The organism is Butyrivibrio sp. Su6 (assembly GCF_900108105.1).
Classification (GTDB): Bacteria; Bacillota; Clostridia; order Lachnospirales; family Lachnospiraceae; genus Butyrivibrio.
Window position 1 is genome coordinate 57,672 of sequence record NZ_FNUR01000012.1, and the last position, 57,671, is coordinate 115,342.

The 57,671-nt window shown below is 41.2% G+C and carries 49 protein-coding genes, 3 tRNA genes and 2 other annotated features (2 of these 54 cut by a window edge); of the genes, 13 read left to right on the plus strand and 39 right to left on the minus strand.

What is annotated here, in order from left to right:
• Both ileS and C4S54_RS12595 read right to left on the minus strand, forming a co-directional pair.
• Nucleotides 1-1,414 carry the 5' portion of an isoleucine--tRNA ligase gene (ileS, locus tag C4S54_RS12590; protein WP_103869845.1) on the minus strand. 1,778 nt of this gene lie to the left of the window's left edge, so only the first 1,414 of its 3,192 coding nucleotides appear in the window; its start codon is at nucleotides 1,412-1,414; the stop codon falls past the left edge of the window.
• A 40-nt stretch (nucleotides 1,415-1,454) separates the two neighbouring features.
• Nucleotides 1,455-1,691 (minus strand) — a binding site (T-box leader).
• Nucleotides 1,692-1,746: 55 nt separating this feature from the next.
• Nucleotides 1,747-2,433 (minus strand): MIP/aquaporin family protein, encoded by a 687-nt coding sequence (locus tag C4S54_RS12595; protein WP_103869846.1) that lies wholly within the window; start codon nucleotides 2,431-2,433, stop codon nucleotides 1,747-1,749.
• A gap of 207 nt (nucleotides 2,434-2,640) precedes the next feature.
• Here C4S54_RS12595 and C4S54_RS12600 point away from each other — a divergent pair, with 207 nt between their 5' ends.
• Nucleotides 2,641-4,206: a glycoside hydrolase family 28 protein gene (locus tag C4S54_RS12600; RefSeq protein ID WP_103869847.1), complete on the plus strand. Its 1,566-nt coding sequence runs from the start codon at nucleotides 2,641-2,643 to the stop codon at nucleotides 4,204-4,206.
• A gap of 56 nt (nucleotides 4,207-4,262) precedes the next feature.
• On the opposite strand, the gene C4S54_RS12605 is transcribed toward C4S54_RS12600, so the two are convergent.
• The gene (locus C4S54_RS12605) at nucleotides 4,263-5,348 is read right to left on the minus strand and encodes a threonine aldolase family protein (protein WP_103869848.1); all 1,086 of its coding nucleotides are present in this window, start codon (nucleotides 5,346-5,348) and stop codon (nucleotides 4,263-4,265) included.
• 70 nt (nucleotides 5,349-5,418) lie between these two features.
• Nucleotides 5,419-5,889 carry a GAF domain-containing protein gene (locus tag C4S54_RS12610; RefSeq protein ID WP_103869849.1) on the minus strand — a complete coding sequence of 157 codons (471 nt, stop codon included), beginning with the start codon at nucleotides 5,887-5,889 and terminating at the stop codon, nucleotides 5,419-5,421.
• A gap of 227 nt (nucleotides 5,890-6,116) precedes the next feature.
• Between C4S54_RS12610 and C4S54_RS12615 the strand changes: the two genes are divergently transcribed.
• Nucleotides 6,117-7,373 carry a dicarboxylate/amino acid:cation symporter gene (locus C4S54_RS12615; RefSeq protein ID WP_103869850.1) on the plus strand — a complete coding sequence of 419 codons (1,257 nt, stop codon included), beginning with the start codon at nucleotides 6,117-6,119 and terminating at the stop codon, nucleotides 7,371-7,373.
• A 59-nt stretch (nucleotides 7,374-7,432) separates the two neighbouring features.
• Here C4S54_RS12615 and C4S54_RS12620 read toward each other — a convergent pair whose 3' ends face one another.
• Nucleotides 7,433-8,839 (minus strand): aspartate ammonia-lyase, encoded by a 1,407-nt coding sequence (locus C4S54_RS12620; RefSeq protein ID WP_103869885.1) that lies wholly within the window; start codon nucleotides 8,837-8,839, stop codon nucleotides 7,433-7,435.
• A gap of 325 nt (nucleotides 8,840-9,164) precedes the next feature.
• Here C4S54_RS12620 and C4S54_RS12625 point away from each other — a divergent pair, with 325 nt between their 5' ends.
• Complete coding sequence (locus C4S54_RS12625) at nucleotides 9,165-9,857, plus strand: YoaK family protein (protein ID WP_200821073.1); 693 nt, start codon at nucleotides 9,165-9,167, stop codon at nucleotides 9,855-9,857.
• Nucleotides 9,858-9,888: 31 nt separating this feature from the next.
• Nucleotides 9,889-10,350 carry an RpiB/LacA/LacB family sugar-phosphate isomerase gene (locus C4S54_RS12630; protein WP_103869851.1) on the plus strand — a complete coding sequence of 154 codons (462 nt, stop codon included), beginning with the start codon at nucleotides 9,889-9,891 and terminating at the stop codon, nucleotides 10,348-10,350.
• A 47-nt stretch (nucleotides 10,351-10,397) separates the two neighbouring features.
• Here C4S54_RS12630 and C4S54_RS12635 read toward each other — a convergent pair.
• From C4S54_RS12635 to C4S54_RS12645, 3 genes are all read right to left on the minus strand, one after another.
• Nucleotides 10,398-10,470 (minus strand) — tRNA-Gly (locus C4S54_RS12635).
• 101 nt (nucleotides 10,471-10,571) lie between these two features.
• Entirely contained in the window at nucleotides 10,572-12,842 is a 2,271-nt protein-coding gene (locus C4S54_RS12640) for a glycoside hydrolase family 3 C-terminal domain-containing protein (RefSeq protein ID WP_103869852.1), read from the minus strand.
• Between the two features lie 61 nt (nucleotides 12,843-12,903).
• Nucleotides 12,904-14,139, minus strand: a complete 1,236-nt coding sequence (locus tag C4S54_RS12645) for a class I SAM-dependent rRNA methyltransferase (RefSeq protein ID WP_103869853.1) — start codon at nucleotides 14,137-14,139, stop codon at nucleotides 12,904-12,906.
• 101 nt (nucleotides 14,140-14,240) lie between these two features.
• Between C4S54_RS12645 and C4S54_RS12650 the strand changes: the two genes are divergently transcribed.
• From C4S54_RS12650 to C4S54_RS12665, 4 genes are all read left to right on the plus strand, one after another.
• Nucleotides 14,241-14,313, plus strand: a tRNA-Gly gene (locus C4S54_RS12650).
• 36 nt (nucleotides 14,314-14,349) lie between these two features.
• Nucleotides 14,350-14,423 (plus strand) — tRNA-Pro (locus C4S54_RS12655).
• 301 nt (nucleotides 14,424-14,724) lie between these two features.
• On the plus strand, nucleotides 14,725-15,798 hold the full coding sequence (locus C4S54_RS12660) for a helix-turn-helix domain-containing protein (RefSeq protein ID WP_103869854.1): 1,074 nt from the start codon (nucleotides 14,725-14,727) through the stop codon (nucleotides 15,796-15,798).
• Between the two features lie 95 nt (nucleotides 15,799-15,893).
• Nucleotides 15,894-16,751 (plus strand): CPBP family intramembrane glutamic endopeptidase, encoded by an 858-nt coding sequence (locus C4S54_RS12665; protein ID WP_160110764.1) that lies wholly within the window; start codon nucleotides 15,894-15,896, stop codon nucleotides 16,749-16,751.
• A 68-nt stretch (nucleotides 16,752-16,819) separates the two neighbouring features.
• On the opposite strand, the gene C4S54_RS12670 is transcribed toward C4S54_RS12665, so the two are convergent.
• From C4S54_RS12670 to pdxR, 3 genes are all read right to left on the minus strand, one after another.
• Nucleotides 16,820-17,011 (minus strand): helix-turn-helix transcriptional regulator, encoded by a 192-nt coding sequence (locus C4S54_RS12670; protein ID WP_022772280.1) that lies wholly within the window; start codon nucleotides 17,009-17,011, stop codon nucleotides 16,820-16,822.
• The gene (locus C4S54_RS12675) at nucleotides 16,998-17,528 is read right to left on the minus strand and encodes a hypothetical protein (protein WP_103869856.1); all 531 of its coding nucleotides are present in this window, start codon (nucleotides 17,526-17,528) and stop codon (nucleotides 16,998-17,000) included. Before C4S54_RS12675 ends, C4S54_RS12670 begins: the two co-directional genes overlap by 14 nt.
• A 92-nt stretch (nucleotides 17,529-17,620) precedes the next feature.
• A complete protein-coding gene (gene pdxR, locus C4S54_RS12680) occupies nucleotides 17,621-18,688 on the minus strand; it encodes a MocR-like pyridoxine biosynthesis transcription factor PdxR (RefSeq protein WP_103869857.1) in 1,068 nt (355 codons plus the stop codon).
• An 88-nt stretch (nucleotides 18,689-18,776) separates the two neighbouring features.
• Between pdxR and C4S54_RS12685 the strand changes: the two genes are divergently transcribed.
• Nucleotides 18,777-19,397 carry an ECF transporter S component gene (locus C4S54_RS12685; protein ID WP_074886841.1) on the plus strand — a complete coding sequence of 207 codons (621 nt, stop codon included), beginning with the start codon at nucleotides 18,777-18,779 and terminating at the stop codon, nucleotides 19,395-19,397.
• Between the two features lie 60 nt (nucleotides 19,398-19,457).
• Here the strand turns inward: C4S54_RS12685 and C4S54_RS12690 are convergent, their stop codons facing one another.
• The 16 genes from C4S54_RS12690 to C4S54_RS12765 form a co-directional block, all read right to left on the minus strand.
• Nucleotides 19,458-20,477 carry an AAA family ATPase gene (locus C4S54_RS12690; RefSeq protein WP_103869858.1) on the minus strand — a complete coding sequence of 340 codons (1,020 nt, stop codon included), beginning with the start codon at nucleotides 20,475-20,477 and terminating at the stop codon, nucleotides 19,458-19,460.
• Between the two features lie 72 nt (nucleotides 20,478-20,549).
• Nucleotides 20,550-22,202 carry a DUF5722 domain-containing protein gene (locus tag C4S54_RS12695; RefSeq protein ID WP_103869859.1) on the minus strand — a complete coding sequence of 551 codons (1,653 nt, stop codon included), beginning with the start codon at nucleotides 22,200-22,202 and terminating at the stop codon, nucleotides 20,550-20,552.
• A 78-nt stretch (nucleotides 22,203-22,280) separates the two neighbouring features.
• On the minus strand, nucleotides 22,281-23,474 hold the full coding sequence (locus tag C4S54_RS12700) for an FprA family A-type flavoprotein (RefSeq protein WP_103869887.1): 1,194 nt from the start codon (nucleotides 23,472-23,474) through the stop codon (nucleotides 22,281-22,283).
• A gap of 66 nt (nucleotides 23,475-23,540) precedes the next feature.
• Entirely contained in the window at nucleotides 23,541-26,633 is a 3,093-nt protein-coding gene (locus C4S54_RS12705; protein WP_103869860.1) for a response regulator, read from the minus strand.
• A 24-nt stretch (nucleotides 26,634-26,657) separates the two neighbouring features.
• Complete coding sequence (locus C4S54_RS12710; RefSeq protein WP_103869861.1) at nucleotides 26,658-27,995, minus strand: ABC transporter substrate-binding protein; 1,338 nt, start codon at nucleotides 27,993-27,995, stop codon at nucleotides 26,658-26,660.
• 40 nt (nucleotides 27,996-28,035) lie between these two features.
• Nucleotides 28,036-28,551 carry a flavin reductase family protein gene (locus tag C4S54_RS12715; protein ID WP_103869862.1) on the minus strand — a complete coding sequence of 172 codons (516 nt, stop codon included), beginning with the start codon at nucleotides 28,549-28,551 and terminating at the stop codon, nucleotides 28,036-28,038.
• Nucleotides 28,552-28,562: 11 nt separating this feature from the next.
• Nucleotides 28,563-29,066 (minus strand): transcription elongation factor GreA, encoded by a 504-nt coding sequence (gene greA / locus C4S54_RS12720; RefSeq protein WP_022772267.1) that lies wholly within the window; start codon nucleotides 29,064-29,066, stop codon nucleotides 28,563-28,565.
• Between the two features lie 81 nt (nucleotides 29,067-29,147).
• Nucleotides 29,148-30,011 (minus strand): class II fructose-1,6-bisphosphate aldolase, encoded by an 864-nt coding sequence (gene fba, locus C4S54_RS12725; RefSeq protein WP_022772265.1) that lies wholly within the window; start codon nucleotides 30,009-30,011, stop codon nucleotides 29,148-29,150.
• Between the two features lie 90 nt (nucleotides 30,012-30,101).
• Nucleotides 30,102-32,195, minus strand: coding sequence for an alpha-glycosidase (locus C4S54_RS12730; protein ID WP_103869863.1), 2,094 nt, complete (start codon nucleotides 32,193-32,195; stop codon nucleotides 30,102-30,104).
• A 213-nt stretch (nucleotides 32,196-32,408) separates the two neighbouring features.
• Nucleotides 32,409-34,268 (minus strand): ATP-dependent zinc metalloprotease FtsH, encoded by a 1,860-nt coding sequence (gene ftsH / locus C4S54_RS12735; RefSeq protein ID WP_146059995.1) that lies wholly within the window; start codon nucleotides 34,266-34,268, stop codon nucleotides 32,409-32,411.
• 26 nt (nucleotides 34,269-34,294) lie between these two features.
• On the minus strand, nucleotides 34,295-34,819 hold the full coding sequence (hpt, locus tag C4S54_RS12740) for a hypoxanthine phosphoribosyltransferase (RefSeq protein WP_022772261.1): 525 nt from the start codon (nucleotides 34,817-34,819) through the stop codon (nucleotides 34,295-34,297).
• Nucleotide 34,820: 1 nt separating this feature from the next.
• On the minus strand, nucleotides 34,821-36,239 hold the full coding sequence (gene tilS / locus C4S54_RS12745) for a tRNA lysidine(34) synthetase TilS (protein ID WP_103869864.1): 1,419 nt from the start codon (nucleotides 36,237-36,239) through the stop codon (nucleotides 34,821-34,823).
• Nucleotides 36,240-36,312: 73 nt separating this feature from the next.
• Complete coding sequence (locus C4S54_RS12750) at nucleotides 36,313-36,624, minus strand: FtsB family cell division protein (RefSeq protein ID WP_103869865.1); 312 nt, start codon at nucleotides 36,622-36,624, stop codon at nucleotides 36,313-36,315.
• A gap of 71 nt (nucleotides 36,625-36,695) precedes the next feature.
• The gene (locus C4S54_RS12755) at nucleotides 36,696-36,935 is read right to left on the minus strand and encodes an RNA-binding S4 domain-containing protein (protein WP_022772257.1); all 240 of its coding nucleotides are present in this window, start codon (nucleotides 36,933-36,935) and stop codon (nucleotides 36,696-36,698) included.
• The gene (locus C4S54_RS12760) at nucleotides 36,936-38,732 is read right to left on the minus strand and encodes a PEGA domain-containing protein (protein ID WP_103869866.1); all 1,797 of its coding nucleotides are present in this window, start codon (nucleotides 38,730-38,732) and stop codon (nucleotides 36,936-36,938) included.
• A gap of 14 nt (nucleotides 38,733-38,746) precedes the next feature.
• A complete protein-coding gene (locus tag C4S54_RS12765) occupies nucleotides 38,747-40,090 on the minus strand; it encodes a CCA tRNA nucleotidyltransferase (protein ID WP_103869867.1) in 1,344 nt (447 codons plus the stop codon).
• 97 nt (nucleotides 40,091-40,187) lie between these two features.
• Here C4S54_RS12765 and C4S54_RS12770 point away from each other — a divergent pair, with 97 nt between their 5' ends.
• Together C4S54_RS12770 and C4S54_RS12775 are read left to right on the plus strand one after the other, a co-directional pair.
• Nucleotides 40,188-41,909: a GGDEF domain-containing protein gene (locus C4S54_RS12770; protein ID WP_103869868.1), complete on the plus strand. Its 1,722-nt coding sequence runs from the start codon at nucleotides 40,188-40,190 to the stop codon at nucleotides 41,907-41,909.
• Nucleotides 41,902-43,584 (plus strand): GGDEF domain-containing protein, encoded by a 1,683-nt coding sequence (locus C4S54_RS12775; RefSeq protein WP_103869869.1) that lies wholly within the window; start codon nucleotides 41,902-41,904, stop codon nucleotides 43,582-43,584. The genes C4S54_RS12770 and C4S54_RS12775 overlap by 8 nt, the downstream gene beginning before the upstream one ends.
• Before the next feature lie 66 nt (nucleotides 43,585-43,650).
• On the opposite strand, the gene C4S54_RS12780 is transcribed toward C4S54_RS12775, so the two are convergent.
• The 3 genes from C4S54_RS12780 to C4S54_RS12790 all read right to left on the minus strand — a co-directional run bounded on the left by C4S54_RS12780 (nucleotide 43,651) and on the right by C4S54_RS12790 (nucleotide 47,472).
• Nucleotides 43,651-44,655 (minus strand): pectinesterase family protein, encoded by a 1,005-nt coding sequence (locus C4S54_RS12780; protein WP_103869870.1) that lies wholly within the window; start codon nucleotides 44,653-44,655, stop codon nucleotides 43,651-43,653.
• 14 nt (nucleotides 44,656-44,669) lie between these two features.
• Nucleotides 44,670-46,103 carry a proline--tRNA ligase gene (proS, locus tag C4S54_RS12785; RefSeq protein WP_103869871.1) on the minus strand — a complete coding sequence of 478 codons (1,434 nt, stop codon included), beginning with the start codon at nucleotides 46,101-46,103 and terminating at the stop codon, nucleotides 44,670-44,672.
• Nucleotides 46,104-46,171: 68 nt separating this feature from the next.
• Nucleotides 46,172-46,404, minus strand: a binding site (T-box leader).
• Between the two features lie 45 nt (nucleotides 46,405-46,449).
• On the minus strand, nucleotides 46,450-47,472 hold the full coding sequence (locus C4S54_RS12790; RefSeq protein WP_022772248.1) for a sugar kinase: 1,023 nt from the start codon (nucleotides 47,470-47,472) through the stop codon (nucleotides 46,450-46,452).
• A 446-nt stretch (nucleotides 47,473-47,918) separates the two neighbouring features.
• Between C4S54_RS12790 and C4S54_RS12795 the strand changes: the two genes are divergently transcribed.
• Nucleotides 47,919-48,875 carry a succinylglutamate desuccinylase/aspartoacylase family protein gene (locus C4S54_RS12795; protein ID WP_103869872.1) on the plus strand — a complete coding sequence of 319 codons (957 nt, stop codon included), beginning with the start codon at nucleotides 47,919-47,921 and terminating at the stop codon, nucleotides 48,873-48,875.
• Between the two features lie 18 nt (nucleotides 48,876-48,893).
• Here the strand turns inward: C4S54_RS12795 and C4S54_RS12800 are convergent, their stop codons facing one another.
• Genes C4S54_RS12800 through C4S54_RS12830 form a run of 7 tightly spaced genes read right to left on the minus strand, consistent with a single transcriptional unit; the run spans nucleotide 48,894 to nucleotide 55,251 of the window.
• Nucleotides 48,894-49,634, minus strand: a complete 741-nt coding sequence (locus C4S54_RS12800; RefSeq protein ID WP_160110765.1) for a DUF4198 domain-containing protein — start codon at nucleotides 49,632-49,634, stop codon at nucleotides 48,894-48,896.
• 20 nt (nucleotides 49,635-49,654) lie between these two features.
• Nucleotides 49,655-50,416 (minus strand): class I SAM-dependent methyltransferase, encoded by a 762-nt coding sequence (locus C4S54_RS12805; protein ID WP_103869874.1) that lies wholly within the window; start codon nucleotides 50,414-50,416, stop codon nucleotides 49,655-49,657.
• 38 nt (nucleotides 50,417-50,454) lie between these two features.
• Nucleotides 50,455-51,195: an ABC transporter ATP-binding protein gene (locus tag C4S54_RS12810; RefSeq protein WP_013282131.1), complete on the minus strand. Its 741-nt coding sequence runs from the start codon at nucleotides 51,193-51,195 to the stop codon at nucleotides 50,455-50,457.
• A 1-nt stretch (nucleotide 51,196) separates the two neighbouring features.
• Nucleotides 51,197-51,919: an ATP-binding cassette domain-containing protein gene (locus C4S54_RS12815; RefSeq protein ID WP_103869875.1), complete on the minus strand. Its 723-nt coding sequence runs from the start codon at nucleotides 51,917-51,919 to the stop codon at nucleotides 51,197-51,199.
• 2 nt (nucleotides 51,920-51,921) lie between these two features.
• Nucleotides 51,922-52,740, minus strand: coding sequence for an ABC transporter permease (locus C4S54_RS12820; protein ID WP_103869876.1), 819 nt, complete (start codon nucleotides 52,738-52,740; stop codon nucleotides 51,922-51,924).
• Entirely contained in the window at nucleotides 52,740-53,663 is a 924-nt protein-coding gene (locus C4S54_RS12825; RefSeq protein WP_022772240.1) for an ABC transporter permease, read from the minus strand. The genes C4S54_RS12820 and C4S54_RS12825 overlap by 1 nt, the downstream gene beginning before the upstream one ends.
• Complete coding sequence (locus tag C4S54_RS12830) at nucleotides 53,656-55,251, minus strand: ABC transporter substrate-binding protein (protein ID WP_103869877.1); 1,596 nt, start codon at nucleotides 55,249-55,251, stop codon at nucleotides 53,656-53,658. Before C4S54_RS12830 ends, C4S54_RS12825 begins: the two co-directional genes overlap by 8 nt.
• A gap of 266 nt (nucleotides 55,252-55,517) precedes the next feature.
• Between C4S54_RS12830 and C4S54_RS12835 the strand changes: the two genes are divergently transcribed.
• On the plus strand, nucleotides 55,518-55,865 hold the full coding sequence (locus tag C4S54_RS12835) for a hypothetical protein (protein WP_022772237.1): 348 nt from the start codon (nucleotides 55,518-55,520) through the stop codon (nucleotides 55,863-55,865).
• A gap of 27 nt (nucleotides 55,866-55,892) precedes the next feature.
• On the opposite strand, the gene nrdG is transcribed toward C4S54_RS12835, so the two are convergent.
• Both nrdG and nrdD read right to left on the minus strand, forming a co-directional pair.
• Complete coding sequence (gene nrdG / locus C4S54_RS12840; RefSeq protein WP_103869878.1) at nucleotides 55,893-56,444, minus strand: anaerobic ribonucleoside-triphosphate reductase activating protein; 552 nt, start codon at nucleotides 56,442-56,444, stop codon at nucleotides 55,893-55,895.
• Between the two features lie 81 nt (nucleotides 56,445-56,525).
• On the minus strand, nucleotides 56,526-57,671 hold the 3' portion of the coding sequence (gene nrdD, locus C4S54_RS12845) for an anaerobic ribonucleoside-triphosphate reductase (protein ID WP_022772235.1). It continues 1,089 nt past the right edge of the window; 1,146 of the gene's 2,235 nt are visible here — the last part of the coding sequence; the start codon falls outside the window, past its right edge — the gene reads right to left on this strand; the stop codon is at nucleotides 56,526-56,528.

The window sequence follows — 57,671 nt, forward strand, 5'->3', positions numbered from 1 at the left end:
CACGTGAGATACCCCAATCCTGGATATTCTCAAGCCAGTCACCAAAACGTCCCTTACCGATTGACTCAGGAACCCAGTTGATCTCTTTATTGTTGCGGATAAGGTCATCCTTAACTTCTGTAACTTTAATGAACCATGATGAACGAGCGTAGTAAAGAAGTGGTGTTCCACATCTCCAGCAATGAGGATAATCATGCTCCATCTTTGGTGCACCAAAGAGAAGTCCTCTCTTATCAAGGTCTTTTAATACCTCTGGATCTGCACTGATAGCACCCTCATCCATTTCCTTCTGTGTAGGCTTACATCTCATGCCTGCAAAAGGAGTTTCAGGTTTAAGACGTCCCTCTGAATCAACCATCTGAACAAGAGGAGCATCATACTTACGACCAACTCTTGCGTCGTCTTCACCGAATGCAGGAGCGATATGTACGATACCTGTACCATCTGTCATAGTTACATATGTATCGCAGTAGATAAAGAAGGCCTTCTTGTGCTGTTTCTCTGTCTCATCAGCTGCGCACTGATAAAGTGGCTCGTACTCTTTGTACTCAAGATCTGTACCAACGTATGTCTCAAGAACTTCATAGGCCTTTTCGCCTTCTTCTTTTGCAAGGCTTCCAAGTACGTTATCTGCAAGTGCCTGAGCAAGATAGTATACGTTGCCATCTGCTGCCTTAACCTTGATGTATTTCTCATCAGGGTTTACGCAAAGTCCGATGTTTGAAGGAAGTGTCCAAGGTGTTGTTGTCCATGCAAGGAAGTAAGCATCCTCACCCTTAACCTTGAAACGAACGATAGCTGAACGCTCTTTTAATGTCTTGTAACCCTGTGCAACCTCGTGTGATGAAAGAGGTGTGCCACAACGAGGACAGTAAGGAACTACCTTAAAGCCCTTGTACAAAAGACCTTTCTTCCAGATCTCATTAAGAGCCCACCATTCAGACTCAATGAAATTGTCATCATATGTGATATATGGGTGTTCCATATCAGCCCAGAATCCAACTGTGCCTGAGAAATCTTCCCACATTCCTTTGTATTTCCAAACAGATTCCTTACATTTTTTGATGAAAGGCTCCATTCCGTACTCTTCGATCTGCTCTTTGCCATCAAGGCCAAGCATCTTCTCAACTTCGAGCTCAACAGGAAGACCGTGTGTATCCCAACCAGCCTTACGTGGAACTGTATATCCCTTCATTGTGCGGTATCTTGGGATCATATCCTTGATAGCACGGGTAAGAACGTGTCCGATATGTGGCTTACCATTGGCTGTTGGCGGGCCATCATAGAACATATACATTTCACCCTTACTTCTGGTGTCAACACTCTTCTGGAAGATGTTTTCTTTTTTCCAGAATTCTTCAATCTTTTTCTCTCTGCCGACGAAATTCATGTCAGTTTCGACTTTTGAATACATTTTTGAGCTCCTTTCTTAAAAGCAAAAGCCCCGTCCTTGTAAAAAGGACGAGGCTGTAATTACACTCTCGTTATACCACCTGTTTACACATACGCGCCATTTAAAATGGTTGAATACGCTTCCCGTTAACGAAGGGATACTCGTCAGGATCTACTATAGGTTCAATCCTGCAGCTCAGAAGTGATTTTCGATAGCGTCTACTCGCACCGGCTCACACCAACCGCCGGCTCTCTGAAAGCTTTCATACACTGCCTACTGTCTTCGTCACAGCTTTTTTATTCTTAATAACGTTCATATAATACTACTAATTTTTTTACCATGCAAGATAAAAATTACTCTTCAAGATAATTATACAAAAGAGCTGCAATTGCTGCCCCTGCAAGTGGTCCAACAATGAAAACCCAAAGGCTTGCAAGAGGTGCTGAATTTCCTGTGAATGCTGCAAATAATGCAGGGCCGAAACTTCTTGCCGGATTTACAGATGTTCCGGTAAGTCCGATTCCAAGAATATGAACAAGAACAAGAGTAAAGCCTATGATAAGTCCGCCAAAAGAGCCGTGACCTGCTTTATCTGATGTGACACCGAGAATAGTAAATACAAATACAAATGTAAGAACTATCTCAACGCAAAGACCTGCCAAAGGATTGCCATTTACACCGGCCAGTCCGTTTGCACCAAAGCCTCCTGTCTTATCAGTCACGCCGCCAACTCCAAAGATAATTGCCAGGATCCCTGAACCGATTATTGATCCCAAAACCTGAGAGATCACATAACCGATGAAATCATTAAGCGATAACCCGCCTCTCATGAATACACCAAGTGAAACCGCCGGATTGATATGGCATCCCGATATATTGCCAACACAATAAGCCATGCCAACGATAGTCAGACCAAAAGCAAGCGCTGTCAAAAGATATCCACTGCCATTTGCTGCATCACACCCAACAAGCATCGCTGTTCCACAGCCCAATACTACTAATACCGCTGTCCCAATACACTCTGCTACATATTTCTTCATACCTTTTCCCTCCTGATGTAAAAAAATGCCGCCCCATCGGCAAATTTCAAGCTACAACTGTATTATAATCCTTTTGTTTAGGATTTTGCATATTATTTTAATGTTTTTTCGTATGGTTGAAACTGCGTGATTTAAGGTCATTTTCAGATAGATTCATTTTTTCTCTGCACTTATGATGGATTTATACATTAGAAAAGAGGATTTCCTATGAGTATTTGTTTTGATTTTCTTTTAGATTACAGAGTTGCCGATACCTTCGCAGAAATTTTTTGGGATCTTCCGCTTGATGCAGATCCTGACTGTGAATACCTCGTTGTTAATGCCGATACCCTCGACACCATAAAGACTAAAAAGACCCACGCTTCTCTCACAGATCTTACTCCTGATACTTCCTATGGAATATCGGTTTATATCGTTTATTCTCCTGAAAAGGATGGATCAGGCAAAAAAGATCCGGTTCTTCTGGGGGATCTTAAGATCCACACAAAAAAAACACGTGAGAGGATCGACATCACAAAAGCTCCGTACTATGCGGTAGGCGACGGAAAAACATTAAACACCGATGCTATCCAGGCCGCTCTCGATGCCTGTGATGAAAAGACATCTCTCTATATTCCCGCCGGAACATTTTTGACCGGAGCTCTAAACGTTCATTCAAACACAGAAATTTACCTTGATGAGGGAGCTCTTTTGCAGGGCTCTGAAGAGCCTTTCGACTATCTTCCCAAGATAAAGAGCCGCTTCGAAGGCTATGAAATGGAGTGCTACAGGAGCCTTCTGAATATGGGTGAGCTTGACCATGACGCCGGATACAATTGCGAGAATGTACTGATCCACGGAAAAGGAAGCATCATGGGCGGCGGGGCTACTCTTGCGAAAGCCATCGCCAGAATTGAAGGTGAGCGTCTTAAAGACTACATCGCCTCTCTCGGAGATAAGATAAAAGAATATGAAAAGCCTGAAACCATTGCCAGCAGATTTCGCGGAAGGCTCATCAACATGAGCAACTGTCAGAACATTTGGATCCATGGTCTCACCCTTGGATACGGCCCTTCCTGGAATCTCCACTTCATCTATTCCGACAGAGTCGTAACTGACCACTGCATTTTGAAATCTGAAGGCGTCTGGAACGGAGATGGCTGGGATCCTGATTCATCAACTAACTCCACGCTCTATGCCTGCGAGTTCTACACAGAAGATGATTCAGTAGCTATCAAATCAGGAAAAAACCCTGAAGGAAACGTTATAAACAGGCCTACCAAGCACATTCGAGTTTTTGACAGTATCTGTCACTTTGGCCACGGACTTTGCATAGGAAGTGAAATGTCGGGCGGCGTTGAAGATGTAAGGCTTTGGGACTGCGATATGGGACCCACCTGGTCTGGAATTGAAATCAAAGCCACCAAAAAGCGAGGCGGGTATGTTAAAAATGTCATTGTAAGAGATATAACTGCTTCCCACATCCAAATGCATTCTGTTGGCTACAACGATGACGGTGAAGGCTCAAAAGTGCCCCCGGTACTGGGCTTCTGTCACTTTGAAAGACTCCATATCCTAGGGCGCTACCTCGACAACAATGCCGGCAAAAATGAGTGGCACGACTGCCCTTCAATTCTCCTGTGCGGATTTGATGAGCCCGGTTACGAGATAAAAAATATTTCTTTCAAAAATATAACCATGGAAAATCCTGCAGCCGAAGCAGATAGTATTCATATGGAATACTGTGAGAACGTCTCTTTCGAAAATATAAAAAGCGTTCCACGAATTAACTAATAATAAGAAAAAGCTTACCCTCTAAAACAAGGTAAGCTTTTTGTTTTTGTTGAGTATTATAAATATTTAAAAAGCGTATCAATATCTTCTACTGTTGTTGCCCAGTCTGTGGCAAATCTCACAACAGTATGGGTATCATCAAGTTTCTCCCAAAATCCGTAGCTTACATGCTCTGAAAGCTCTTTTAATTTATTATCTTCCATAACAACAAACTGCTGGTTTGTTGGGGAGTCGATATATATCTGATAACCTCTCTCAACGAGCTTATTTCTGAGGATCTCAGCCATTTCTATTGCATTCTTGCTGATCTTCATGTAGAGATCATCCGTAAAAAGAGTGTCGAACTGAAGGCCAAGAAGCCATCCCTTTGCAAGAAGCGCGCCGTGCTGCTTTATCACAGGGACAGGATGCTTAACAGGAACACCCTTTGTAAATACAACCGCTTCTCCAAACAATGCTCCAACCTTGGTTCCGCCCACATAGAAAACATCTACAAGTCTGGCTATGTCCTCTATTGTGACGTCAGTTCTTTTGCTCATAAGACCATAACCAAGTCTTGCCCCGTCGAGGAATAGCGGGATACCGTACTCTCTGCAGATTCCTGATATCTCCTCAAGCTCTGCTTTGGAGTATAATGTGCCATATTCTGTGGGGTGGGAAATGTAAACAGCTCCCGGGAAAACCATGTGCTCATGATTGTCGTCGGCGTAGAAGTCATCAATGAGCTTCTTTAGATCTGCGCCTTTTATCTTTCCGACCTGGTCTGAATAACAGGGCTTTTCTTTGTCTGTAAACTGCGGTTCTTCATTAAAACTTGGAAGCGTCAGGACTTTATGGCCTGAGAATTCGATGGCACCAGCTTCATGGGCGGCAACATGGCCTGTCTGCGCCGCAACAACGCCTTCGTATGGCTCAAGAAGCATATCGATGACCGTTTGGTTTGTCTGAGTACCTCCGACCAAAAAGAATACATCTGCATCTTTTGCATTGCAGCTCTTCTTGATTTTATCCGCTGCCTGCTTGCAATAATCATCTGTTCCATACCCAACGATCTGTTCAAAATTCGTCTCCTGCAAACGCTGCAAGATCATTGGGTGAGCGCCTTTTGTGTAATCACTGGAAAAAGAAATCCTATCCTTCATATCGTTATTTTACCCCTTATTGTTCCTGCATTTTATGATTATAAACAAACGATTAAGCGTTTATAAACTGTTATTCAAAGGATACTCCACTAAAATCCACTACTTCTTCGAGCACCTTTACAAAGTCCTCAAGACCAGTTTTGTCTTCCTCTGTAAATCTGCCAAGGTTGGGGCTGTCGATATCAAGTACAGCTACTACCTTTCCATCTTTGTGAATCGGTACGACGATTTCAGAATTGGACGCGCTGTCACAGGCAATATGTCCAGCAAACTCATGAACATTTTTTACAAGCTGTGTCTCATCATTTCCTGCTGCTGTTCCGCAAACGCCTTTTCCAAGCTCGATTCTGATGCAGGCTACCTTTCCCTGGAATGGTCCCAGCAAAAGAGATCCTTTATCCATAAGGTAAAATCCCGCCCAGTTGAGGTCCTCCATGTTTTCATATAATAATGCTGATGCATTGGAAAAAACAGGTAAAAAATTGGGTTCATCCTCTGCCAGCACTTTGATCTGCTGCGCTAATAACTTATAATCTGTCATAACTGTGCTCCTTAATGTTATTATCAAAATCTTAATGGGAAAGACTCCCACTGCTCATTAGCACGATTCTATCATCATTTTGTCTTGTGTACAATCTATTGTTTTCCTCTAATTGTTCGATTTATTTTATATTTCTTTTATAGTGCTTTTCTTGATGATGAAAAGTAAATATAGCATAATATAAATGTGCGTATTTGCGGTAACATTTTTACGAAAGGTGGTTTTGTATGGATAACAATAGCAAACAAAATATTGTTGAAACAGAAAAAAAAGGCTTATCCCTTGCAACTCAAATCTTTATTGCTCTTGCTCTTGCAATAGTTGCCGGACTTCTTTTGCAAAATGCAGTCTGGTTCGCAGAGGAGTATATTAAACCCTTTGGTACAATTTTTCTTAACCTCGTTAAATTCATTATTTGCCCTATAGTTCTTTTTTCTATTATGTCTGGTGTTGTATCTATGAAAGACATAAGGAAAGTGGGAGTTATCGGTGGCATTACTCTTATATACTATTTCTTTACCACAGCTATTGCTATTTCATTAGGTCTTTTTATTGCCAACTTTTTCAAAGGAAGTTTCCCTGTGCTGACTACTTCAAGCCTGTCCTATGAAGCTAGTCAGGCGCCTGCACCAATGGAGGTTTTAGTAGATCTGTTCCCTTCCAATTTTCTGGTGCCAGTATCTGAGGAAAACATGCTTCAGGTAATCATTATGGCCATACTTATTGGTTTTTCTGTTATCTTACTTGGCCCCAAAGGTGAAAAGGCCATTGATGGTATCAATGTTTTAAATGATGTTTTCATGAAGTGTATGGAGCTTATCCTCAAGCTCTCACCTATCGGAGTATTTTGTCTTTTAACCCCTGTTGTCGCTGCAAATGGCGCTGTAGTAATTGGTTCTTTGGCAAAGGTTCTTTTGGCAGCTTATATTTGTTATGTTTTGCACGCAGTTATCGTCTACTCATTGACAGTTTCAACGCTTGCGAAAATAAGTCCAATTAAGTTCTTTAAAGGTATGATGCCTGCTATCCTATTTGCATTTTCCAGCGCTTCTTCAGTTGGAACCCTTCCTATCAATATGGAATGTACAGAGAAGCTTGGAGCATCAAGAGAAGTATCCAGCTTTGTTCTTCCCCTTGGCGCAACCATAAACATGGACGGGACGGCCATTTATCAGGGCGTTTGCGCGATATTCATTGCATCCTGCTATGGAATTAACCTCACATTTTCACAGATGCTTACTATCGTAGTTACAGCCACTCTTGCTTCTGTAGGTACAGCCGGTGTTCCAGGTGCAGGCATGGTCATGCTGGCAATGGTTCTCACTTCCGTTGGTCTTCCTGTAGATGGTATCGCACTTGTTGCAGGTGTCGACAGAATCTTTGATATGGGCAGAACAACCCTCAATATCACAGGTGATGCTTCTTGTACTATTATTGTTTCTCACTTGGTTAGTAACTGGAAACCAAAAAAGAAGAGCGCATAATAAAAAATATAAAAAAAAATAAGTGGGACGGTTCTTGGCGAACCGTTCCACTTTCTTTTTTAAAGCATCTTTTTGGGATTTAATATTTCTTTTGCCTTATCCGGATCAAGTAGTTTGTCTTCAATGACAACATCCAGTACGGATTTTCTTTCACGTAACGCCTTCTTGGCAGCATCCGCAGCCTTCTGATAACCGATGATAGGAACAAGAACAGTTATGATTCCGATACTGTTACTTACAAGTTCATTACATCTTTCTTCGTTAGCAATAACTCCATCTACGCAGTTATCAACGAATGTCTCTACGGCAAAACCAAGTGTATCGATAGATTGGAACAGATTATAGAAGATAATTGGCTCGAAAGCATTAAGTTCGAGCTGTCCTGCTTCTGCAGCCATAGTGATAGTAACATCATTTCCGATAACATTAAATGCAACCTGATTCAAAACTTCAGGAATAACCGGGTTAACCTTACCCGGCATGATTGAAGAGCCATTCTGCTTAGCCGGAAGTGTGATCTCTCCAAAACCTGCTCTTGGACCTGATGACATCAATCTGAAGTCATTGGCGATTTTTGAAAGTGTAACAGCACAAGCTTTAACAATTCCGGATACTGTAACGAAGGGATCAAGGTTCTGAGTGGCATCGATAAGATCCGGTGCCTGCACTAAATCCATGTTTGCTACTTCATTAAGCTTTGGAACAATGTTCTTAATATAGTCCTTATCCGCATTTATTCCGGTACCAATTGCAGTTCCGCCCATATTAACGCTTCGCATTTCATTAAGGGCCACATCAAGTCGTTCTATATTCCTTGATACAGCATCTGCGTAGGCTTTAAATTCCTGTCCAAGAGTAACAGGAACCGCATCCTGCATCTGGGTACGTCCCATTTTGACAACGCTCTCGAATGCTGTAGCCTTTTTAGACAAAGCCAGCTGAAGACACTGCATTTGCATTTTCAGATACTTCAAAAGAGTTATAGCAGTCATTTTTCCTGCGGTAGGAATAACATCATTGGTAGACTGCCCTTTATTTACATCATCGTTTGGATGGATGATCGAGTAGTCGCCTTTTTTACCTCCAAGTATCTCTATTGCTCTGTTAGCAATAACCTCATTGGCATTCATATTTAAAGACGTACCTGCTCCACCCTGAATAGGATCGACAATAAAATTCTCAAGGTATTTTCCATCTATTAATTCATCACATGCAGCTACGATAGCATCTGCTTTTTTCTTATCGAGATTACCGACTTCACAGTTAGTAAGAGCTGTTGCCTTCTTGATATAAATCAGGCTTGTTATAAGCTCAGGATGTATGCTAAGTCCTGTAATCTTGAAATTTTCTGCAGCTCTTAATGATTGAACTCCATAGTATGCTGATACAGGAACCTGCTTATCGCCTACAGAATCGTGTTCTAAACGATATTCTTCTTTTTCCTGACTCTCATAATGAAATTCCATTCCGCTTCGAATACCAATAGGACTTCCTAGGATACCTTTAAACATACTTTGATGTCTCCTTTCTGTTCGTCTATGAACTATGAATCTCTGAATCGGTTACGATAAAAACAATAAGATGAAAATGCATCTTGTGCCATTATGATTAATCATCCTCTATAATCTTAAACTTTCACCTTTTACTTTGTCAGTAGTGTTTCGCATCTTTTAATTATTGTTAATAAAAACTTTATATTGCGAATATTTTTGACCCACAGTTTATTTATTCTTCTATGGTATAGTCTAATCATACCTGAGTGTTATAATAGTGGATTGTAAAAGGAGCACTATGATTAACAGAGAAATAATTAAGAACAAAATTACCACCCAAAAACAAATCTCAGATTCTTTATTTCTAAATCTTTTACTGGCTTTCAGCGGAGGTTTTCAAGACGCCTATACATATATTGTCCGCGATAAAGTTTTCGCCAACGCCCAGACCGGAAATATAGTACTTATGAGCACTCATCTCATGGCAGGACACTGGATGAGAGGCTTCAAATATCTTTTCCCGCTTCTCTCATTTGTAATCGGAGTATTTATTGCCGATGTTGTACAGCACAAATTTAAAAATGCTAAAACTCTTCACTGGAGGCAGGGAATTGTTCTTGTAGAAATAGCAATAATGATCCTGGTAGGTTTCCTTCCACAAGGTTTTAACACGCTGGCATGCTGCTTGATCTCTTTCGCATGCGCAATGCAATTATCTTCCTTCAAAAAGGTTCATCAAAACCCCTACGCCAGCACCATGTGTATCGGTAATATGAGAAGTGGTACTGCAGCATTTTCGGCCTATTTAAGAAGCAAAGATAGAAAAGACCTAAACAAAACCCTTGATTATGTTGTCGTAATTTTTGTATTTGCTTGTGGCGCAGGCATCGGCGGCAATTTATCAAAACTATTTGGTGAAATGACTATATTGACATCAGCGGTACTGCTGTTTATCGGTTTCCTTATGATGGATCTGGACAGAAAGTCCTAATGATAATTCAATATTTTATGAGGTAATTACTATGAAAATTGCAATGGCTAATGATCATGCCGGAACACAAATGAAAGAAGAGATAAAGGCATACCTTATCTCACAGGGATATGAAGTAAAAGATTTTGGCACTTACGATGACAAATCCTGTGATTTGTCTGACTTTGTATATCCTGCTGCCCTGGCAGTTGCCAAAGGCGAATGTGACCGAGGTATTTTTTGCGACGGAGTAGGCTACGGTAGCGCTCTTATCGCCAATAAAATAAGCGGATGCTACGCAGCAGTTTGTCAGGACCCTCTTTGCGCCAAGCTCGCAAGAGAGCACACAGATTCTAACATCCTGTGCCTCGGAGCTAAGATCATCGGCGGCCTTATGTCCATGGAAATCGTTAAGACATGGCTATCAACTGATCCCCTCATGGAGGAAAAATACAGAAGAAGAGTTCAGAAGGTCTGCGACATAAACGACAAGCACTGCGTCCCTGTAAAATAAAGAGCATAAAAAAACCTCAGACATTGTCTGAGGTTTTTTCTTACAAGAGCGATAGACGGGGCTCGAACCCGCGGTCTCGACCTTGGCAAGGTCGCGCGTTACCAACTACGCCACTATCGCATATATGTAAAGTCGCTTTCGCGACAGCAAAAATAATATTAAAGCATTATGCGATAGATGTCAATATTTTTTTAACAAATTATATGAAAATTATTTTCTTCTTATTGATCTGCAGCCCTTTGTAATGTCGCCACTAATGTCTCCAGATCTATGTCAACGCCAAAGCTCGCAAGACTCTTAAGCGGCATTCCTTTTATCATTTCAACAAGCATCATATCAGGATTTTCTTTGTCTGTAGCTGCAGCGAACATTCCGGACTTTTGGGCAAGTTCGTTCATCATCTTTTCATAGGCCTTTGCAGTTCTTGGATCAGTAGCCAGTTCCTCAATAGTAGTTGCTCCATCAATCTTAAATGGTGGCAGTACTTTTGTTTCATTATGCACAGAAGCGCTGCACAAAATATGGTCGCTGGAATCTCCAACCAGGATTTCATAATCTCCTGAAGGAGCATACCATCCCTTCATATCACTGTTCCAGTAAGCCAGGCTGCGACTATCGATTGTTATACTGACCGTCTTTGTTTCTCCCGGATTTAAAGAAACTTTCTTAAAGCCCTTTAGCTCTTTTACCGGTCTACCGGAAGTGCCTGTGTGGTCGCTTATATACAGCTGAACAACTTCTTTTCCTGCCATGTTTCCTGTATTTGTTACATCTACAGAAACTTCTATTTCAGAATTGTCAGTCATTGTGCTGCTGGAAAGCTTCAGATTATCAATCTTAAATGTTGTATAGGACAGACCATGCCCAAATGCCCATCTGACAGGCATTTTCTTGGTGTCATAATATCTGTATCCGACGTACACACCCTCGGCGTAATCAATTGTTCTTCCATCTCCCGGGAAATTCAGATAACTTGGGTTATCCTCAAGATGGTAAGGAAAGCTCTCTGCAAGATGTCCACTTGGATTGAGTTCGCCAAACAGAAGCTTATCCGTTGCCTCACCAACACCCTGTCCACCAAGGTACATTTCAAGGATTGCTCCCACATTATCTGCCCAATCTGCTTCGATAGGACTTCCGTTATGAAGTACTACCACTGTATTTTTCTGAACTTTTGCTATCTCTTCAATAAGCTTTATCTGGGCAGAAGGAAGCTTCATATCTGCTCTGTCATACCCTTCAGACTCTATATAGTCAGGCAGACCTGCAAATATAACTGCAACATCTACAGATTTTGCCAGTTCAATTGCATCTGTCAGATCTTTTTCGGTTATGCTGTCTGCATCGATTGGAAATGCCAGAGCAAATTCAACGTTTCTATTTCTTTTAATTGCTTCATCAAGAGCACTTACTACTTTTGAAGAATTTATATGACTGGAACCGCCGCCCTGGTATCTTGGTGTTTTGGCAAATCCGCCGATGTAGGCAACCTTTTTGTCTGCAGCAATAGGAAGTACTCCGTTATTCTGTAAAAGAACTGCACATTCACCTGCAATCCTGACAGCCTTGTCATGGTCTTTATCTCTGTCAAATACTGCGTCAGCGTGTTTGCCATGGTTATCCACAAATCTGTAGACTATCTCCAATATCTTTTCCACAGTTGCATCAAGCTTGTCCTCTTCGAGAGCACCGCTCTTTACCGCTTCTACGATTTTTTTATCGTTGAGCGTTCCGGGGCCCGGCATCTCAAGCTCAAGACCTGCCTTTATTCCCTGCACTCTGTCATCTACAGCTCCCCAGTCAGTCATGACAAAGCCTTCAAAGCCCCACATATCTCTGAGGACGTCTGTCAAAAGATATTTATTATCCGAAGCATATGTGCCATTTATCTTGTTATAACTGCACATAACCGTCCAGGGCTGAGACTTTTTTACTGCTATTTCAAAGGCAGGAAAATAAATCTCATGAAGTGCCCTTTCGGAAACCTCAGCTGAGGTGCTCATTCTACGATATTCCTGATTGTTTACTGCGAAATGTTTGATACTGGTTCCCACATCCTGTGACTGTACGCCATTTATATATGACGCAGCCATCTCACCAGCTAAAAATGGATCTTCAGAAAAATATTCAAAATTACGTCCGCACAGTGGACTTCTTTTGATATTAACAGCAGGACCAAGGACGACACCTACATTTTCAGCCTGGCACTCATTGCCGATTGTTTCTCCCATCTCTCTGATAAGATCCACGTCGAAGCTTGCAGCGGTTGCACAAGCAGCAGGAAAACAAACAGCTGAGATACTGTCATTGATTCCAAGATGATCAGCTTCTTCTGCCTGTTTGCGAAGACCGTGAGGTCCATCGGATACCATGATTGCAGGAACTCCTAAACGTTCCACTGCCTTAGTATGCCAAAAATCGGCTCCTGAACACAGACTTGCCTTTTCCTCAAGTGTCATGTCCTTGATTATATTTTTTATTGAATTAGGCATTTTATTACCCTCCTAAATGTAGGAACTACACTTTATCAACAGTCAAGTATAAAAGACGCTGTTACATCTCATCACAGACCTGATATATCACGAATTTTAAATAATAAGATGAAGTTCCGCCAACCAAAATCGGGTGGTCAGCTGCCTGCTGCCTGAACTCAACCTGCTTTATTCTCTTATGAGCATCGTGGGCTGCATCAGCAATTGTCTTAAGGAACAACTCCTCATCCATGAAATGTGAGCATGAACATGTGGCCAAAAATCCGCCGTTTTTAACGAGCTTCATGCCACGCATATTTATCTCTTTATATCCTGTTACTGCTTTTTTAATTGATGCTCTTGACTTTGTAAACGCCGGAGGATCAAGAATCACAACATCAAAGAGCTCTCCCTTTTTCTCGAGATCCGGCAAAAGTTCAAACACGTCTGCGCACTGGAATTTTGCGATGTTTTCAAGGCCATTAAGAGCTGCATTTTCTTCAGCCTGCTTGCAGCCAAGGTCGGAAGCGTCTACACCAAGCACAGATTCAGCGCCTGCTGCCGCACAGTTAAGCGCAAAAGAACCAGTGTGTGTAAAGCAGTCCAAAACTTTTTTACCCTTACAAAAAGATGCAATAGCTTTTCTGTTGTTCTTCTGATCAAGGAAAAATCCGGTCTTCTGACCATTTTCCACATCTACGTAGTACTTAACACCATTCTCTGTAATGATGACCTTTGTATCGAACTCTTTTCCGATAAAGCCTTTAGTTCTCTCAAGTCCCTCAAGTTCTCTTACCTTGGCATCACTTCTCTCATAGACGCCCTTTATCTCAATGCCATCTTCTTTCAAAACTTTCTTACAAAGATCGATTATGAGCTCTTTCATCCTGTCTGTTCCAAGAGCAAGTGACTCTATTACAAGAACATCTGAGAATTTATCAATTGTTATTCCGGGCAAAAAATCTGCCTCACCAAAAATAAGTCTGCATGAAAGCTCATTTATCGGCTCGTTGGTCGCAAGTACAGCTTTTCTGTACTCCCAGGCATCACGGATTCTCTTTTCAATGAGCTCCTTTGTAACAGGATTCTCTTTTCTGCGGGACATCATTCTGATCCTGATCTTGGACTTAACATTGATGAACCCATATCCCATGAAATAACCGTCGAAATCATGAAGCTCTATAATATCTCCGTTTTCAAAAGAACCTTCAACTTTATCTATTTCGTTGTCATAAACCCAAAGGCCGCCCTTTTTTAGTTCACGGCCCTGACCCTTCTTTAATATTGCTACAGCACTTGAATTACTTATTTCTGACATTTTAATTCCTCTTTAAAATAAAAATTTGAATTATATGTTGACAATACACTAAATTTATTCTAAAATCAATTCGTTGTCACAGATGTGACACTCATATGAATGCGATAGTGGCGTAGTTGGTAACGCGCGACCTTGCCAAGGTCGAGACCGCGGGTTCGAGCCCCGTCTATCGCTCTACTACCCAGATTTATTATCTGGGTTTTTTATTATCGAGGCGTGGCTCAGTTTGGTAGAGCGCTGCGTTCGGGACGCAGAGGCCGCAAGTTCGAATCTTGTCGCCTCGACTCAGAATTTAAGCGGGTTTGAGAAATTCTCATACCCGCTTTTTCTATCTCAGTTCTACCATTTTTCTACCTTATCGAGATTACTTTCCACAAACATACATGAGAATCAGACCTTATCGTATTCCAATTATTTTATTATGCATTTTCCGATTGGATTTGGAAAAATCTTACCTCCAACCTCCGGTTGTATATACTTGAAAACTGCGTCATTGTGCGTAACAGTACAATACTTTACAATTGTTCATGTAAGAACTGAAATGAAGCTTCGTTTCTTCAAAAATCACACAAGGAGAACGCGAAAATGAATATTGGAAACAAGATTAAGGCGCTTCGCCTGAAATCCAGCACAACACAGGAGGCGCTTGCAGATGCACTCGGAGTGAGCAGTCAATCTATATCTAAATGGGAGAACAATGTGTGTGCTCCGGACATATCACTGCTCCCATCAATATCCGAATTCTTTGGTGTTACAATTGATGAACTTTTTGATCTGTCTGTAGAACAGAAGTTGCACCGCATTGAAAACATGCTTGATTATGAAAGTGAACTGACAGACGAAGTGTTTAACAATACAAAGGAGTTTCTGCTTGATATAAAAGATGATTATGATGAGAGTCATCCGAGCAGGATGGATGGAAGGATTTACACATTCCTTGCGCATCTTTATCATCACAGAATGTTAAGTGATAGCAGATATGTCAGTCAGTATGCAAGAAAAGCTATGAATTTACATCCTAACGCCAAAGAGGACCAATGGCTCCTGCAAAAGAGTGAAGGCGCTGTAGTCTGGGATTGGAACGCAAGGCAGCATAACAGCACTATAGAATTTTTCAAGGAATTAGTCGAAAAGTATCCTGAAATCGGTAGAAATTACTTGTTTCTTATGGACAACCTGATTGTGGATCATCGTACCAAGGAGGCTGCAAATTATCTTGCTTCCTATTCAAAACTGCCTGATCATAATGCTGTTCTTGTTCCAATATATGAAGCATATATTGCTTTTGCCGAGTATCGTGTTGAGGATGCATGGAAAATAGTATCCCATATTGAGGAGAAGTTTCATGACAGCTACGATGCGATGTTTGAAGTAGCCGGCATTTACGCATCCAATGCAAAATACGATGAGGCTTTGGAAAAATATCACAAGGCTGAGGAAATATATGTAACTAACCACAAGGAACATATATGTATGGATCATCTTCAGGCACAGGCAAGGATTTATGAAATACTTGGAAAATTTGAGGATGCCATTAAGTATGTCGAACTACAGATTAAATATCTGGAAGAAGAATGGAATATCACTGAAGGTGCTGATGTTGACGCTCTTTTTGAGGAAAAGAGAAGACTTCTAGATAAGATAAAGACAGACTTTTGATTTAATCTTTCTTTTTACCATGCTACATCTTCATTTACCATTCTATTTTATGATAACATTTATATAGAATAGCAATTATGGAGGTAAGAGCGATCATGAAAACAAGAGAAAAGAAAATCATAAATCATAAAATCCTCGATAAGCATTGGCTTATTGGCACAATAGGGCTTATGCTTTGGGGCGCGATCATAAGTAATGTTGTTGCATCGATAGCTTTTATCGTACTAAAAAGAATCATTCCATTACTAACAGAAGATATTAATTATATTGGTTTAATAGTTGGTGCTTTCATTACACTATGTATTTATAAAAGATGGTTCTATCCCGAGTATGAGGGCACTCTTAAAACAGTTAATCTTGGCAGATGGATCATTATTGGTTTTATCATAGTTATAATATGGCTTTTGCCGGATGTTATAACTTCCCTCATTCTAAAAACAAACTTTGCACCTCCCACATTGCACTCTGTCCTTATGGCCTGTGTCGCAGGATCTGTTGAAGAAACTATATTCAGAGGTCTTCCGGCTTCATACCTGATGAGACAGATAAAAAAGAAATCTCTAATACCATGGGTAGTCATAGCAACCGGATTAGTATTCGGCCTGGTACATGCTACAAACATATTCGCAGGAGCAAGAATAGATTCTTCAATTTTACAAGTATTTACCGCAACCTGTTCAGGCATCATGTTCGCGGCACTTTTCCTTCGAAGTGGAAGTCTTTTTCCATCAATTATCGCTCATACAATTAACGATATATATGCTTTCATGAATGTTGATCTGGTATCAGAAGGAATACTGGATGGCGCTCTAAAAACTTCAGATATAGTTCTAAATCTTGTTCTTTCTGTAATTGAACTTGTAATTGCCTATTTTATTTTGCGACCATCTGTATGGGACGAAGTTATGGAAACCTGGGATAGAAAATGGAACCGCCCCAATGAGTCAACTTAAAGAAAAAGCGGATTTGAGAAATTTTCAAATCCGCTTTTTTGGTAAGCAAATGTATCCACCTTCTTTTGTTACTCCCAGAACAATTCATCAAGTGTTTTATCCAAAGCCTTGCATATAGCAATACAAAGGCTGATTGTAGGATTGTAGTCCCCTTTTTCTATGGCATTGATCGTCTGCCTTGATACCCCGCACAGGTCGGCAAGTTGCTGCTGGGACAGATCCTTGCCGGCGCGGGCAGCTTTCATCTTAAGATTCTTCATCCGCAGCACCTCTCTTATCCAGGAAATACTTGATTGCTATACCAACAAGAACTATCGCAAAAGAAACCGCAAACAAAGTATTAAATGAAAAACTTGTTGCAAAACCTGCATCATTAAAGCCGCGATCAAGACTCACTATTGCACAGTATGCATTGCTTATAGTAACTATAAGCAGAACTATTATCCATGTTTTTGCCTTCTGGCCAACCTGCAGATATGCATCGTTAAATATGCAGTACAATGTGTAAACAACTATACCGATATATGCTGATGCAAGTACCACAAACTGCGGAGAAACAAACTCTTTTGTTATCCCATAGAAGAAAAGAGAATAAAATACATTTATACAGACAACTGTCATGAAGCTTATCTTATAGCCCTTGCCTCTTATAAGTATCTGCCTTTCGTCGTAGTGCTCCTCTCCTGCATGATACTTTTTCCTAAGAAAAAATGATATCATTAAAATCGCAAATGTAACTGCAAGTCCAACTATTACTCCCAATGAATAACTACTCATAACTAACCTCCAAAAAAGAATCATATTTATAAACTACTTTCTCAGCTGATAGTTACATAATACATTTGCGATAGCATAATGTCAACTATATTTTACATTTTGTCGCTATGATTTTCTCTTCTTTTTCTTCTGACTCTGTTGATATGCCTCACAAAGTCCCCATTTTCAATAAGTTCAGCCAAAATATACTGCTCAAGAGCAGGAACTGTACAGGAATAAAAACCAATCCTATCCCTAAACTGCTCTTCAAGCCTCTCAGGAATTACCATATAGGCAGTTCTCATAAAAGAGCCGATGGTTCTACTAAAAGTATTAACATAGATAACTCTTCCGCTGTCATCCCGTGAATACAGAGTCTCTTCAGGCTTTCTGCTCTCTGAGAATTCGGACTCAAAATCGTCCTCTATAATAATTCCATTCCGCTTCCGGCTCCATTTGATATACTCAGATTTCTTTGCAGCAGAGGCTGTAACTCCTGTTGGAAAGCTTCGATATGGGGTAACATGAAGGACTTCTGCGCTGCTTTCCCACAAGGATTCGCTGTTTATTCCATCAGCTACCAGCGGCAGTTTATCGGTAGTTACTCCCTCTGCTTCATACACATTTAAAATTTTGTGATAAGAGGGATCCTCGATAGCAAAAATCTTTTCTCTCCCCAAAGCTCTTACTATAAGGCCATACAAGTACTCTGCTCCGGAGCCTATGACAATTCTTCTATAATCCGCCTCTATCCCCCTGTTTTTGGCAAGATAATCCGATATGGCCATTCTTAAGTTTTCGCAGCCATAAGCGTCAGGCCTTACCTTGATCTCTTCCCCGTATTCTGACAGCACTCTTCGGGCGGTCTTGGCATATATGTTAAAAGAAATCTCTTCTGCCTTCTCGGCCACTTTAAAACTGCTTACTTTTCTAATTGGCTGCTCTGATTTATTACCATAAAAATACTCATTTTCCCTATAGCTTACAAAATACCCGCTTTTTTCCCTGGTATAAACATACCCCTCTTCCACAAGCAGCTCATAAGCATGCTCAACTGTAATCACACTAACCCCATAGTTTTCCGCAGTTACACGTTTTGACGGAAGTTTTGTATTATAAGCATAAACACCTGATACTATCTTTTTCCTGACATCTTCATATATTTCTATATATCTGGTCATATAATTTTCTCCATTTTTGGTAATTTTAATAGTACCACCTTAATGTTATATTACACAGTATGAAAAAACAACACGGAGGAGCAATATTATGAACAATCGTGAAAAGAATCAGACTTTACTCAAGATAACCTATTCAGGCCTCATGGCAGCTCTTTGCTACGTCGGATACGCAATCTTCCCTGCTATCAACGCTGCCGGAACCAAGATCCATGTAGGAAATGCATTTGTAGTCCTCGGGGCACTTTTACTTGGTGGCCCTTATGGCGGAATCGCCGGTGCAATCGGACTTTCACTTGCTGATATACTCGGCGGATATGCCCAGTCAGCTCCCAGAACATTTATCTGCAAGCTTGTTATTGGTCTTATAGCAGGTCTCGTTGCTCATAAGATTGCTAACATTTCACATAATCATCCAAAGACATACATTGTAAAATGGTCAATTATTTCAGCTGTTGCTGCTCTTGGATTCAACTGCATTTTCGAGCCATCACTTAAATATGTATGGTACACACTTTTAACTCCTGATGCAGAAAAAGCTGCTTCTGCCATCAAGGCCCTTGTAGCAATAACAACTTACACAACTATAATAAATGCCGTAATAAACTCAGCAATCGCAGTAGTTGCCTACATTGCACTTCGCCCGGCACTCTACAAGCTTGGCCTCTTTGGAGATATTGATTCCACTTCACTTCACGAGAGCAATGCTTGATAAAAGCTCTAATAAAAACTCTTCGGTTCTATATTAAATAATGCAAGAAGGCTCAGGGTGTCACTCCCCTGAGCCTTCTTCAACCTTATCACTGAGATCTTCAAGCACAATCTTCATCATATCTTCACTTGAAGGATTCTCCAGTGTTGCAACTCTTCTGGCCTGATTGGTTATTATCTCTTCGAAAAGATTTCTGACCTCTCTAGCATTGGCAAAATTGTCGATATTCTCGATCTTCTTGGCAGTAATAAGCGCCCTTATCTGATGCTTTGCATCCTCTTCCACAGTGTAATCGTATTTTTCACAATTCATGTAGAAGATTTTCTCCAGCTCATCTATGTTATAATCCGGGAATTCAATGTATTTATTGAATCTGGACTTAAGTCCAGGATTGCTGTCGATGAACTTCTTCATAGGCCCTGTATATCCGGCAACAATGACAACAAAATCATCTCTGTTATCTTCCATTGCCTTAAGTATAGTATCTATTGCCTCCTGGCCAAATGCATCATCTTTCTGAGCAAGGGAATACGCTTCATCAATAAAAAGAACTCCTCCCATTGCCTTTTTTATCTGCTCCTGAGTCTTTATGGCAGTCTGTCCAACATACCCGGCAACAAGACCTGATCTGTCAACCTCAACAAGCTGCCCCTTTGAAAGAACTCCTATCTGTTTATAAATCCTTGCTATAATTCTTGCTACAGTAGTTTTACCTGTTCCAGGATTTCCGGTAAAAACAAGGTGAAGTGAAACCGGAACAGATTTAAGTCCCTGTTCCTTTCTGGCCTTTTGAACCTTAACGAAAGAAGTCAGCTCTTTTACATCGTCCTTTATTGTATCAAGCCCGATAAGCTTGTCTAAATCCTCCATTGGATCTGTCTCAGGCTCTGCTGGCTTTTCTTCCTCAGTTTTCTCAACTGTAGGCCCGGACTTTACCAGCTCTTTTGCCTCATCTATGGCATCTCTTGCCTGTTTTACAGCATCTGCCTCGCTCTTAACCTCAGGCTTTTTTACGTCAGTAGTTTTCGGAATACTGGTAAAAAAGTCGTTATACATACTCCCTAACAAATCTCTATCCATTATTTCACCCCTAACACGTTTTTTACAAAAAGAAAAGCGGCAGCCCGTCTGGACTGCCGCAAAAATCTGCTATTAGTCGTTTAAGAACCATCCATTTCTTGAAAGGAATGTTCTGTTAGTTACAAGTGCATCAACGTCCTGTCCAATGATCTGAGAAGCCTGAGCCTTGTATGTAGCAGCCTGTGCAGTACCAAGGTACTTGTAAAAATCATAAGACATTTTCTTGCTGCCATCAAGATTTTTTAATCCCTGAGCGATATGACTCTCGATCTCATGAGCGTTATCCGTCTCTCTGAAGAGGATAAAGCTTGAAATATAAGGATTATTCTCAGCCATTGTATATGCATAAGTAAGTGAAGCTGCCTGAGCATCCTCGCCAAAGCTTGATGTGAATCCGATCTCTGAAAGTGAGATGTTACGGACATTTCCGCTTGGTGCAAGGAATGAAGCCTGGCACATATAATCTGTAAGTATGTAAATATTCTCCATTGTTATATAAGGAGTATTAAGAGAAGCACTTACATACTGTGACTGCTGTTTCCACGCATATGGGTCAAACAGTGGTGCATTGTAAGGGTGAACTGAAAGTGACCAGTCAACGTTACCCTCACGGTTCATGTAATAGTTAAATCTATCAAGATACTCTTTTGACATGAAGCATCCGGGATTAGATTTTCTGCACCATTCCTGGTCAAAAGAAGTATACACTCTTGCGTTGGCATTAACTGCCTTGATCTCATTGTAGAAAATACGGAAAGCCTTAACGTACTCACTTACATTGAGCTCAAGGTTTGTTGAGTTCATGTAATACCATTCTGTTCTGGCATTAACTTCATTGCCAATAACCCAGTTATCAACAGTTCCATAAGCTCCACCAGAATATCTCTGGGCAAGGAAAGCTGCAATAGCCTTAATATGCTGAGTTCCTGCGTCTTCCTTGGTATTCATGGCATAGCCGGGACAAACATGCTCATCTCTTGAAAGCGGATGGATAAGATCTGCTCCTGCTTCTGTCTTGTTGTTAAGGATTGTCATTGTAAGCTGGAAGTTATTGATTGAACACCAGCGAACAAATCCATCATACTGAGCAAGTGCAGCACCATTAAACTGATAATCAGCACCATTGTAGCTAAAGTGAACAACGTTTGAGCCATCACCAGGTCCTACAATATCGCCCATGTAAAGGTTGTAGACCATCTGTGCGATTCCGAGATCCTTGAAAGTGGCCTCGTCGGCGCTGTTAGGAAGGATACCCTTCATACCGTGGTCATTACGTGCAACTGTCTTTGTTGCAATTGCTTCAGGGTTTGTGATGTAATGTTCGTCACTTACCTGAACCATTGAACCGCCGCTCTTTACGGCAACCAAAAACTTTTTACTTAAATTTGACTCTGCTGAATAGAAATTAAGTGGGAATGTAAAAGTAGCATTTCCTGCTCTCTCAGTTGTGGCAACTACAGTTCCTACTGTGCCATCCTGATATACCTCATCAGCATAAAGATAATACCTTCCATCATCTGAAGAAGGGAGAGTACCAGCTGAAACATTTACTACTACCTGATCACCGGCAATAGTACATGAATTAATACTAACTACTCGTCCTGCAGCCTGAGCTACAGCTCCCTCATTATTTGTAACAAGGCTATGGCTTGAAACAGCTGCAAAAACAGTAGCCGCTGTGAGCACTGCGCCCATTACCTTCTTAAAAAAAGATCCTTTTCTCACAACATTCCTCCAAAGTAATTCTTAATTTTGTTAGACCATTAATAATATAATTACTATCTGTACTTATGTCAAAAAAATTTACGCTTTTGCAATACTATCAACGAAAGCATCTACCTGTCCCTGATCTGCACTATGAAGCGCGCTCTTTATTGTCAGTGTGTTTTCCAGAATAGTAACATTCTTAAGCGCGGAAAGCTTGTCTGTCATGAGCTTAACAGTCATCGGCGCCCAGGTTCCGTTCTGTCCAAGGGCAAAAGTGCGGTTCTGAACTCCAAGGGCGATCATATCATTAAGAAATGCCTCCATTGGCGGATAAACGCCTCCATTGTAGGTTGGGCAGATAAGTACTATCGTCTTGCATCTCCAGACTTCACCGATCAGATAGGAGACATCAGTGCCTGATACATCGTGCACTTTAACAGCTTTTCCTTTTTCTCTGAGTCCTGAAGCAACTGCCTCTGCTGCACTCTTTGTATGGCCATAAAGGCTTCCGTAAACAAGTGCGATTTCCTCTGTCTCAGGAGTATAAGTGCTCCACTTTTCATATTTTTCAAGCAGCCATCCTATATTCTTTCTCCAAACAGGGCCATGAAGAGAAAGGATCATCTGAATATCAAGTCCTGCTGCCTTTTTCAGAGCAGCCTGCACCTGCATTCCGTATTTACCAACTATATTTGCATAATATCTTCTTGAGGAATCCAAAAAATCTTTTTCATAGTCATACTCATCGGCAAATATTCCTCCATCAAGCGCCCCAAAGGTGCCAAAAGCATCTGCAGAGAAAAGAGCTTTTGAAGCATCGTCATAGGCAAGCAGAACTTCAGGCCAGTGAACCATTGGCGCTGCAACAAAATGGAAAGTATGCTTACCTGTGGAAAGGGTGTCTCCCTCTTTTACTTCCAGCTTCTTAAATCCTGCTGCCGAAGGGAAAAACTGCTCCATAAATGTAAATGTCTTTGAATTACCTACGACAGTAACATCCGGATAATAAGCTGTAACTGTATCAATAAGTGAGCAGTGATCAGGCTCCATATGAAGAACAACGAGATAGTCAAGCTTCTTATCACCCAAAACTTCTTTCAGATTTTCTATATACTGATCAGATACAGAAATATCTGCTGTATCAAATACTACCGTTTTCTCATCATCAACAAAATAGCTGTTGTATGATACTCCCTCAGGAATTGGAAAAATATTCTCAAATCTCGACAGTCTCCTGTCACTTGCTCCAATCCAAAAAATATCTTCAGTAATCTTTTTTGTCCCTCTCACTGTCATTTCCTCCATTACGTAAGTTTATATATATTGTCTCACACTTATGTGTCAAAAGACATTTAATTATTTCTTAAATTCTAAGATAGTTCTCTCCACAACCTTAATATCGATTGGCTTTGAAACATGTGCATTCATGCCGGCATCAAAGGCCTGCTGTACATCATCTGCATAGGCGTTGGCTGTCATGGCTATGATAGGTATCCTCTGCGCCCAGTCAGTTGGAATTGCCCTTATGGCTGCAGCTGCCTCATAACCATTCATAACAGGCATCTGAATATCCATAAGTATCATGTCATAGTCGCCCTCTTTTGCCTCCTTAAACATTTCCACAACTTCCTGACCGTTGACGCCCCTTGTTACAGTTGCGCCTTCCATGCTCATGAGTTCAGTAAGGATATCAGCGTTAATATCATTGTCCTCTGCTGCCAGGAACTTCATGCCCTCAAGAGGATTCTTTTCCTCCTTGGTCTCTTTTGCCGAAGCTCTGGATGTCATATCCTCAACAATCTGCTTGAGAGTTGAGATAAAGACAGGCTTAGGAAGGATATCGTTGGCTCCTGCTTTCTTGAGCTCATCTTCTACATCCTCGTAGGAATCAGCCATAACAAGCACAAGGCTGTTATTTCTTCTGTCCTTTGACCTTACCATTTTCACGATTTCTGCGGCAGACATGGCTTCTACTTCGTTGTCGATGAGGATCAGATCTATCAGCTTCTCTGCGCTGTTACAGTTTTCAATAACGTGTATCGCCTCAAAGCCGGTCTTGGACTCAAGCATTTCTACCTTATCAGCCTCAAGGGCTGTTCTGATCTGCTCATAGCTTTCAGGTTTTTCCGCAACAAGCATTACACAGCTGATTCCATGGGCTTTCCAGAAACCAACATCCTTTTCATCAACTGCTTTAAGCCTTAAGTTGACTATAAATGTACTTCCCTTACCTTCTTCGCTTTCAACACGGATCGTGCCACCCATAAGTTCAACAAGACTCTTGGTAATGGCCATACCAAGGCCGGTTCCCTGGATTCCCTTGGTTGCTCCCTTGTCTTCTCTTGTGAAAGCGTCAAATATCTTGTCTTTATACTCAGGCTTCATACCTATACCATTATCTCTTATGGTGAATCTGACATTTTGGAAGCCTTCGGATGATGATGGTGACTCATTTATAAGGAACTCGATCTTTCCGCCCTCAGGCGTGTATTTTATAGCATTTCCCAAAATATTCATGAGGATTTCATTTATTCTCTGTTTATCACCCATGAATGTGTCATGTTCCATCTCCTCGATTCTTACTATGTACTCCTGATTCTTGGCCTTGGCCTGGAAGCTTATAACAGAATTGATTTCTTCCAAAAGAAGGCCTATAGCTACTTCCTTTATATCAAGAGTGGTCTTTCCGCTCTCGATCTTACTCATATCAAGAACGTCATTAAGAAGAGAAAGAAGATTCTGAGATGCCAGACTTATCTTATGCGTATATTCTTTTACCTTATCAGGTTCTTCTGCGTGTTTATCAATAAGCAGGTTAAAACCGGTGATGGCATTCATAGGTGTTCTGAAATCATGTGACATATTGGCCAAAAAGCTTGTCTTTGCCTTATTGGCTGTTTCAGCAGCATTAAGAGCTTCCTGAAGCTGATGATTTCTTCTTATTTCCTGTGTTATATCATACAGGGCAATGGCCATTCTTTTTCCGCCGTCATCAATAGTACAGATAACAGCACCACGGTAGTATAGATGCTCCCCTGTCTTAACATTCTCAAATCTGATTTCATCAATGATCCTTGCAGCGCCTTTTTTATTGCAATCCTCGATAATGTCTTTTAATCTTTCCTCTTTGCCCTCTCTCTGCGCCTTTGTAAGGACTCTGATATCTTCCTGCATATCTTCCATGGATAATCCAAGAATTGATTCTGCATTGGACGTAAGGAAATTACATGAGAAATCATCCTCATTTACAACCGCAAGAATGTCATTATTCTTTTCAACTACGAAATCAAAGAGCCATTCTCTGTAATGAATGTCGCTTTCTTTTACCAGAAGATCTTCCTGATTTCTCTGATTGATCTCATCAACCATATACTTCAGCTTTGATGCCATGTCCTCCATGGAACTTGACAGCTCAGCTATTTCGTCCTTACCACTGTCTTTTATCTCAATATCGAAATTTCCGTTTCGGATCAGGTTTGCCGCATCATTGAGTTTACTTATTCTATTGCTCATCCTGTTAGAGATTAGTGTCGCAATAAGCAAGCCAACAACAAAAATAACTCCTGCAATCAGCATGACTGACGATAATATTGACAAAACCTCTACGCCAATCTCGCTTCTATCAACATAGTAAAAGAGACGCCATCCATTAGCCATCTTCCCTTCAGCCATAAGGAAAAACTCATCTGTGGTGATAAATGATTCTTTTTCACCTTCGATACTGCCACTGAATATTGTTTCCTTTATCCGCTCATTTAAATTCTTATCAGCTATTTCTTTTTCCGTTATTATGTTGCCATTCTCATCGCTTATGATAATTCCGTTGTTTAGATAGCTCGATTGATTAGTAATGGAAAAGAAAAATTCATTATTTACCTTAAGGACTACAATACCTATGACCTTAGAAGACGTGCTGACATCCAAAAGAGATTTTATGATATAGATTCCTCCTGTATCATCAGCAACCCACTGAGCCCCATTATCATTTTTACAGAGCTCGTACCACTTCTCTTCCATCTCACTCTTAGGCTGGCTCAAAAACTCTCCGATATGATCCTGCCCCAGGAGGTCAGAGTAGAAATGTATGGACTCAATACTCATGTCGCTCCCGATGTAATACCAGATAAGAGGCTCGATATTCTCTGTGAGCTCCTCTGTCAATGAGAACGGATCTTCCTTAACATATTCAAGTCTGCTTCTGAAATTCTCTTCATATGAAAAGAACTTGATAACATCATTTTCTCTTTTGGCATTATTCTCAATACCATAGGCTATAACATTGGCACTTCCACGCATTGCCACCTTTGTCTGCTCTATGAGGTTCTTTTTGGCAATAAAGTAGGAATATACTCCCAGAAAAATAACCGGTATTACAATAAGCACTATAAATGTCAGTCGCAGTTGTAATTTAAAACTATGGAAATTCAGTTTTCTCTTGTTCTCAACCATATCTCGCCCTCAGATTAAACGTGGTTACTTATCATACATATTGTTGACTTTAATATCCACTTGCATCAGTGCCATATTGATTGGCTCTTTTCCCAGCAGAACCTGTTGCAGCTCTTTTCCAAAGATCATATTGATGTCAGGTCCTGAATCCCCCCATCCAAGTACCGGCATGTATAATTGATTCTTTTCAAAAACTTCTTCTATTCCCTCAAAGGCTACAGGATTATCAAAAGTTGTCTTTCTCAAATAACTCCTGCTGCCAACTCTGTCTTTCCATATTGCAAACTGCCCTTCATGATTTGAAAGAGAAGCCACTATTTCTTTTGCTGCATCTATATTTATGCTGCTTGCGTTAACAGCAAATCCGCAGTTACAGCCACCTATCATAATAGGGCCATTTCTTCCCCATCCGGTAGGAAGCGTCCCAAGCTCCATTTCAGGATTTGCTACTCGTATTCTGTTATAATCCTCTGGCCCACCTATGAGCATAAAGCTTTCTTCCGCTACAAATTCAGCAATTGCCGCCTGTTTGTCCATGGTGTACATATCCGCTGTAAATATCTGGTGCTTTAATAGTCTTTCCCATTCCACAAGATATTCATTGAGATCATTATAAAAAATAGATCTGCCATCCTTTATCCTTGCACCGAATCCACTTCCATACTCCGTTCCAAAGAAATTCATCTGCAAAATAGACTGGGCACTACTGGATACTGCCTCATAATCTATCATTCCTGCGGAAAGTGGCTTCATCTTCTTACCCAACCGGATAAAGTCGCACATTTCAATAAATTCATCAATGTTATGAGGCTCTTTTATCCCGTATTTATCAAACAGGCCTTTATTCAGATATATACACTCAAAACAGCTTGTGCTGGGCACTGCATAAGTATCCTTGTCATACCAAAAGGCTTCTAGGCTTTCTGTCTCAAAATTACTGCAATAAGCCGTCAAGGGTGTGATATTCCCGTTCCTGGCATTCTTTCTTGCCATTACCTGATCCACATAAATAATGTCAGGTGCACCCTTAAAGGTGAATTGAGCATCTATTATTGGCTCATAATGGGCTTTATCAATATAAACAAATTCAATTTTATAATTTGGAAACCTGCGGGCAAGATACGCCCTAAGATTAGAAGTATAAGAATTGTCATACCAGGTTGCTACCCTGATTGTTTCCAGATTTTGGTCGGTTCTTTTTTCTGTAGCGTTTCCAGTAACGCCTTCCGAAGCTGACTCTGTTACAGCCTCAATTTTATCAGGCTGTGGATTTTGTACACCGCAGCCTAATAAAGCGCTCGCTATAAGCGCCATATCCAAAACTACACTAACTAAGGTTTTTTTCAGCCTTTTGCTACCCATATTTCCCTCATAAAAATATGATATGCATCTGTCGTTAGTTTTATCTAAGTAGAATAGTCTTCACTTCTCCGATAAATAGAATGTGATAGTCTCCATTCGCATAGAATTTTTCTTTTATGGCATCATCTATCAAAGCATCTTCATCAAATTCTCTCTGATAAAGAACTTTGCAGATTATTATTTCCCTTGCTTCATCAATAAAAGGAACTCCGTCATGGTAATTGATATTAAGTCTGGAATTAGCGATCTTGTCCTCATCCCTTCCCGATACCATAGACAGATATTTGAGCGTTCCACGATATTTCTCCTGATTCATGAAACTGATTGAATACTCACCGGAAGCATTGATGATCTCACTGGTATATCTGCCTTTTCTGGCAAATATAAAGGTTACCCTTTTATCCCAGATATAACCTACGCCTCCCCATTCTGCGCACATAGTGTTGACCTTACTGCCATCAGCAGCTGTGATGAGAATCTTGTCGCCTACAAATTTGTATGGCCCTGTTTCGAGATCATTTGGATTAACTGGTTGAAATACGTGTAATTCGCCCATATGGTCCTCCTTTAAAAGTCCCTAATTCTATCCTCGTCTGTCAGTCCTGTATTTTCGATACTAATTATCGTTACGCCGTAACTATAATCGTCGCTTACTTTAATAGTAACATGGTCTCCTACTTTATGTCCAAGTAATTGTTTTCCAAGCGGGGACTCAACACTGATAAGTCCCTTCAAAGAATTTTGACGCATTGTTGTAACAATTTTGTATGTTTCTTCGGAACCATCCTCATCTAATTTTACTACTACAGTTTTGTTCATTCCAACTTGGTCATATTTAGTATTATCGTCAATTACTGTCGCAGTCTTAATCATTCTTTCCAAAAATCTTATACGACTTTCATTCTGGTTCTTGGCTTTTTTGGCTGCATAATACTCAAAGTTCTCTGAAAGATCGCCCTGAGCTCTCGCTTCCTTTACATGTTCAAGCAGTTCTTTTCTCACAACGACTTTGCGATGTTCGATTTCTGCCTCCATATCCTCTATATCTTTTTTGGTCAATTCGTTATGCATTTTAATATATCCCCCTGATCTGGTGATTTATTGTAAGAAAAAAGCGAAGCCAAAGGGCTTCGCTTTTTAATAGTACTATTATCAAGCCTTTCCAACTGATCCGAAGAGCTCCATCTTTTCCTTAACTGTAGCCTTGATAGCTTCAGCACCAGGAGCAAGAAGCTTACGAGGGTCAAATCCCTTACCTTCAAGATCCTTACCTGCTTCAATATACTTACGTGTTGCATCAGCAAATGAAAGCTGGCACTCTGTATTAACATTGATCTTAGATACACCAAGTGAAATAGCCTTCTTGATCATGTCTGCAGGAATTCCTGTACCACCATGAAGAACGAGAGGCATAACACCTGTCTTCTGCTGGATAGCATCAAGAACGTCGAATCTAAGTCCTGGCCATCCTTCTGGATATTTACCGTGAATGTTACCAATACCAGCTGCAAGCATATCTACGCCAAGATCAGCGATTCTCTTGCACTCATCTGGATCAGCGCACTCGCCCATTCCTACAACTCCGTCTTCTTCTCCACCGATTGAACCAACTTCAGCTTCGATAGAAAGACCAAGCTGATGAGCAACGTTTACAAGCTCTGAAGTCTTAGCAACGTTCTCTTCGATGTTATAGTGTGAGCCGTCGAACATGATTGATGTGAAGCCGGCTTTGATGCACTTATAGCATCCATCGTATGTACCATGATCAAGGTGAAGTGCTACTGGAACTGTGATTCCAAGGCTCTTATCCATAGCCTTAACCATAGCTGCAACTGTCTCAAAACCTGTCATGTATTTACCAGCACCCTCAGATACACCAAGGATAACAGGAGACTTGAGTTCTTCTGCTGTTAAAAGAACTGACTTTGTCCACTCCAGGTTGTTGATGTTAAACTGGCCAACTGCATAGTGACCTTCTTTTGCTTTTACAAGCATGTCTTTTGCGGATACTAACATTTTGTTTTTCTCCCTTTGTATATGTAGTTATTGATGGTTAATAACATTATATACTCGTTGATATAAAAAATAAAGTTAAATAGTTCACAATCACCCGAAATCAAGTGTGTTATCTGCCCAGAATTCCTCAGTACTGATAGGCGCGTGGCTATCGTAGCGAAGCACCAGTCCCGATAATCTTGAAAGCGTAATTGTCAGTATATTATTTTTTACCCTCATTCCACCAATATCAGTTCTAAATCCGCTTCCATCACTTAAGATGAGCTGATTTAAAAATGCATCTTTGGGAATTCCCAGCGCACTTATATCAATATCCTTAGTGACTTCAAATTCATTGTTGTTGATAAACACTATTGTTGCGGCTTCTCTGTTAAAGCGGGCAAAAGAAATAACATTATTATCAGCAAGCAGCTCCATAACAGAACCTGTTTTTAACTCACTGCATTCCTTATGGATCCTGATCATTTCCTTGTGGAAACGTATCATATCCATATCCTCTTTTCCCCAAGGATAAGTTCTTCTGTTATCAGGGTCAGTAAATCCGCAGACTCCCGCTTCGTCGCCATAATAAATTGTAGGTGCTCCCGGCCAGGTCATCTGAACCATTACAGCCTCTCTCATAACAGGCTTCTTTATACCTGTTTCTGCTGAAGCCGGCATAAGAGTGTCACATCTTCCGACCTTCTGACTTGTCCTTGTCAGAAATCTTGAATGATCGTGATTTGAGAGCTCATTCATGGCTGTATAAAGTGAAGGCATGCTAAAGTTCTCTCCACCTTCATAGAGCATGGTATCAAAAAACTCTCTTGCATTGCCGTATTTTAAAGGCTTAAATTCGTCGCTATGTTTTTCCATGCCGGTAAGGAACCATGTTAGCGGCTCCATAAAGGCATCATAGTTCATGACTGTATCCCACTCATCACCCTGCAACCAGTCCTTAGCCTTTCCATAGTGTTCAGCAAGAATAATAGCTTCAGGATTGGCCTTTTTTACTTCCTCCCTGAATCTCTTGAAGAAATAGTGGTTGTATTCGGGTGAATGCCCGATATCTGCCGCTACATCAAGTCTCCAGCCATCTGCGTTATATGGCTCAGAAACCCATTTTCTGGCAATTCCCAGTATATACTCCTCAAGTTCTTTTGAACCCTCGTAATTCAGCTTTGGAAGGGTGTCATATCCCCACCAGCCGTCATAGTTATTGTTGTAAGGCCACTTTCCACCAGTAAAAGAAAAGTAGTCATGATAAGGACTGTTCTCTGAAATGTAGGCACCGTAGTCATATTCGCTGTTTTCTTCGTAGATCCTGTCTTTATCCATCCACTTGTTAAAAGAGCCGCAGTGGTTGAAAACACCATCCAAAATGACCCTGATGCCTCTCTTATGCGCTTCACTTACAAGTTTGGCAAAAAGCTTATCGCTCTCTTCCAGGTTCTTTTTACTGGTAACTCTCCTTATATACTTGCTCGCACGAACGTTCTCATGCTCGTTGTCATCAAGGAGCCTTCCACCATCATCAACGATCTTTCCAAAATGAGGATCGATATGGTCATAATCCTGTGTATCATATTTGTGACATGAAGGAGAAACAAACAGGGGATTAAAGTAAATAACCTCTATTCCCAAATCTTTCAGATAATCAAGCTTATCCATTACTCCCTGCAGATCTCCGCCATAGAACTCTGCGTAGTCCATCTTCGGATCCGGGTACTTCTCCCAGTCTTTGACCTGAACTGATCTGCTTCCGTTGTAATAATACTCACCGGAGAGAACATCATTGCTGGCATCACCATTGCAAAATCTTTCCACAAAGATCTGGTACATAACTGCGCCTTTTGCCCATCCCGGTGTGGAAAAGCCAGGGAATAACCTAAAGAGCATGCTGTCTTTTGGCTGGCTGACTACTCCTCTTTTGTCAAAAAAGCATCTGTCTCCGTCATTTCCATCTATTTCAAAATAATAAGTGGCTGGTTTTTCTCCGACGTTGAAAGAAATATCGTAATAATCAAAATCCCCATCTGACTCAGCGCGCTTCATGGGACGCTTTTCATTATTCCATATGATAAAGACTTCTGAAGCCTCGCCCTTACCACATCTGAATCTGAAGTCAGTTTTTCTATTTTTATCCGGCTCAGTTGGCCTTAAATAGTCCATGGTCATATCATGGAATAATAGTTTTTTGTTCATAAATAAGTCCTAACTTTGTTATTAATGCAAAAAAGACAGCGGGTAGCTGTCTTTTTTAGAGAAGGTATTTCTTTCTTATGGGGTATAGCAAAAAACTATATAATGTATTGGGGGGTTACGCATATTATACTAACACCCACACCCCTTAGCGTAAAGACCAATACTCCACAAATATACTAAAAACAGCTCTTGGTTTTTGTGCATTTTGTACAATTAGATATCCAACTCTATGTCTTCAGGGAGTTTCTTGCCTTCAAATAAAGCCTCGAACTCTTCCCTTCCAATCTTTTCTTTCTCGATAAGAAGTGCTGAACTCTGATGCAAAACATCCTCATACTGAAGGATTATCTCTTTAGCCTTGGCATAGCACTTATCGATAATAGCCTTTACTTCTTTATCAATTTCACCGGCAATAAGTTCACTGTGATTTTTCTTATGAGAAATATCATACCCAATGAATACGTCTTCCTCGTTCTCATCATAGTTGATCACGCCGATATTGCTTGACATACCATACTTGGTAACCATGCTTCTTGCTTCCTGTGTTGCTTTTCTGATGTCGCTTGAAGCTCCTGTCGTAATATCTCCAAAAATAATCTCCTCAGCAATTCGTCCGCCGAGAGAGACCATAATATCCTGAAGCATTTTCTTTTTGGAAAGGAACATATCATCATTTTCCGGAAGTGGCATAGTATAGCCTGCTGCCCCAAGTCCTGTAGGAATGATCGAAATTGTATGAACCGGGCCCACATCAGGAAGCACATGGAAAAGAATCGCATGTCCTGTCTCGTGGTAAGCAGTGATCTTTTTCTCTTTTTCTGAGATTATCTTGCTGCGCTTTTCTGTTCCGATACCTACTTTAGTGAATGAAGAATTGATATCTTCCTGATTGATGAACTGTCTGTTCTCTGTAGCTGCCTTAATAGCAGACTCATTTAAAAGATTTTCAAGATCAGCTCCTGTAAAGCCAGCTGTTGTCTGGGCAACCTGCTTAAGGTTTACATCATCTGAAAGAGGCTTGTTCTTGGCATGTACCTTGAGGATAGCTTCCCTCTCACCAATATCAGGTCTTGTAACAGTGATCTTTCTATCAAAACGACCTGGTCTCATGATAGCCGGATCAAGAATGTCTACTCTGTTAGTTGCTGCCATAACGATGATTCCTTCATTTACACCAAAACCATCCATTTCAACAAGCATCTGGTTGAGTGTCTGCTCTCTTTCATCGTGGCCGCCGCCCATACCTGTGCCTCGTCTTCTGGCTACAGCATCTATTTCATCGATAAAGATTATACATGGAGCATTCTTTTTAGCTTCAGCAAAAAGATCTCTGACTCTGGAAGCACCAACACCTACAAACATCTCAACGAAATCAGAACCTGAAATTGTAAAGAATGGAACTCCGGCTTCACCGGCTACTGCTCTTGCAAGAAGAGTCTTACCCGTACCTGGTGCACCTTCAAGAAGTACACCCTTTGGAATTCTTGCTCCTACCTGTGTGAATTTTCCAGGATCTTTTAAGAATTCAATGATCTCTGTAAGCTGTTCTTTTTCCTCTTTAAGGCCGGCAACGTCATCAAGTTTTATCTTGTTGTCGTCGGCGCTCTGGAGCTTTGCACGGCTCTTTCCAAAGTTCATCATTCTGTTATTTCCTGAACCGGAAGCCTGCATATTGGTAAACATTGAGAAAATAAAGACCATAAGAACCAGTCCTACAACAACCGGGATTATACCGGTTATAAGGACGTTTTCAGACGGCACATCTTTGACTTCATAGTTTATGCCGTTATCTGCAACCAGCGTTTCGATAGCTGTCACATCTGTAGAATAAAAGGTCACATCATCAAGCCCGCCATTAAAGCTAACACGGACGGCACCTGTCGGTGTCTCTGTGTTAGGCATAATGACTACTCTTCTAACTGTACCTTCCTGTATATCTGCCTCCAACTGTGTTCGTGAATATGCTCCGGTATCTGATGTCATAAAACCCTTAGCATACTCAACAAACACTACCATTATCAGTAAAACTACCACAATGGCAAAAATTGAATTATAACCCTTTGTGCGATTCAACTTCTGAATTCCCCCTTTTAGAGAAGTTAATTAAACTCAACCACTCCGATATATGGCAAGTTTCTGTATCTCTGATCATAGTCAAGGCCGTAACCAACTACAAACTCATCAGGAATCTCAAATCCTGTGTAGTCAACCTTAACATCTGTAACTCTGCGCTCAGGCTTATCAAGAAGTGTGCAGAGCTTAATGCTTGCAGGCTCTCTGTCTCCGAGCATCTTTATAAGGTAAGAAAGTGTTCTTCCGGAATCAACGATATCCTCAACAATGAGAACATGTCTGTCCTTAAGTGGTTCATCAAGGTCCTTAACGATCTTAACAACACCGCTTGATTTTGTTGAACTTCCATAACTTGAAGCTGACATAAAGTCCATTGTTACAGGAACTGTAATTCTCTTTGCAAGTTCACACATAAAGAATACACCGCCTTTTAAAACACAGACAAGATGTACTGTCTCTCCCTGATAATCTCTGCTGATTGCCTCTCCAAGCTCCTTAATACGCTTGTCTACCTCTTCTTCTGTAAGTAGTACACGAACTGACTCAGCCACTTTAATTACCTCCATTATCTATAGCTACAGCTAGTATTTTTTTAGTATTGTCACTAATTTTATAGGAACAACTGATTCTATATCCGGGAACCCACATGCAATGGTCTCCATCCGCCAGAATCCACATGTTATCTCTTTCACTCACAGGAATTTTTTCGTCTGTCATGAACTTGGATAATTTCTTTTTCCTGATAGTGCCATTTTGCTCTATACAGATATAATCATCCGGCTTCCTGTGCCTAAAAATAACTTCTTGTATTCTATCACAATCAAACCATTTAGTATATGTATCTCTCGGAATAGATGTTTTTCCATTATACGACATTATGTCAATTGTTGCGACACCAAATCGGGGAATGTTCAGTTTGTATTTTTGGCCTGTTTCAAGTTTCTTAATAACAAGCTGATCATCTATATTACAGCCATCACCTTTTTCAAAGTTTTCCATAAATGATAGCTTATCGTAGCTTCTGACTGCCTTTATATTATAAGGCAGATCAAGGCTTGCCGACCCATCTGTTCCAGCAATCAGCGTAAGTACTGCATCCACGTGCCTCGCTGTTATATCCTTTCTGTTTGGAGTAAGCTCCTCAAAACATTGAAGAATAACATATCTCTTTATTATCTCTGGCTCGAGACCTAATTTTTTTAGTTCAAGCTCTATTCTGCCATTGTTTTTTTCAGATATATTATCAAATACTTTTTTGGCCTGGTCTCTGATATAGTCCTCAGCCATGGCAAAATCTTTTGTCGCCCTGTAAATATGCTCAACTGCTGATTTATTAATTTCTTTTTCCACATATGGAATAACCTTATTTCTAAGCTTGTTTCTTGTGTGGATATTTTCAAGATTTGTGGCATCTGTGCAAAAAGAAATCTCTTTTTCCTTAAGGTAATCCTCGATTTCATCTCTTGTCACACACAGCAGGGGCCTTATTATGTTATCTCTGACAGGCCTTATTCCACCGCCGCCGCGAAGTCCGCTTCCTCTGAAAATATTGTGGAGAAATGTTTCCGCAGCATCGTTTTGGTGATGAGCAATAGCGATCTTGGTTGCACTTTCGCTTTTCACTAATTGAGAAAAAAAGTCATAGCGAACTATTCTTCCCGCTTCCTCCTCAGAAAGCCTGTTATCCTCTGCAATCTGCGGAACATCTTCTTCCAAAAGATGATATCTGATTCCTCGTTCTTTACAAAACTTACGTGTAAAGTCCGCATCCTCTCCGGCCTCTTCTCTGATTCCGTGATTTACATGGGCTGCAATAAGCTCAATCTTCAGTATTTCTTTTAGCTCAAAAAGAACTGTTACGAGTGCCGTAGAGTCTGCTCCACCGGAAAATCCCACAAGTATCCTATCACCTGCATCAATCATCTTGTTCGCTCGTATAAAGTTCAATACTTTGTTCTCAAAATTATTCATTCTTTTCTCAAATTAAAACGCAGACCCCTTACGAATCTACGTAACGATGTCTGCGCCTGGTTTCAATAATTAATTATTTGCCTTCATTTCTAAAGATAATCTCTCCTGGATAAACAAGTCCAAGCTTGTCTTTAGCTGTATCTTCTATATATTTACGCGTCTGTGTATATCTCTCGAACTCCTGAATCTCTTCTGTTCTGGCATACTCTGCATCGATCTGCGCCTGGAGCTCCATCTCCCTCGCCTGATACTCGCTAGCTTTCTGCATAAGACCAATACTCTTGATAGAAACTACGGTCACAAGAATAAGGACTACAAAACTAGCCCAGAGAATACCAACTCTGTTCTGAGAACGACGCCTCTTATAGCGTGCTCTGGTTGCCATATCGTACCCCCACATAATGCGGAATCACATAAATTCTCTAAATACATTCTAATACACTATTAAATCGACTGTCAAATATATCGATACAGGTTTGTTACATCCTCTTTGTGGATTGTTTCCTGGACGTCGAGCACTTCTACGCTGACGTCCTTGTTTCCAAAGTTGATGGTTATCTTGTCGCCAACCTTAACATCTACTGACGCTTTGGCTGGCTTACCGTTTATCTGTACTCTTCCCGCATCGCAGGCTTCATTAGCTACGGTGCGTCTTTTTATTAATCTTGTTACTTTTAAATATTTATCTAGTCTCATTTAATTTTCTCCTGATGCCTCACTAGCTGCGTCGCTGGCTTTTTCTGAATCATTTGTTGTTTTACCTGTACTTGAGGAGTCGGTCTGTGAACTATCGAGATCCTCTTTTGAGGTTTCTGTTGTATTTGTTGTTCCTTCAGTAGAAGTTTCTTTTGTGGTTTCTTCTGTGGCAGCGCTCTTGCTCTCTGACCCTTTATCCGAAGTAGAACTTGTAGAAGCACTTGATGCTCCTGAAGAACCGCTCGAACCTGATGAACTACCGGAACTTGCATCCGAACTTGATGAACTGCTTGAGGATGAGCTTGAAGATGAACTGCTGCTCGATGACGAACTACTTGATGAGCTGCTTGCAGAAGTAGCTGATGAGCTGCTGTCTTCACTCTTCTTCACCATATCAGCAAATCCATAGGATACGTTATCTTCACTCTTATCAATTTTAATCCTGTAACTTATGGTCTCATATCCGCTTCTTTTTAGTATAACTTCATGATTGCCGGATACTTTCTGAACTCTTGTAGGAATCACGCCAACATAATATCCATCAAAATATAGCTCTGCATCAACAGGTTTATCAAAGTAGATATAGTATCCGTTGATAACCTTGTTTGAAGAATCGCTTGAGCTGTTGCTGCTGACAGTTGAAGCCTTGGATGCCGAAGCAGATTTCTTTGATATAAGTTCGTTGGCATTTGCCTTCTTTACAGCCAGACTCGATTTGGCTGTACTGTTATTTACAGTAGCATTATTTATAGATAGCGAATTAGTTGAAGCTTCCTCACTATCTGAATCTTTTTCAAGCTCTATGCTTACGATTGACCTGGCTGTACCAACTTTAAGGTATCTGTTCTGCGTGATATAGCCCTCAGCCATGATCTTGAGATTGTGATAACCATACTGAACAGTCTGTGGTACTCCTGTAAGGACCTTCTGTCCATCGACAAAAACTTCCGCTGTTTCCGGAACTATCTCAAAAGTTACAAGACCTTCTTTTGGCTTATTTATAGTAATATCACTGGTATCAACTACGGTTTCCTGATTTCTTGTAATGTTTACTTCAGACTGGTAATTGGCACCATTCCCGAGTATTTGAAGATTATATTGCCCTTCAGGTGCACTTAGCAGCATGTTGGGGGATATCTTGTGTATCACCTCGTTGTCCAGCTCTATCCATGCTCCCACCAGGCTCTGCTCTTCAACTACGTCTGAGGAAAGGCTCACGTAACCATGTCCTCCTGTTACTACTACGCTGTATATTTCGCGGCCTATGCCAGATACTTTTATCTTATCGGTAGAAAGAATATTCTCTGCAATAGCAAGCTCTCCATCTGCCAACACAAGAGCTTTGTTATCTATTCTGTAGATCTCATCCTTGATACGGGCTGTTCCGTCATTTCTGACAAGCTCATGATCTTTGGTGCTGTCAACTACCCATGCATCTTTTGACACATTGAGTGTTGTAATGTGCTTGGTACTCTTCAAAAAAGTAACATCAACAATCTGACCAACTTCCAGCATCTGAGCCGAAAGAACTGTTCCTCTGGCATCATACATCATACTGGTGTTGTCGTAATCAAGCGTATAGGTCTTTCCTGTCGCATGATTTCTCAAACGGATCTGCTTTTTTTCAGTGTCTATCGACCTTATGGCCGCAGTATCCGCAGAATCGTATTTACCAACCATTGATATGGTTACTTTATTTGTAGTCACAGCTAGTACGCTTGTTGATGATGACAGCATTACTACCACTGCCATACATAAAGCTGTACCTATCCTGACTGCACATCCAAAGCTTCTCATGATCTACCCCTCATTTATTCTGATCCTTCAAGAAAACTTTTTAGGCGCTCCGGCTCTAACAAATAGTCCTTGCTGTTATGTTCGGGATTGTCGAGAACGTCCTCAAGCATTGCTTTGAGAACTGTTCCGATGGCCTTTCCCTGAGAAACGCCAGCCCCCATAAGATCTTTTCCGTTAACAGCAAGATCCTTTATATTTATTGGTTCCTTTTTTGCCAGTATCTCTTTATAGATGCTATTAGTGTCGTTTATCAGCTTAAGCTTCTCTTCTCTATAAAGCTCACTCTGAGCAAGTGTATCTGCGTATCTTACTTCAATGAATAGCGGAAAATCATCACCAATCCTGTTCATGGCTCTTCTGACATTTCGCGGCGTAGCAGGAAATCTGTCATCGTGATATCTGATCAGATTACAGGTCCTGTCCATTGTATCCCTGTCAAATTTTAGCCGTTTAAAAATCTCTTTTGCCATGGATACACCGACCTCGGCATGGCCCTTGAAATGTGATATTCCGTTACTATCTATACTCATTGTAGCAGGTTTTCCCATATCATGCATCAGCATTGTAAGCCTCAAAATCCTGTCAGAACGCACATTCTGCACTGATTTCATGATATGTTCTCCCACATTATACATGTGATGTGGATTGTTTTGTGGTGTCTCCATACACCTGTCAAATTCAGGAAGTATCACCTTTGTGATGCCAAGTTCATAGGCTGTCATCAGCCTCTCAGGATGATCAGACAAAAGAAGTTTCACAAGCTCTGTCTGTATTCGTTCTGCGCTGATGTTTTTTAGTGTATCAGCCAGCTCGGAAATCGCATTTTGAGTTTCATCCTCTATTGAATAGTTGAGCTGTGCTGCAAATCTTACAGCCCTCATAATCCTAAGAGCATCTTCAGAAAACCTTTCTTTTGGATTTCCAACGCATCGGATAAGACCTTTCTCTATATCCTCCATTCCTCCGAAGCGGTCGATTAAGCCTTCCTCATCATTGTAGGCCATGGCATTTATCGTGAAATCTCTTCTTTTCATATCCTCAGTGAGGTTTTTGGTAAAAGTCACTTCACTGGGATGTCTGGAATCCTCATATTTCCCGTCTATTCTGTATGTAGTCACCTCATAGCCTTCTTTTCCAACCATGATAGTGACTGTTCCGTGCTCAATTCCTGTATCTATAGTTCTTTTGAATAGTTTTTTTGTATCCTGTGGAAGCGCATTGGTCGTTATATCCCAGTCCCCCGGAACTCGTCCCAATATGCTGTCCCTTACGCATCCACCAACTGCATAGGCCTCAAATCCTGCCTCATGAAGCCTGTCCAATATCCTTTTTACATTATCCGGTAATTTGATCTTCATACCTTCATAATAGCTTAATAAACCGAAATTGTGAAGAATTCACTGGGATTTTTAGGCAGTTGGTTATATACTTGTCTTATAACTATGAGGAAATAAAATGAAGTACAAATATGATCGTAAATTGTTCGTTGCCGCGGCTTTTGCCCTTCTTTTTGCTTTGCTTATCCTCATGGGGTCTTTTTCTAATATCGAGACTCCATTTTTAAATACCATAATAGACCTTAATGATAACTGGCAGATTTCGGTAAACGGCAACGTTTTTGATTCACATAATCCATCCAAGACAAATATCGGCGTTATAAACGAGGGTGATGTTGTTGAACTGACAACTACTTTACCCTCTATTTCTGATTACGCGGATCCTTGTCTTTCTTTTTATGCAATTCACTCACTGATAGAGATCAGTATAGATGATGAAGTCATCTATTCCTTCGGGCATGAGGCCTATGAAGCAGGCAGAACTGTTCCTAAGACCCACACTGCTATTCCATTAAAAAGAGAATACGGCGGTAAAACCTTAAAAATATCCCTGACAGGCGCGAAGGCTTCTGCATTTTCAGGATTATCTTCATTTTTTATAGGTGAAAGAAAAGACACTTTTGTCGGTGGTATCATTGTGAGAAGGCTCAGCATCTTGTCGGGAATTTTCCTGATATCTCTTGGCTTTTTGCTTATTATTCTTTCTCCTTATCTTTTGTTTTATCACAATAACGACACCAGGCTTGTCTTTAGCGGCTTTATTTCTCTATTCCTGGGATTTTATATAATGTCCTATTACGGCCTTATAGACCTTCTTATCGGGAATCCAACTCTCAACACAATTTGTGAGTATGTCTCGCTTTATAATATCCCGACCTGTATCCTGGGCTATTTGATGTCGGTCTTTTCAGGTAAAAAGAAACAGCTTTTCCGTTTTATGTTTATCACAAACTTAACCTTATTCTTTATTATCATTATTCTTCACATTTCGCAGGCTGTACGTTTTACTGACTTTACCATGTCATTACACACTTTGGCAGCCATCGAAAGCTCTATTGCTATGTACCTTATAGCCAAGAATCTTATCAATAAAAAGACATCCTCAGATAAAAAATTTCTTTTGTCTGATTCTATATTCCTATTAGGGCTCTCAATCTTCATGATTGCATCCTTAATAGACATAGTGATCTACAACTATAACAAGTACTTCTCTGCTGCCGGTGAGACTAATTCTGATATCACCATAACTACAATAGGTGCGCTGATCTTTGTGTCCTGCCTGCTTATCAGTTATCTTTATTACAATATTTACAGCAGTAACTTTGAAACAATGCAAAGTCATATCGTCAATCTCGCTTACACCGATGCACTGACAGGACTTGCCAACAGAGCACGTTGCGAACAGGTAATGGCTATTCTTTCAGAAGACCGCGGAACATATACTATCGTGAGTCTCGACCTTAACAAGCTAAAGCAGGTAAATGATACTCTTGGCCACCATGAGGGCGATCGCCTTATCGTTGGTTTTGCTACTATTCTTTCCGAGTGTTTCTGGGATGCCAATCTTATTGGAAGAATGGGCGGCGACGAGTTCATCGTTGTAATGACTGATGAACACGCGCTTAATTGTACAAAGAGAATTCATGAGCTTTACAATATAATAACTGAGTGGAACAGCAAGGAACAGTCCTTCCAATACAGCACTTCCTATGGATATGCTTACAGCTATGAAGTGCCAAACGGACTCGCCAGTGAAGTGTACATGCTTGCTGACTCCAGAATGTATGAGATGAAAAAAGAACATAGAAATGACAACAGGAAGGAGGTAGAAAATGCGTAAACTTCTATCCTTCTTGGGACTCGCAGTTGCTATACTGGTGCTGATCACAGTCTTCTCACTCCAGTTTTTCAAGATCACTCCTCAATCAAAGATAGATACTCTTGAAAACGGGTGGGTAGTTATGTACCGAGGTCAGCGCTACATCAATACTAACCTTGAACGACTGAGTGAACAGGTAGGCTACACTTTTTCAAGAGGTGACATAATAACGCTTAACATGAACAGGCCTCTTCCGAATCTTGAATGCGATTTTCCTTATCTGTTCTTCAAAACGCAGTTTTGCGCCTATGAAGTATTTCTCAACGACCAGCTGATTGAAGCCTCAGACCTTGATGCTCTGGACTCCAACAGATTCGTAGGTACGGGTTACAATATGGTCCCCCTCGGAGAAGACTATGTTGGAAAAAAACTAAGTATTAAACTCTACGTTACAGAAAACAGCACCCGAGTAGATATGGTAAGTCCCACTATCGGAAGCTTTGATGATCTGGCCAGACGACTAATCTATGGTGCATTGTTCCCTCTGTTCACCGGAATTTTCCTGATTCTTTTTGGCCAGGTGTTCTTAGTTATTTCTCTTACATTTTACCTTAGAACTTCAGGTGTAAGAGTACAGATCATCAGCTCTATCATCAGTGTATTATTGGGATTTTGGATAGTTACAGCCTTTGATGTGTCCGGTTTTATGATAAATAAATCCGCAGCGACGCTTATTTCCTACGGTTCCATCTATCTCATAATACCTTGCATCTATCTTTTGCTTAATGAACTGCACAAAAGGCAGGACAATACACTTCTTCGAATAATGGGCTTTTCAACCCTTGGCTTTTCCGTGCTGTTTATTATTCTGCACATACTGGGATTAGTACATATAAATCACTTTATCTATCCATATTATGTGCTGTCCTTTGCCGGGATACTGATATTTCTTTATTATGTTTGGACGGACATCCGCAGTCGCAAAAGAAATGCCTCTGTAAACATCATAATGCTGGGCTTATTTGTCCTTAGTATGTGCCTTGTTTTGTATGTTGGAATCGCCCTTTCCATGAAACTTGTTGATTACAGACAGAGCTTTTTAGCCACTATATCGATTCCTACAGGCGCCATATTTTTTGTGATTACTCAGCTCCTCAACTACTTTATTTTCATGACTCATTCTTTTGCTCAGAGAAAAGAATATGCTTCTCTTTCTCAGATTGCTTTTGAGGACACCCTCACAGGCCTCTTTAACAGAGTAAAAAGTGATGAGAAAATGGCTGAACTGGACAAAACTGGTGATGATTTCTGTTTGATAAGTCTTGATCTAAATGGACTTAAAGAGGTAAATGATAACGCCGGACACCCTGCAGGAGACAGACTCTTAAGGTCTTTTGCCAATGCTCTTTATACAACATTTAATTCTATAGGAACCTGCTACAGGATTGGCGGCGATGAATTTCTTGTTATTACAAGTACTACAGATAAGGCAACCATAGATTCACTTCTTCAACAGCTTGATAAGAAACTGTTAGATCTCGATGAAAGCGATCCTGAGATCAACCACAGCGTCTCCTATGGCTATGCCTTCCGTTCAGAGACTTCAGAAAATGAGGCCCATGCGGCATTCATGCTGGCCGACAAGAAAATGTACGATTATAAAAGAAAGTATTATTCTCATATGATGAAAAGATAAAAATAAGCATACAAGATCAGCAAAACGCTAATCCTGTATGCTCATTTTTTGTTTATTACTTAAAGCTCATTTAAACAGCTTTACTATTTGGTCTGCCTTGTTCATAAGGTCTTTGTATTTTTCACTGTCTATATCCTTTATCCAGCTATTTTTCTGGGATAAAGAGATCTCACTGTCATCTGCAATTTCTCTGGAATTATACTCTCCGTAAGTTACTGTAGGCTCATCTTTTGTGATGCCACCCCAACCAGAGAAACGCTCAGGAGCAATGGTCTTATCCATCTTGCAGTCAAGAAATACTGTCTTCGCCTCATCTCTCCAGGGTCTTCCAAGAAATACTGAAGCTTCATCGCAGCCATCCTCACCTTTTACAGTGCAGTTCCTGAATACAAAGCCAAGATCATCCTTACTTCCACATGCTGCTGTAACATAGCCATTTATGAATCTTTCGCCATTGTCTTCACCATGAGGCTGAAGCTTTCTGTTATTGCACTGAATGAAGCAGTCATCAAATACTGCATCCGCTCCACCAAAGATAAAGTCCACATCACCGTAGATCTCACAGTTTTTGTAATACTGTTTTGTCTTTTTTCTGGGATTTAAAACTCTTGGTCCCATAAAGCCATTTTTTTGTCTCTCAGTAAGTGGAAGAGGTGCGCAAAACAGAGTGTCCTGGCAGCCTGTCATCTTCACATTTTCAAAATAGCACTCATCTGCATCGGCATAAACAGCAAGCGCCTGGCCATGTTCAAAGCCACCACCTACTGTATTTTTGATGGTCATATTTTTTACAACAACTCTTTTGCCTCCAAAAAAGGCTGTTGCTGTGCGGAATGTACCTCGTTTGGAGCCATCTTCCATCTCTTCAAAAGCACCATCGTCAAACTCAATGATTGTCTTGTCAATGCCTTCTCCGATGAACGTTATATCTGACTTTTCGCAGAAAATCTTTTCCCTAAATGTTCCCTCTCCAATGTGGATTACATTCTTCTCTTCATAAGTCGCAGCCTGTATAGCCTCTGTAATAGTAGAATAATCTCCACCCTGTTTTTTTACGTTAATCTCAAGCATAGTTGCTCCCCGGATTAATATGCTCTTCCCCAATAAACCATCTTTGTAGCAGGTTTTCCACAAACCACGCAGGTTTCTGAAAGTTTTTCCTGCTCAAATGGGATACAACGGCTGGTTACGTTGTAATCTTCTTTGATCTTGTCTTCACACTCGCGGCATCCACACCACATAGCTTTTACAAAGCCCTTTGTCTCTTTGAAGGCTTCTGCAAACTCTTCTTTGTTGTGTGCTGCAAATGTGTGTGCCTCAAGGTGCTTTTTAGCTCTGTCGAACATATCCTTCTGAATCTGATCAAGGAGCTCGCCTACCTTTGCAGGTACATCGCTAATAGCACATTCAATCTTTTCTCTTGTGTCACGACGAACAAGTACGCACTTTCCTGCTTCAAGGTCCTTAGGTCCGATCTCGATACGAACCGGGATACCTCTCATCTCCTGCTCAGAGAACTTGTAGCCAGGAGTTCTGTCTGTATCGTCTGTCTTTACTCTGAATGCTGAAAGGCTCTTTGCGATATCATAAGCTGCATCTAAAACGCCTTCCTTCTTCTGCTGGATAGGAATAACAACAACCTGGATTGGAGCGATCTTAGGAGGTACTACAAGTCCTGAGTTGTCTCCGTGAACCATGATCATAGCGCCGATTGTACGTGTTGTAAGTCCCCATGATGTCTGGTTTACATAATGAAGCTGGTTATCTTTTCCTGCGTACTGGATTCCAAATGCCTTGGCAAATCCATCACCGAAGTTATGGCTTGTAGCACTCTGAAGTGCTCTTCCGTCATGCATAAGAGCTTCTACTGTATATGTAGCCTCAGCTCCTGCGAACTTCTCTTTGTCAGTCTTCTGTCCCTTGATAACAGGAATAGCCATATCGTTCTCAAGGAAATCAGCGTATACATTAAGCATCTGCTGTGTACGCTCTTCAGCCTCTTCGAATGTTGCGTGAGCTGTATGTCCTTCCTGCCAGAGGAACTCTCTGCTTCTAAGGAAAGGTCTTGTTTCTTTTTCCCAACGAACAACGCTGCACCACTGGTTTAATACCTGTGGAAGGTCTTTATATGAATGAATCTCTCCCTTGTAATAGTCACAGAAAAGAGTTTCTGATGTAGGTCTTACGCAGAATCTCTCTGCAAGTGGCTCAAGTCCGCCATGTGTAACCCATGCTACTTCAGGAGCGAATCCTTCAACGTGATCTTTCTCCTTCTGAAGAAGTGACTCAGGAATGAACATAGGAAGATATGCGTTCTGAACTCCTGTCTCCTTAAATCTTGCATCAAGGTGCTTCTGAATAAGCTCCCAGATTGCGTATCCTGCAGGCTTGATTACCATGCATCCCTTAATGTTAGAGTAGCTAACCAGGTCAGCCTTGATACATACGTCTGTGTACCATTGTGTGAAATCCTCATCCATAGATGTGATCTCAGCTACAAGTTTCTTGTTGTCTGCCATTTTTCTTTCTCCTTTTAATCTATGAAGTGGATACGAAAAATAATAAAAAAAGCCTTCGCATCCCTATAAACAGGGACCGAAGGCTAGTCGGCGGTACCACCCTATTTAAATCTGCATTCAAAAGCAGATTTCACTTCATTGACACCCTTAACGCGGGAAACGCTGTGTTTACGCATCATCGAAAAAAATGTTTTCACACAGGACTCCAAGGCAGGTTCACTTAGCTATCGTAAGAGCTCGCACCATCCGCTCTCTCTCTGAAACGCTTTGCTAAATTACTATTCCTCTTCAACGTCTATAAATATGTTTAAAAATGATTTTATTAACATTTAACTTTATTGTCAAGTTATCTGTTAAGCTCGCTGGTAGGCCCAACTGCTTTATGATTCTTAATAATACTGTCAATTTCTCTTAAATCACTTGCAGGAAGATCTCCGGGAATTGTATTCTTTACGCTTGATGTAGCATTACCATATTCAAGAGCTTTTTCTACATCATCATACTTAAGAAGTCCATAGAGAACACCTGAAACATAGGCATCACCTGAACCAATTCTGTCGATAACATCGATGTCCTTATAAGGCTGCTCTGTGTAGAACTTATCCTTTGGTGCATCGTATATTGTAGAAGTAAAGTTATGCTTTCTAGGACTGATTACTTCTCTCTGAGTTGTGCATACTACCTTAACAGGATATTCAGTTGTATAGCTCTTCATGATGTCTGCAAGGTCGCCCTCTTTCTGCATCATGCGGCGTGATGTCTCCTCAGAAACAAAGAGAATATCTACATATGGCAATATGTGCTTAATGGCTGCTCTTGCCTCTTCTTCGCTCCAGAGATTAGCTCTGTAATTGCAGTCAAAAGAAACCAAGGCTCCGCCCTTTTTAAATCTCTTAATAAGTTCTGTTGTGACCTCGCAGGTATTCTTATTAAGCGCAAGTGTAATTCCACTGGTGTGGAACATTCTTGTTGAAGTATAAACATCCTCAGGAATCTCATCTAAAGAAATCTTTGTCATAGAGGAATTTTTTCTGTCATATACAATAGAAGGCTTACGTGGAGCTGCGCCGTTCTCATAGTAGTAGATTCCAAGTCTGGCATCATCAGATTCATCGTAGATCAGATAGTCATCAGAAACGCCCTCAAATCTGATTCTGTTCTTAATGAATGTTCCCAATGCATTCTGCGGAAGCTTGGAAATAACGCCGGTACGAAGTCCCAAGAGAGCAACTCCGGACGCAACATTCAGCTCTGAGCCACCGGCTCTTTTATCAAAAACATCGCCTCTTGTCATTCTCTCATAATTAGGCGGTGACAATCTAAGCATTATCTCGCCAAGTGTTATCAGATCAAAATTTTTTTCTCCCATTTCAAAAGCCCTCCTTACTATATTTTAAATCATAAATCCTGAACTCCAAAAATGAAAGTGCTTACATCTTGAAAATCTTGCAAATACTGAATGTTTAGTGTCGTTCAATTTTTTCCACTTTTTGTATCATGTAAGCACTTACATGGCACACAATATTAATGTATGATTGCATCATCAGCTGAGAGCTGATACTTAATAAGCCGATTTACGTTCGCCATAACGTATTTCCTTTATAAAAACCTCTAACACAAAAAGAAGACTGTCCCCAACAGTCTTCTTTTACATTATGTAAAATTTTACTTTCTTCTGTCCTATGCAATGTTCGTTAGATGTGGTACTGATGTTTATGGTTTTTTTGTGTACGCGTGAGCTATGTAACCCCCCAGGGGGCTTGAAAGTCCCGGTCCAAACATGATAACCTTGGCTCTGAAGCGAGGGTTAATACAATGGCAAAAATAAATATAGCCGGACACGAGCTTAGTTCCGGCAAGACGATAAAAGACCATATACATGTAGATGGAACTGAGATACACATTCCACATATCATCATCTGTGGCGAAAAGCCGGGCAAAACCGTACTAGTTACAGCAGGTATCCATAATGCGGAATATGTCGGCATTCAGGCAGCTATTGAGCTCTCTAATGAGATTTCTCCCAAAGACCTTTCAGGAAATCTTATCATCATCCCATTAGCCAACAGGTCAGGTTTTGAAAACAGAACAATGTCCCTTGTTTACGAGGATGGCAAGAATCTCAACAGGGTCTTCCCGGGAGACAAGGATGGTTCAGCCGCCGATCGCCTGGCAAGCCTTCTGTTTGATGTTTTTATCAAAAACGCTGATGCTTACATTGACCTGCATAGCGGAGACGGATACGAGACTCTTATCCCCTACGCATACTACGTGGGAGCTTCTCCTGCCAGTGATATTGCAAAAAAGATGGTGGACTGCGTCAACGCCTCCTACTGCGTAAAGAGTACCTGCACCACCGAAGGCGCCTACAACACAGCCTCCATGGCCGGAATCCCCAGTGTTCTAATAGAGCGCGGTCAGCTTAGTCTCCTTCCAAAAGATGAGGTACAGGCAGACAAAGAAGATGTACTGAACATTTTGAAATTCCTTGGTCTTATTGAAGGAGAGTACAAGACATATCCCAAGACAGAACTCAGAGAATTCAGTGATGACGCCCCATTCACCGGCTGCTGGTATCCAGAGAAAAAGGTGGGAGAGAAATTTTCAAAAGGTGATAAATTTGGTGAGATAAGGGATTACTTTGGAAGGCCCCTTCACACAGCCATTGCCAATACTGACGGAGTTCTGATCCACCAGTGCTCATCTCTTAGCATAATCAAGAATGGTCCCATGGTGACCTACGGAGTAATACAAAAACAGGATGCATGTTGAATGCATCCTGTTTTCGTATTACCTTTTAACGTATGTGAATGTTGAAGCAATTTCTTTGCTGTCATAGATTCCGGGAATTCCTTCCGCCAGCGGAGTTCTTGTAACGGCCATATACACACCCTTTTTCTCCACTGAGAAGAATATCCTGCCTTCCTCATCTGTGTTCAGGATTCTCTCAAAATACTCTTTTCCATCATAGAACACAACAACTACCGTGGATCCCCTAAGCGGGAATTTGTCATGAATAAGCTTTAAATGAAGCACGTCGGTGTCTGCTTCCCAGGGATCGGGAACGAAGCTTACTCTGGATTCATGGATAAATTCGGGAGTCCCCTTCTTATCTCCAACAGTTATGTTTGTCACATATATCTGAGGATAGTTCTTGGCATCAAGAATATCAGGATATGTCCTTCTGTCGCCCTCATAATACACGTCTTTTTCATCTCTTACATAATTGTTGTCATAGATACACATAAGGGTATAAATGCCCTCAGAAACTGGCGTAAAGCGAAGCTCATAGTAGTCTCCCTGCTCATCGCCCGGGCCCTTAACCGGTGTTATTGCTATTCTGTTTCCTTTTTCATCTGTGGCGAAGGCTCTTATCTCATCAAGACGAAAGAATCCGTCCGGCCTCATGTGATGTCCCCACCTCATTATTCCGCAGACTTCTTCCCCCGGCTCATATACACTGTTGTCAGTGATTATCCAGGCTTCGTGGCCATATACCATCATATCTGTAGTATCAATTCCTCTTCTCATCTCAAACTCCATTCATATTATTAGACTACTGCTTTCTGAGCCTTTACCAGAAACATCCTGTCAGGCATATAAAACTGGTCTTTCTCGCTATAGAGTCTATCTCCCGCCCCAAGATCAGTAACTATATTTTCATAACCGATCTTTTCAAGACAAGCCTTGTCCCACTCCGGTCTGTCCAAAGTGCTGATAGATAACATGTGGTAAATATCGTGGCACTCCTCTACCATGGCGTCGGTCACATTTTTGTGGGCAAGGTTCTGCATCTGATCATAGTGATGAAATCCCTTTGCATACTCCGCATCATACACAAGCAGCATTCCTCCCGGCTTTAACACTCTGTGCCACTCCATGTAGGCTTCCACCGGATGCGGAAGTGTCCATACAAGATTTCTATTTATCACCAGATCAAAAGAGCTATCGGCAAAATCCAGTTTCTCGGCGTCCATAACCATAAGACGCGCCTTTGCTCCATGGCGTGAAAGCAGCTCTTTTCCCCTCTCTATCATCTCAGGCGTAAGATCCACCCCGGTCACGTCAAAATCAAAATCCGACAACACCATTTCGAAAAAACCGGCTCCGCATCCAACGTCCAGAACAGACAACTTATCATCAGCTGAAAAATGCCTTAAAAACTCCGCCTGCCACAGCTGTTTTTTCCTGCTGTGGATCTCCTCGTGTTTGTGCTCACTAAAGCTCTCAGCCCTCTTGGACCAATAGGTCACCACTTTATCCTTGATATCTTCAGCTTCCTCCTCAAAAGGAATCTGCATAAGTTTAGTCATATTACTACGTATACCTCAATTATTTTTCTAAAAGTTTGTTACTCAATAAGATTATCAAGCAGTTCTTTCGTGTACTCATGTTGTGGATTTCCAAGAACTTTACCAGTCTCTCCCTCTTCCACACACTCGCCGTTTTTCATTACCATTATCCTGTCGCACAGCATGCTCACCAGAGCAATGTCATGGGAGACAAATATGATCGACACCCCTTCTTTTTCCCTCAGCTGCTGCAAAAGAGCTACTACCTGGGCCTGAGTTGTAACATCCAGCGCACTTGTTGCCTCATCGCACAAAAGAATCCCGGCATCAGAACACAGCGCCCTTGCAATTGACATTCGCTGGCACTGTCCTCCGGACATGCTTCCTGCCTTTTTCTCCAAAAGACTCTCATCAAGCCCAACGGCCTCAAGGATTCGTGACAGTTTTTCATGGCCACAGCCCTTTGCAGCTTCCACAACGGCTTTTTTCATCTTCATTCTTGGGTCAAAAGACATCTGGGCATCCTGAAATATCATCTGCAGAAAAGTTCCGGCAAAGGCCGGCGACTTACCTGTATACTCTGTTCCCTTATAATAAAGATTTCCACTATCAGGCTTTTCCAGGCAGCTGACATGACGAAGAAGAGTGCTCTTTCCACTTCCGCTCTCGCCGACGATTCCAAGGATCTCTCCATTTTTCAGGAAGAAACTCACATCCTTTAAAGCCTGCAATTTTTTGCCTTTATCAACGTAACTTTTATTTAGATTTTTTCCTTCTAAAATTATATCTGAATCCGGCATATCAGCTCACCTTCAGTCTTGGTACGGCCTTCAAGAGATTCTTTGTGTACTCGTTTTGTGGATTCTCCAGGATCTCTTTTGCAGGGCCATACTCAAGCATCCTGCCACTTTTCATGATTCCAATGTAATCAGCCATTTTAGATGCGATACCCAAATGGTGGGTAACCATCAAAATAGTAGTACCCTTTAGTTTGTTGATCTCAAGAAGCTGCTCCACAACCATCCCTGCAGTCTTAACATCCAGGGCGCTTGTAACTTCATCGCATAATAAAATTCCCGGCTCCAAGAGCATTGTTGTGGCAATGGCCATACGCTGATTCATGCCTCCTGACAACTCATAAGGCCTTGATGCAAGTGCTCTTTTAGCATCATTAAGTCCAAGGATCCGGAGCGTTTTCTCCACTTCATCTATTTTAAAGTCGATGTTATTGCTCTTTAGTGCCTCCATGATTTGTGCCTTGTAAGTCCTTATGGGATTAAAAGATCCACCGGGATTCTGAGGCACAATACCAAGTAAAATGTCTTTTGGCGTCTCTATACTTCCGCATGTTTTAGTCACGCCCCCAAAGCCATGAATAGCCTTAAGAAGCGTAGATTTACCGCTTCCGCTCTCACCAACGATACAGACTCTTTTACCTGCTTCAACTTCAAAAGAGATATCATTTATAACACTCTCATCACCGTAGCCGGCAGAGAGATTGTTTATCCTAAGTATTGTATCCATGCTTAATCCTCATCTCTATATTCCATGACGCAGTCCCCAAGATAATTAAATACTATGATGGTGACTATGGTAGCAATTGCCGGATACAGCACAGCCCAAGGTGCTATCTGTATATATGCCCTGGACTCATTGATCATTGAGCCCCACTCAGCAGTGGGTGGCACAACTCCAAGTCCCAAAAAAGACAGGCCCGAAATACCTATCATTGTTGTTCCTATCTGTGTAAGGGCATTTGTAAGAAGTGGTGCTATTATATTGGGAAGTATGTGGGCCATCATTATAGCCGCCCCACTCTTTCCCGCCAATTTCGCAGCCTGCACGTAGGGGCAATTCTTTATGGCAAAAGTATGACTCCGTGCAAGTCTGGCAAACCCGGTCCACATAGTTATTCCCAGCGCGATCATGGCACTTGAAAGTCCTCCTCCAAGAATGCCCGCAACCGCGATGGCTACTACCATCTGAGGAAATGCCAGCATAATATCGGCAATCCTCATCATAATTTCATCCAATATTCCGCCATAATATCCGCTAAGTACTCCGATAAAGCTCCCAAGGATAAAAGAAATCGCAACCAATATAAATGTAGCTGCTATAGTTGTCCTTGCTCCATATAAAACTCTTGAAAATACGCATCTTCCCAGGTTATCTGTTCCAAACAGAAATTCCCCGGACGGAGCTGACCTTATGGCTGATGCGCTTGTTGCATATGGATCATTAGGTGCAATAACACTTGCGAAAAGAGCTATAAGCACCAAAAGCAGTGCAACACCTGCAGATATTATTACTTTTATTCTGTTAATCTTTTTCCGTTTATGGTTCATTAAAAAGACCTCGGATCCAAAAGCCTGTAGGTAATATCAACTATCAGATTTATAACAACATAGATTGTTCCCATAATAAGCACAAAGCCCATGATCACAGGGTAGTCCCTGGCTGTTATGGAATCCATCACAAGTTTGCCGATACCCGGCCATCTGAAAATATTCTCAATAACAACGCTGCCTCCCATCAGGGTTCCGATCTGAAGGCCGATTATTGTAAGTATGTGTCCAAGGCTGTTTCTAAGGACATTGTTGATAAGAATAAATCTGCCCTTTACCTTTCTGGACTTCATTCCCACAACATACTCTTCCCCAAGCTGATCTAAGAGTTCGCTCCTAATCTGTCTTGTAAACCTTCCTGCCATGGGTATTGCCAGAGAAAGCGCAGGGAGCATAAGTCCTTTGATGCTTCCATCTGCAATTACGGGAAAGACCTTGATATGTATGCAAAACAGATACATCAAAAGTACTGATATCAGGAAATTCGGAAGAGAATTACCTATAAATGAAAAGAGCCTGACAATATGGTCTACCAATTTTCCTTTTTTGACCGCTGACACTATTCCCAGTGGAAAAGAGATTATAAGCGCCAAAAGCAGACTGGTTAAAGCCAGTCCACATGTGTTCTTAAGCCCTTTTATCAGTTTTGGCGCGACCGGAAGATCATCCTTAAAGGAAACGCCAAAATCTCCCCTAAGAACATTCGAAAGCCACTCCGCGTACCTAACGATAAAGGGGCGGAGGAGGCCAAGCCTCTCCCGCTCCGCTTGCAGTATTTCTTTTGTGACCACCACACCCTGGGAGGTGAGTCTCTTTTCCGCAGGGTCACCGGGAGCCAGATACATTATGCCAAACACAAGAAAGCTCAGCACTAAAAGTATCAGGGCAAGTCCCAGGATCCTTTTAAGTATTTGTTTAGCCATTAATGTCAGTCTCTGCGTCTACTCCATAGAAATCGAAAGGAACATACTCAGCAAATCCGCTTACGCCCTTACGAAGAACTGTAGTGTTATTGAAAAGTCCAACATATCCAAATGCATTGTCATCTATAGCAATCTGAACGATCTTGTTGGCAAGCTCTGCTCTCTTTGCAGTATCTGTCTCAATTCTGAGCTGCTCAATCATGCTCTGGCATTCAGCACTCTCAAATCCACCTACATTGTAGTAAGCTCCGTCTGCAAGAGTTGAGTCGATGAAGTAAAGAGGATCACCTGACTTATCAGCGATCATGCAGTAAAGAGCAAGATCAAAATCAGCGTTTGCAATGTAAGTAGCATCCGGATCTTCCTCAACTCTAAGTGTTGAATCAATACCAACAGCCTTAAGCTGCTCCTGGATTAGGATTGCAAGAGTATCTAGAGATCTTGCTGCATAATATGCAATGCTGATGCTAAGCTTCTGTCCATCCTTCTCATAGATGCCGTCAGCTCCAAGTGTATAACCATCGGCCTCCAAAAGCTCTTTTGCCTTGGCAGTATCTACTGCAGGAACATTTACCTTGCCATAAGCAGCTGATGTTGAGAATGGTCCAACTGCTGCAGATACTGTACCTGAAAGGTACTCTGCAATCTTGTCCTTATCAACAGTGAGATTGATTGCTTCTCTCACAGAATCATCAAGTGTATTCTCATTGAGAATGTAGAACTGAAGACGTGCACCTGGAATTGAAACTACATCGTACAGATCAGGGCTCTGGTTATAAACCTCAAGAGCTGCTGATGAAACGCTGTTGTAGCAGTCGATCTCGCCGCTCTGCATAGCAAGGAGCTTGGGATCATCCTCCTGCATGTAGTAGAATACAGCGCCGTCGAGCTTAACATCGCCGCCCCAGTAGTTTTCGTTCTTTGCTACTGTTACGTCTCCCTCAGGGATAAACTCTGTAATAACAAATGGTCCTGTGCATACAGGTGCGTTGTCAAAATCTGTTGTTGCATCAAGATCGATCATTCCGCACTCAGGACTTGCAAGGTCGTTCTTAAGAGTAGGATAAACTTCCTTTGTATCGATAACGATTGTCTTGTCATCTGTAGCAGTCATTTCAAAATCGCCAAGATAAGCAAATCTGCTGTTCTCTGCAGCAAGACGCTGAAGGTTTCTGATGACCATATCAGCTGTCAGAGGGTTTCCGTTTGAGAACTGAACTCCATCATTAAGTGTAATTGTCCATGTGCTGCCATCAGCTACTGCGTCTTTGGCAAGGCATGGTACTGCGCTCATGGTCTCATCAAGCTTAAACAGTGCCTCTGAAACACCATAAATTGATGTGTACCATCCATAATACTCTTTGTGTACGTCAAGACTTGGATAAGCAAAAGATGCTGCAGTGTGAAGAATCTTTTCACCTGTAGCCGTAGACTGGCTTGCGTCAGCTGTCTGATTCTCAGATGTTGTTGCCTGTGTATCAGCAGGTGTCTGCGTTTCTGTTGTATGTGTGTCTGCACCTGAACCACAAGCTACCATTGATAGTGTCATGGTTGCAGCAAGAAGTGCTGCTAAAAACTTTTTCTTCATAATATTGTATCCTCCACTGTGTCTGAATCACCTCACACAATGAAAAGGATAGCATTGTGAAATCCGCCACACAAGCCCCCCGGGGGGTTCCTGACACACTTAACTTGGCACAATACATGCCTCCATGAAATGGTCTTCCATCACAACTTCCATCACAAAAATTTTATAATCTGTTCGATTGAAACATTTGTTCGACAAGTGTATTATATGAAATACACAAACAATTGTTCGGAACATATATTCGATATTTGTTATGAGGAAATGCTATGGAAACAGATTATAAGATCATTGCGGTGGACTTTGATGGAACGCTTTGCTATAGCAACTGGCCGGATCTGGGTGCACCCAATAAGACACTAATAGAATATCTGATTAAAGAAAAAGCTGCCGGAAATAAGCTCATCCTCTGGACCTGCCGTGCTGGGCAGGCGCTGATGGATGCCACAAGATGGTGTGAGGACCACGGTCTGTCTTTTGATGCGGTCAATGACAATCTGCCTGAGATAGTAGAGCTTTACGGAAACAACAGCAGGAAGATCACCTGTGACCTGTATATTGACGACAGAAGTGTCTATATCGATGCTATGGGAAATCTCCAAGGAGCTGCATTATGAGTAGTTTTATAAGTATAGTTTAAGATGTCATGCTTTTCTTGATTCGTCTCTGTCATTATATTTGGATAAGACTACGTTTCCTGTTTTAAGTGTCTCTTGAACATCAATTACTCGCTGATTGGAGGAACCTCTGAATCTGAGCATCAGATCTTTTTTATCCAAAATGAACTCCCCATCTACCAATACATCTAGCATAGAAAGGATGGCCTCGGTGTCTTCCCCGTGACAACGCTTATTATTGGGATCAGTAAGTTCTTCCCATACGTATCCTGAGTAGATCCATATTGTTTTTCCCGGGCATTCATCTTTTATACGCTTGATAAATGGAGATAGTACCTTTTGGTTAGCCACCTCCATAGGCTCACCTCCAAGAATAGTTATCCCATTGATGTAGGCCGGTTTCAATGACTCAATTATTTCATCTTCTACTGCCTTGGTGAACAATTCACCATAGTTGAAGTCCCAGGTCATCTCGTTAAAGCACCCCTTGCAATGATGCGTGCATCCAGATACAAATAATGAGGTCCTGCACCCTATGCCATTTGCAACATCTGTATATATAATCTGCCCGTAATTCATAGTATACCTCTCTGATAAGCGATAAGCCGGGATTTCTCCCGGCTCTTCACTTTTTATGTAATAAACTTTTTCATACACGTATTAACTGCATTTTGGGTTTGACATATGAAGAACTCGCTCTTTGATCTCCTGTGTACGTCCCTGGTTCCAGAACTGTGTTCCAATGTAACCACATGTACGTCTTGCTACGTTCATCTTGTTCTGGTCACGGTTTCCACAGTTAGGGCACTCCCAAATAAGCTTTCCGTCTGTATCTGTAACGATCTTGATCTCTCCGTCATAACCACAGCACTGGCAGTAATCTGACTTTGTGTTGAGCTCAGCGTACATGATGTTTTCATAGATGTACTTCATAACTGAGATAACTGCCTCAATGTTGTTGTTCATGTCAGGAACTTCAACATAGCTGATAGCTCCACCAGGTGAAAGGGCCTGGAACTCAGATTCGAATTTAAGCTTTGTGAAAGCATCGATCTGCTCTGTTACATGAACATGATAGCTGTTTGTAATATAGTTCTTATCTGTTACTTCAGGAATGATACCAAATCTCTTCTGAAGGCACTTAGCAAACTTATATGTTGTTGACTCAAGTGGTGTTCCATAAAGTGAGAAAGAAATATTTGTATCAGCTCTCCACTTTGCACACTTGTCGTTAAGGAACTGCATTACCTTAAGTGCAAAGTCTTTTCCTCTAGGATCTGTATGAGATACACCCTTCATGTATTTTGTACATTCGCAAAGACCTGCATATCCAAGAGAAATTGTTGAATAGTTGCCAAAGAGCAGAGGATCAATTGTCTCTCCCTTAGCAAGTCTTGCCAAAGCTCCGTTCTGCCAAAGGATTGGCGCTACATCTGAAGGAGTTCCAAGAAGTCTGTTATGTCTGCACATAAGTGCTCGCTTGCAGAGCTCTGTTCTCTCTTCCATAAGCTGCCAGAACTTCTCTTCATCCTTATTGGATGAGCAAGCTACATCAACAAGGTTGATTGTAACTACGCCCTGGTTGAAACGACCATAATACTTGTGATCGCCTTCTTTGTAGTTCAAAGCATGTGCTTTATTATCCTTATTGCAAAGACCTTCTGCTACATTCTCGTTATCAGGTGTAAGGAAGCTTCTGCATCCCATGCAAGGATATACATCGCCGCCCTTTAATTCTTTCATCTTCTTAGCTGAAATGTAGTCAGGAACAAGTCTCTTGGCTGTACACTTAGCAGCAAGCTCTGT

Bases quoted from the DNA above. Each gene is read 5' to 3' on its own strand.
- C4S54_RS12595 (WP_103869846.1), bottom strand. From the start codon at position 2,433: ATGAAGAAATATGTAGCAGAGTGTATTGGGACAGCGGTATTAGTAGTA.
- C4S54_RS12600 (WP_103869847.1), top strand. From the start codon at position 2,641: ATGAGTATTTGTTTTGATTTTCTTTTAGATTACAGAGTTGCCGATACC.
- C4S54_RS12605 (WP_103869848.1), bottom strand. From the start codon at position 5,348: ATGAAGGATAGGATTTCTTTTTCCAGTGATTACACAAAAGGCGCTCAC.
- C4S54_RS12610 (WP_103869849.1), bottom strand. From the start codon at position 5,889: ATGACAGATTATAAGTTATTAGCGCAGCAGATCAAAGTGCTGGCAGAG.
- C4S54_RS12615 (WP_103869850.1), top strand. From the start codon at position 6,117: ATGGATAACAATAGCAAACAAAATATTGTTGAAACAGAAAAAAAAGGC.
- C4S54_RS12620 (WP_103869885.1), bottom strand. From the start codon at position 8,839: ATGGAATTTCATTATGAGAGTCAGGAAAAAGAAGAATATCGTTTAGAA.
- C4S54_RS12625 (WP_200821073.1), top strand. From the start codon at position 9,165: ATGATTAACAGAGAAATAATTAAGAACAAAATTACCACCCAAAAACAA.
- C4S54_RS12630 (WP_103869851.1), top strand. From the start codon at position 9,889: ATGAAAATTGCAATGGCTAATGATCATGCCGGAACACAAATGAAAGAA.
- C4S54_RS12640 (WP_103869852.1), bottom strand. From the start codon at position 12,842: ATGCCTAATTCAATAAAAAATATAATCAAGGACATGACACTTGAGGAA.
- C4S54_RS12645 (WP_103869853.1), bottom strand. From the start codon at position 14,139: ATGTCAGAAATAAGTAATTCAAGTGCTGTAGCAATATTAAAGAAGGGT.
- C4S54_RS12660 (WP_103869854.1), top strand. From the start codon at position 14,725: ATGAATATTGGAAACAAGATTAAGGCGCTTCGCCTGAAATCCAGCACA.
- C4S54_RS12665 (WP_160110764.1), top strand. From the start codon at position 15,894: ATGAAAACAAGAGAAAAGAAAATCATAAATCATAAAATCCTCGATAAG.
- C4S54_RS12670 (WP_022772280.1), bottom strand. From the start codon at position 17,011: ATGAAGAATCTTAAGATGAAAGCTGCCCGCGCCGGCAAGGATCTGTCC.
- C4S54_RS12675 (WP_103869856.1), bottom strand. From the start codon at position 17,528: ATGAGTAGTTATTCATTGGGAGTAATAGTTGGACTTGCAGTTACATTT.
- pdxR (WP_103869857.1), bottom strand. From the start codon at position 18,688: ATGACCAGATATATAGAAATATATGAAGATGTCAGGAAAAAGATAGTA.
- C4S54_RS12685 (WP_074886841.1), top strand. From the start codon at position 18,777: ATGAACAATCGTGAAAAGAATCAGACTTTACTCAAGATAACCTATTCA.
- C4S54_RS12690 (WP_103869858.1), bottom strand. From the start codon at position 20,477: ATGGATAGAGATTTGTTAGGGAGTATGTATAACGACTTTTTTACCAGT.
- C4S54_RS12705 (WP_103869860.1), bottom strand. From the start codon at position 26,633: ATGGTTGAGAACAAGAGAAAACTGAATTTCCATAGTTTTAAATTACAA.
- C4S54_RS12710 (WP_103869861.1), bottom strand. From the start codon at position 27,995: ATGGGTAGCAAAAGGCTGAAAAAAACCTTAGTTAGTGTAGTTTTGGAT.
- C4S54_RS12715 (WP_103869862.1), bottom strand. From the start codon at position 28,551: ATGGGCGAATTACACGTATTTCAACCAGTTAATCCAAATGATCTCGAA.
- greA (WP_022772267.1), bottom strand. From the start codon at position 29,066: ATGCATAACGAATTGACCAAAAAAGATATAGAGGATATGGAGGCAGAA.
- fba (WP_022772265.1), bottom strand. From the start codon at position 30,011: ATGTTAGTATCCGCAAAAGACATGCTTGTAAAAGCAAAAGAAGGTCAC.
- C4S54_RS12730 (WP_103869863.1), bottom strand. From the start codon at position 32,195: ATGAACAAAAAACTATTATTCCATGATATGACCATGGACTATTTAAGG.
- tilS (WP_103869864.1), bottom strand. From the start codon at position 36,239: ATGAATAATTTTGAGAACAAAGTATTGAACTTTATACGAGCGAACAAG.
- C4S54_RS12750 (WP_103869865.1), bottom strand. From the start codon at position 36,624: ATGGCAACCAGAGCACGCTATAAGAGGCGTCGTTCTCAGAACAGAGTT.
- C4S54_RS12755 (WP_022772257.1), bottom strand. From the start codon at position 36,935: ATGAGACTAGATAAATATTTAAAAGTAACAAGATTAATAAAAAGACGC.
- C4S54_RS12760 (WP_103869866.1), bottom strand. From the start codon at position 38,732: ATGAGAAGCTTTGGATGTGCAGTCAGGATAGGTACAGCTTTATGTATG.
- C4S54_RS12765 (WP_103869867.1), bottom strand. From the start codon at position 40,090: ATGAAGATCAAATTACCGGATAATGTAAAAAGGATATTGGACAGGCTT.
- C4S54_RS12770 (WP_103869868.1), top strand. From the start codon at position 40,188: ATGAAGTACAAATATGATCGTAAATTGTTCGTTGCCGCGGCTTTTGCC.
- C4S54_RS12775 (WP_103869869.1), top strand. From the start codon at position 41,902: ATGCGTAAACTTCTATCCTTCTTGGGACTCGCAGTTGCTATACTGGTG.
- C4S54_RS12780 (WP_103869870.1), bottom strand. From the start codon at position 44,655: ATGCTTGAGATTAACGTAAAAAAACAGGGTGGAGATTATTCTACTATT.
- proS (WP_103869871.1), bottom strand. From the start codon at position 46,103: ATGGCAGACAACAAGAAACTTGTAGCTGAGATCACATCTATGGATGAG.
- C4S54_RS12790 (WP_022772248.1), bottom strand. From the start codon at position 47,472: ATGGGAGAAAAAAATTTTGATCTGATAACACTTGGCGAGATAATGCTT.
- C4S54_RS12795 (WP_103869872.1), top strand. From the start codon at position 47,919: ATGGCAAAAATAAATATAGCCGGACACGAGCTTAGTTCCGGCAAGACG.
- C4S54_RS12800 (WP_160110765.1), bottom strand. From the start codon at position 49,634: ATGAGAAGAGGAATTGATACTACAGATATGATGGTATATGGCCACGAA.
- C4S54_RS12805 (WP_103869874.1), bottom strand. From the start codon at position 50,416: ATGACTAAACTTATGCAGATTCCTTTTGAGGAGGAAGCTGAAGATATC.
- C4S54_RS12810 (WP_013282131.1), bottom strand. From the start codon at position 51,195: ATGCCGGATTCAGATATAATTTTAGAAGGAAAAAATCTAAATAAAAGT.
- C4S54_RS12815 (WP_103869875.1), bottom strand. From the start codon at position 51,919: ATGGATACAATACTTAGGATAAACAATCTCTCTGCCGGCTACGGTGAT.
- C4S54_RS12820 (WP_103869876.1), bottom strand. From the start codon at position 52,740: ATGAACCATAAACGGAAAAAGATTAACAGAATAAAAGTAATAATATCT.
- C4S54_RS12825 (WP_022772240.1), bottom strand. From the start codon at position 53,663: ATGGCTAAACAAATACTTAAAAGGATCCTGGGACTTGCCCTGATACTT.
- C4S54_RS12830 (WP_103869877.1), bottom strand. From the start codon at position 55,251: ATGAAGAAAAAGTTTTTAGCAGCACTTCTTGCTGCAACCATGACACTA.
- C4S54_RS12835 (WP_022772237.1), top strand. From the start codon at position 55,518: ATGGAAACAGATTATAAGATCATTGCGGTGGACTTTGATGGAACGCTT.
- nrdG (WP_103869878.1), bottom strand. From the start codon at position 56,444: ATGAATTACGGGCAGATTATATATACAGATGTTGCAAATGGCATAGGG.